Raw genomic sequence first — 53,737 nt, 5'->3', positions numbered from 1 at the left:
GGAAGCCGTCAACAGCTGATCTGACGTTCCGAGCGGCGCTCCCCCGCGGATGCGGGTGGAGCGCCCCGGACGCGTCCTGCGGATCCGGGGCTGGCTTGTGCGGCACTTCGGCTCCGAACTCTCCTGACGGGGCCTCCCAGGCCCTCTGAAACCACCTTCCGCGAGCCCATTGGGTCCAATCCCCATGGTTCGCCCTTATCTCCGCCTCTGGGGCCGGCCATCGGCGCCGCACGACAGGCCCCCGGTGGGGATGTCCGGCGCATCCCGACAGGCACTCATCTCTCTCTCGCGCTCTGAGTCGGTCTTTCTGAATCAATCTTCGGCCGTGGCGGAGGGCTCCTGCGCGGTGTCAGCGCCGCCGCACGAGCGGTGCGGCGACCGCCGGCGAAGGTGCGGTCCTGGGCATGGAACGCCCCAGCCTCTTGCGTCCAGGGAGCCTGGATGGTTAAACCGCGCGTCTCGACCGGTGCGCCGTATGTTGCGGTGGGCGCGCGGGTCAAGGGCGGTTAGCTCAGTTGGTAGAGCATCTCGTTTACACCGAGAGGGTCGGCGGTTCGAGCCCGTCACCGCCCACCAGTTTCACAGGTTTCGGCCCCATCCATTTCCAGGCGTGCGTGCAACGTTCGGCTTTAGCCCAACCAACACGCGTTGCCGTGTCAGCCCCACGACAGCCAAGGGCGGTTTCCTGTTACTTCAGGCAATGCCGAAGGTTCGGTCGCATCCGGTGAAGATCGGGGCGCTCGGGGGGGCCTTCACGTAGCGCCCACTCTCACGCGTAAGGTCACCCCCATGGGACGCCATATCTTTCATGTGAGTGCCTGGTCCGTTGCTGAGCATCAGCAGCAGAATCGCCGGGCTGCGAAGCGATACCCCACCTCGCAGCGGGCCTGGATCATGCGCGACGATCAGCAGGTCTGCTTCGGCGAGATCACCGACATGTCGTCGCGCGGCGCCCAGATCCGTATCGCGGCCGAAAAAGAGGTTCCGGACGAGTTCAACGTCCTGATTCTCGGCGAGACCTTCATGAAGAGCGTGCCGGTGGCCCTCCAGTGGCGCGACGCGGGCCGTGTGGGCGTGAAGTTCCTTTCCGACGGCGTGGTCTACTGATCCCCGTTCCAGCCCGTCCAGGCGGCTCCTAACGCCAGCGTGGCGCTGGCTCACCGTTTCTGATCTGGTTCTTATCTGGCGCTCTGCGACGTCCGTCCGCGCCGCCCGGGCGCAGGCCTTGGCCCCGCCGCGCACCGCGCGCCAGGGATCGCACCGTCCGCATCGTACCCGGTGCGGTGCATCCGCGCCCGCTCCTGACCGGCGTTCTTCTGACCAACGCGCCCCTGGCCACGCATCTCCGGTCCTTGAGGTCGGTCGTTGAGGTCCTGGCCACGGAGTTCCTGGCCACCTTCCTTCTGGCCACGTTCCTCCCGGCCGGACCCTGTGGGGCATTCTGGCGTCGCCTCCGCATTCCCCGCCTGTCCTCCGCTCCCGCGTCACCGGTCGCCCCATGGCCCCAGCTCCCGGCCTGCCGCGCGCGTGTCGCGCCACGCGTCGTTTGCCGGCGGCGCCGCGCACCGGGTCGGCGCGAGTCGGGATCTGAAAAAGAATGAGACAAGCCGCACGCCGTGGTGGCCCGATGCCAGCGGCACGGGGGAGGGGCGCACCACGCGCGCCGAAGGCAGAAACGTGCCCGCCGCGGCGGGTCTCGCACGGGATCGTCAGCGTTTGCGCGGGGAGTTTTGCACAGGTGTCATGAAAACGAATTGCCCTCGCTTGACTTGATAAGTGGGGCGCCGTATCAACCGGCCACTCGACGCGCCGCCCCCTGCTGGCGGCCGCTTCGGGGGTGTAGCTCAGTTGGTTAGAGCGCCGGCCTGTCACGCCGGAGGTCGCGGGTTCGAGCCCCGTCACTCCCGCCATTCACTTCAATGACTTGAGCCGTTTTCGCGCTCGGTTGTGACACTTTCCCCTCCATCGATGTGACACTTTGTGTGGCCTTTTGTTCGCGCATGCGCGCCCGGCCCACGGTTCGAGCATTGTCCACCTGCCGCACCGTTGCAACTTCCACGGGGTTGTAGGTCTTCTGCAATCGGCTCGATGCGGACAGGGTGTTCGCCATCTTGGTGGACACGCTTCCGGCGGACGCGCCGCCCGCGAACGCCTCGACGGTGCCGGAGCGGCGCATGTCCGCCAGCTGGCGTCGCTCGGTGGGGCCGAATACCAGCGCCCGCACGGTGGCAAAATCCTTCCCCAGTTTGTCCTTGGTATAGGGGCGCGGCGCCCATGGCCGGCCGCCGCCCTCGGTGGCGCTGATCGCCCGGGTGCGGAAAATAGGCGCGCTGTCGATCAGGATGAAGCCCAGCCCGGCCACATAGTGATCGAGAATCGCTTCCGACCACTGCGACAGCGTCGCGGCAGCGGCGCGCCCGGTCTTGGCCCGGGCTACATCGAAATAGCTGCCCTGGCCGTCCCGCAGCCGCTGCGCCGGCGTGAGGGTGCGCACATCCACCGGGGACAATTGGCTGTCCCACGCCACGGCCATGCACGCCGCCAAGCCGGCATAGCCCGCCCGCCATGCGCCCTGCACCAGGCGCTTTACGTCATGATCGGTCCATAGATGGGCGCGCGGCGCCGGTGCGGAGTTGGGCATGGCCAGCGAGGGATCGCGCTCGCGCTCGCAATAGCCCATCACCGACATGCGCTTCCACAGCGCCCGCCAGATCTTGATCACCCGGTGGGCTTCGCTCTCGGAGATGCATTCCACCACCGTGGCGCGGAAAGCCTGCATCATTTCCGGCGGGATGGTGCGGGGATCGAAGTCACCAAAGGCTGGGCCGATCCAGCGCCAGGCGCGTGGCCAGTCATCCCGGCTTGAATGCTCGGATGTCCATTCGGTCTTGGCCAGCCGGCGCCCTTCGGCCCGCATGCCCATGGCCCGCACATAGCCGTCGCCCACGCTGCCGGGCGGAAAGCGCGGCGCCTCGGTGCCGCCACCGCCGCGGCGGGCCTTGTCCCACTCGCTATTGAGGCGGATGGCGGCGATTTTGTCGGCTTCGGTGAGGGCGGGGCCGAAGGTGATGAGCCGGAAGCCCATGGCGCGCATGGCCTTGGTGGGGCGCCAGCGCCACCGATTCTGCAAAAACACCAGGTAACGGATCTTGTCAGTTCCCACGGCTCTCTCGCAAACTGGCGATGCGCGCCATCCCGGACACTCGAGCGTCGCGCGGTCCGGCCGGCGCCGTCAAGGCGCTGCGCTGGTCCATCCATTGGTCGATCGCCTGCAGGTCGAAGCGCCCGGTGTCGGGGTCCGCCAGCGGAAAGCCGCGCGCCTGCAGCTTCAGCAGCACGGCAGTGAATTCGGCTTCCGACATGCCCAGCCGGCGGGCGGCGACATGGGTCGGGACATCGCGGGGATCGACGTGGAAGCGCATGTCAGTCCTCCATCTTGGAGGTGTCGGGGGTGCCGCCTTCTTCGTTGGCTTCCTGCATAGCCTTGGCCAGATTGACTAGTTGCTCGGATGGGGTCAGCTTGCGACCTCGCCGCACGTCCTTGGCTGCAATAGCGAGCGCCATGCGGCTGGTGGGATGCCCCGCATAGGGATGCTCCCAAATCATGCTTTCTATCAGCTTTGCGGCGTCCTCCCGCACCTCCACAGCATCCACCCCCTTGGGGGCCTGAACAGGCGGCCGCTGTGATTGCCAGCCTGCAGGAAGGTCGGCGTTTTTCTTGACCGGCCATGCCTCCATGAGATCAGCCTGCGAGCGGGCCTTCTCAATAATATCAGGCGCCGCGCCGCCGGCTTCCGCCATGTCCGACCACGCCCGCACGGTCGCGGCGCCCGCGGCGTCCTGCCCCCGGACGAGAAACACGGGCTCGCCCTTGGGCACGAACCGAGTGGTTCCGTTCGTGGTGATCGCCACCACCTCATCTGAGGCACCGTGCGGATCGCGCAAGCCGAGAACGTGGCGCGCCAGGCTGCGAGCGTGCTGGCCAGGTGCCGACGCGAACTGCATCGAAAGAACCACCTCCGCCAGTTGGCGCGCTTCGTCCCCATCTGCCCCCCCCTTGGGGGAGGGGGTGAGAGCGGCGACGCGCTCGCCACGCTGGTGGATCATCATCGCAAGATTGCCAACATCTATCGGATCGCCCTTCTCGACGTGATTACGAAGAAGTCGCGTCAAAGCCGAATTCGAACACGCTCCCTTGTCGTCCCAGCCGCCGCGGCCTTCTGCGCGCTTCTTCGCGAGCTTGGCTTTCATAGCGACCGCGAAGCGGTCAACCGCAAGATCGTCGGCGTGGCTCGGCTCGGCTGCGAGGACGGAACGAGCGGCGTCGATCGCGGGCTTCATGTCCTCAATCAACCAGCGCTGGATCTCAGCCCTATTTGTCTGCCCAGACTTGGTGTTTTCCCACGCCGCCACAACGGCTCGAAGAGCCTCACGAGATTGGCTGTCGCAAGGCGTTTCCTTCACCCCCACAGAAGGGGCATAGACGGAGGCGCGGGCGAACCAACCCTTCAGCAGCATCCGGGTTGCCGGGAACAGATAGTCCCCATCTGCACCTTTGGTGATGATGAAGCCTTCACCGGACGCCCACTTTTCGAACGCCTCGCGCTCCTGTGTTTCGCGGCTCATTGGGTCTCTCCCGCCATAGGTGAAGGTCGGCCGATGCCCGCCGCGAACTGGAACAGCCCCCACGCCTCGCGGGTGTCGGGGTGCCTGTACTCGCCGGCGGTGTAGCGGGTGAGGTCGTAGCCGCGCGGGGCGGCGTAGCGCTCGAAATGGGTGCGCGGGTCCAGGCCGTCGCCGTCCGCGACGATGGGGGCGGGCGCGCTGCTGCCGAGCTTCGGGGCGGTGGCGTCGCGCCAGGCTTGCCAATCGGCGGCCACCAGCGGAAACAGGGCGCCGACGATGGTTTTCCAGCGGGTGACGGTCTCGCGCACCGGGGCGGTGCCGTCATCGGCGGCGATGTGGTGCAGGGTCACGTTGCAGGCCTGCGCCAGCATGGGCCATGCGGCGCGGCCCTGGCTGTGGTTTTCGCGGCGGGCGAAGGCGGCAGCATCGCAGATGGCGATGCGCAGGGCCGGCATATCCTCGCGCAGGCGCGCCAGATCCGGCGTACGGCCATCGGCTCCGAGGACGGCTTGCGCGATCTTCACCAGCTGGAACAGCGTGCCGCGGTGGGTGGTGCTGTCGGAGATCATCGGCGGGCCTCCGGCATGGCGTTGTGCTCGATGCCGTCCAGCAGTCGGCCGGCGGCGCGCTTACCGATCCGCCCCATGTTCAATCCGTCAGGAAAGACGTGAACTAGTGAAGGATTGGCCTCCGCACGCGCCTGAAGCCGGCAATTGGTGAGCGTGTCATAGGTGAGCACGCTCGGTGGCGCCCATTCTCCCCATTGCTTGAAGAAGAACGGCACGTCCGCGGCTGCGCACTGGTCGCGGATGGCCCGCACCCAGTCGGGGTGCATAGGCCGCGCGGAGGGGCCGCTCTCGCCGCCGCCGATGATCCAATCTAGTCCGGGCGTTTCCACCCGCGACGGGCCGCCGCCCCATTGCCAAACGCCGGTGAGGCTATTGGCATAGGCGGCAAAGGTGCGGGGACTAATCCGCGCAAAATTGATTGGCCCAAGCAGCGGCTCAGCCGAGACGAAGCGCACCGCCGCTGGCGTCTCCAATAGATCCGGCACGCGCTCATCGGCGCGGCGCTGGTCCTCGGCCGACACGCCGAGCTTGACGTTCGGAAGTGGCCACTGGCCGGGCGTGGCCTCCAGCCATTCCTTCCCTGTGATCGAGAGTGCGGCCTCGTGAATGCGATCCGACCCGGAAATTGGCGAACCCGACCTGCACCAAGTCTCGCGCACCTCAGAGCAATAAGCCCGCATCCGCGCGCTGCGCTTCGTCAGCACCTGGAATGTGTGCTGCGGAGCCAGGGCCATGACGGCGAAGACGCGGTCGATCCATTCGTCTGGCACGCTCTCATGAAAGAGGTCGCCCATGCTGTTCACGAAGATCTTGCGCGGCCGGCACCAGCGCAGCGGCTGGGTTAGGATGTGCTCGGGTGCGAGCGCGACCTTGCCGGTCCACACCGCGTTGCCGTTCACCACCTGCGTGGTGCCGGCATAGTGGCTGCCGGGCTGCATGGCCTCGATCCGCCGGGCCATCTTCATGGCGTAGCAGTTGGAGCATCCCGGCGAGACGATGGAGCACCCGACGATGGGATTCCATGTCGCCTCGGTCCATTCGATGTTGGACTTATCAGCCATCATCGCCTCCAGAAGGTGAGTAGGAGAAGCGCGGCGTGGGCGATCAGCACCACGCCGGCGGCGTAGAGCGCAAAGCCGGTGGCGCCGACCATGAGGGCGGGCGCGGCAATGGCTTCGGCCGTGAGCGGTGGCAGTGCGGCGGTGGGCCGGCGGAAGGGGATGACTTCGCCCATCACGCGGCCTCGCCACGCGCTTGAGCGCTGTCGATGTTGGCCAGCATCGGCTTGAAGGTGTAGGCGGCCACCCATGGGTTGGCGTCCCAGGCGCCGGGGCCGTTGATGGCGTCCCATAGGGTGCGGTAGCTATCGCGCGCGTCACTGAAGTGCCGCTTCGCGATTTCGTCGCCGCGCAGATAGTCGTGCCATCCCCACGTGCTGGGCATGCCAGCAGCGTGGTCTTTCTCGACCCCCTCCGCTATCGCATCTTCCTCGCTGATGTCCTGCAACCGCTCGACCTTGACGCTGGTGACCATGAGCGTGATGCGGGAAGCCCAGCGGGGCATGTGGATGCATGGCGTCCAGCGCCCGCGATCCGTGATCGTGCGCTCTGGAGACAGCCCGTCGGCCTCGTACCAAAGCCCAGATGGGTTGGATGGTGATCCCTGCTCACGCCGCCAGAATGACGGCGACCAAAGACTGGGCTTGCTGGGGGCACAGGCGCCACATGCGACCGTCTCCCGCACCCACAGGCGGTCGCCGGAACGGATTCGCACTGGCAACGGTGATAGGTGGTCGCCTACGGAGCCAGTCACGTGCCATGAGCCATCTGCCATCATGAAGGGGTGATCTAGATCGCCTGGCTGGAATGGTAGGACGCGCCGCGTCTGCGTCTTCCCGAAGCCGGGTTTCTCAATCTCCCGCAGGTTGGCCCGGACCATGGGCGCGCTGAACAATATCGGGCGGTCAGCCATAGCGTCCTCCCACTCAAATGCGCATCGGCATCAGCACAAACTGCGCGGCGGGGTCATCGGCCCCGCTGATCAGTGCGGGCGAGCCGGCATCGTTGAGGGATATGCGCATGTCATCGCTGGCCATGGCGGCGGCGATGTGCAGGGCATAGGTGGGGTTGAAGCCGATCTCCAGCGGCGGGCCGGCGTGGGTGCTCTCCACTTTGTCCGTGGCCTCGCCGGTGTCGGTGCCGGTGACCGAGAGGGTGAGCCCGTCTTCCGCGAAGGCGAACTTCACCGCGCGGCCCTTCTCGCTGATGACGGTGGCGACGCGGGCAACGGCGGCGGTGAGGTCCGCGCGCTTGAGGGTGACGGCGGTGGCGCCCTGGGCGGGGATGACGCGGGCATAGTCCGGATAGGTGCCGTCGACCAGCTTGGTGATGAGCCGGGTGCCGCCGGCCTCCAGGCACAGCTTGGTGGTGTTCACCGCCAGCTGCGCGGCATCGGTGCCGTGGGCGGTGAGCATCTTGATCATCTCGCCCACCGCCTTGCGGGGGAGGATGACGCCGGGCATGCCTGCGCTGCCCTCCGGAGCCTCCATGCGGCGCAGTGCCAGGCGGTGGCCATCGGTGGCGACGGCGGCCAGATGTGGCGCGCCGTCATGCTGCACCAGGTGCAGGTAGATGCCGCACAGATAATAGCGGGTCTCTTCGGTGGACATGGCGAATTCCACCGTCTCCAGCAATGCCCGCAGCGCCTGCGCCGGCACGCTCCACGGGGATGGCATCTCGCCGGTGGCGAGGCTGGGGAAATCAGATTCGGGAAGGGATTGCAGATCGAACTTCGCCCGGCCGCTGCGCAGGGCGGCGCGGCTGGTATTGGCCGGATTGGCGGTGATCTCGATGTCCGTGCCTGCGGCCTTGGCGGCGATGTCCTTCAGTTGCGCGGCGGGCAAGGTGACCACGCCCGGGGTGGTGATGGCAGCGGGCACCTGGGTGGTGGCCTCCATGTCCAGATCGGTGGCGGTGAGCGACAGGCCGTCCGCGCCGGTGCGCAACAGCAGATTGGCGAGGATGGGAATTGTGTTGCGGCGCTCCACCACCCGGAACAGGTGCGCCGTGGCCGCCGCCAAGGCGGCGCGGGGGACGGTGAGTTTCATGGGGCGCCTCTAAAAGGGGATTTCGTCATCACCCGGCTGCGCGGACACGGTGATTGGCCCCGTGAAGGGCGTAACTTTCACCATGTCCGGCACCTTGGCGGTGGCGACTGCTGCGAGGACGATGAACTCTTCGGAAGGATTCATCCGGGCAAGCCGGCGAGCCTCTCTCATGGCCCCTTCATACGATGGGTGGCGAAAGGTCGGCGCGCGCCCGGCTGGGTTCCAAACCATGTAAAAACGTTGGCTCATCGTTGCGACTCCTCGGCAGACCCCATGGGGCGCCTCAAGCGGGAAGGAGCGAGAACAGATCGGGCGCGGATGGTGCCGCCGGCTTGGCGGCGCGGGCGGCGCGCAGTTCCGCCCGCAGGATGTCGCAGGTGAGGGCGCGCAGCCGGCCAGCCAGCCGCGCGCTCTGATCGTGCCGGCGGCGGTCACCGGCATAGGCCGCGATCATCTCGCGGCGCTGCGCCTTGAGGGTCGCGGCCTTGGCCATGGCGTCAGAACTCGAAGCGGGTGGGATCGACGCCGAGGCGGGCGGCGATCTTCTTCAGCACCGCGTCTTCCTGCGGCTCCAGTTCGCCATCGGCGTTCGCCACATCCAGGGCGATCAGATACACGTCTTCGGCCATCTTGCCGTCATCGCGGCCCTTGATGTCATCGAGTTCGCGCGCCAGCGCCTGGCGCCCGCTGGCATCCTTGGCCCGCTTGAACATGGTTTCGGCGGTCTGCGCGATGATGTTCTGCTGATACATCTTGCTCAAAACCGGATGCGAGGACAGCACCCGCTCCACCTTGGAGCGCTCGCTGTCTTCGATCTCGCCATCGGCATTGGCCACCAGGGCGGCCGCCGCGCAGACGGCTTCCAGATAGTCCTTGTTGTGCGAGTAATCGGCCTGCACTTCCTTGGCGCCGGCCTTGAATGCTTTCTTCAGTGCTCCAAACATCGGAAGTCTCCAAACAGAAGGGAGGGGGTGCGGCTGAGCCCCAGCCGCAAGGGTCGTTTGCGGAATCCTCTCCTGGGCTACGCCTTGCGCCAGAGCGCGAAGCGGTAGCCCAGCCAGAAGGTGACGCCGGTCCAGCACAGCCCGGTGGCCAGTTCCGGCAGGTTATTGATGACGGCGAGCCACATGGGATCAGCCCGCCATTTCCGGCGCGCCTTCATAGGCGGGCAGGCCGGTTTCAGTGGCGGCCTGGGCAAGATCCTGCTGCACGCGCTCGCGCAGCCAGAATTCCCAGCGATAGAGGTCATAGAACCAGGTGATGTCGGCGCCCTTGATCCGGTAGCGGATGCGGGCGGGGATGCGCACCGGTGGCACCTCGGCATCGCCGGAGATGAAGGGCGCCACCGACAGCATGAAGATGCCGGGGATGTCGATGGGCTCGCCATTGGGGCCGGTGTGCTCGGTGGTGAAGATCACCTGCCGTTCGCCCGTCTGCAGGCGCGTGCCCTGTTTCACCTTGCCGCCGACGTTCACTTCCAGCGAGCGCGAGAGGTCGATCAGCTCGTTGGGCGAAGCAAAGCGGGCCTTGAACTTGGGCTCATACTCGCTCTTCTCGCCATCCAGCGGCGCCGCAAGTTCCGCGGCATGATCTTCCAGGAAGTGGGCGAAGATCTCCTGCGACATTTCCTTGCTGTTGAAGCCGATCCAGGCCTTGAATTCCTCGGTGAGCGGGAAGGTGTATTCGATCCGGTGCCGGCCCCACCGGGCTTCGCGCTCTAGACCGTGATAGTCGATCACCGCCGTGAGCTTGGGATTCGGCCAGGATGTGGCGGCGAAAATGGCGCTGCCGTCATCCTTGTGGCGATTGGTGAGGGCGATGAAGGTGGACAGGGTTTCCACCTTGGCGGTGCCCTTGCGCTCCATGGGCGGGCGGGCGGCCTCGATGTGCTCCAGCACCGGGATGATGGTCTGTTTCTGCCGGTTGAACAGCACTGGAACCTGATCAGGCAGGCCGGGCCCAAGGCCTTTGGTGGGCAGCATGATCAGTTCGGGGGTGGTGGCGTCGCGGCCAAGACCCACAAGAATTTCGACGGCATCGCCATCGGGGAAGGTGGAAGGCGTCATGGTCTTCTCTCTCGGTTGAAAATGAAGCGAACGATGATCAGCCGCTCACGCGGGCCGATGCGTCGCGGGGGCCGGCGAACATGTCGGTCTGGCTGGGGTGCTGCACCGAAAGCCCGCCTTCCAGCGGCCAGAAGGTGGTGCTGTGCAGGCCCTTCTCTTCCGGCGGCTTGAGCTTGCAGGTGGGCTTGATATCCACCTTGTCGCCCAGCTTGGTCAGTTCCAGGGTCACGGTGAGGGTGGCCTTGGCCTTCTCTTCCGGATGCTGTTCCAGGGCTTCAAGCGCCCGGCCCAATTCGGCATCCAGCTTTTCGGAAAACTTGCCGCGATTGAGCAGGCCCAAGGCCTGGGTGAAACTTCGCACGATGCGTTCATTGCGTTCCATGGTCACTCCTGGGCAGCGAGGTGGGGGAAAAGCTCACGGCACATGCGGCGCCATTTGTCGGCGGCCATGAGCCAAGGTTCGATCCTGATGCGGCCCTTGATGCGGGCGGGTTCGGCGGCTTCCACCGCCGGATGCCAGTGGCGCGGCGCCGGCCCCATCAACTGGCGGCGCTCGCTGAGCAGCATGCGCAGATCCCAGTCCTTCACCCGGGCGGCGAGGTCCGGCGGCAGCGGCCAGGGCATGCCGGCGGCGGTGTAGATGGCCGCGTCCAGATCGGCTTTCAGGGTGGCGAGGGCGCCGCGAAACACTTTGGCGCCCATCTCCCCCAGCCCGCTGATGCGCCCCACATGGGCGCCCAAGGCTTCCACCGCCGGGGTGGTGAATTCGCCCAAGGCGAATTCATGCGCATCGTGCAGGAGAAAGGCCCGCGCCAGCTGCACGGCGCCACGCTCGCGCTCCACTGGATCGCGCAGGATGGCATCGGCCCCCAGCGTGCAATGCTGAGCCACCGAATAGCATCCGGCAGAGACATGGCCACCGAAGCGCGGCAGGCGCGCCAGCACATCGGGTACCTCGCCCAACAGGTCGATATCGGCGGGGGTGGGGCGCAGCAGATCGAGCGCCCTGCCCCGGCTGGTCTGGATCCAGGCGTAGGGGCTCATGCGGCGTCTCCCGGCTTGCGCGGGGCCGCCTCACCAGCCGCATCCCAACCAATGCGCGCGCCGATAGCGGCGCACATGCCGACCACCATGGGGATGACGCACAGCTTGAACATCGCATCGAATTGGGCTGCCGCTGCCGCCGCGCTGTCGAAGTAAGCGATCACGGCCAACGCAATGGCGGTGCCGCCGATGAAACCGAGCAGGATTTTCATGCGGCGTCTCCGGGGTGGCGATAGGTGGGGCGGCGGGTGCCGGTGGTGGCGCGCACCGCCAGCGCCAGGACAATGGTGGCCACCACCAGCGCGGTGACCTGCACGGCGGTGCAGGCGCCGCCATCCAGGCCATCCACCTGCGCCGCCATGCGGCCGGCCTCATAGGCGAGGGGGCTCATGCGCTCTCTCCGTCGCAGGATTGCAGCGGCTCAAACCGGGGCGCGGTGCCGCCGAATGCGGCCATGCCGATCTCCAGCGCGTGGCCGGCCATGCGGCGCAGGGCCGGGGTGCAATTGGGATGCTCGCGGGTGGAATTCAGCCACGCGGCGGGGATGGTGGCCTTATGCCGATCCCCGGCCCGCGTCGCCTCCAACAGGTCATAGCTGGCGTGCCATGCCAGATCCGCCAGTAGCGGCAGCGGGGTTTCGGTGGGTGGGGCGATGAAGGGGTGCATGATCAGCCCCACACCAGGGTGGCAAGGGCTGCAGCGGTGGAGCCGTATTCGATGATTTCCGCGACGCCAAAGCCTTCGGCCTCAAGGGCTTCAACGGTACAGAGGCCAACTTCGGAGGTGCGCCGCACGGCCTGGATGGCATTGGCCATCTTCACCACGTCGGCGGTAATGAGGGTGGAAAGACTGCGGGTCTCGACGCGGCTGAAGCGCCACTCGAAATAGTATCCGCTAACGCCACTCAGGCAGATCAGCGGAACGGCGCCCAGAAATTTCACGTGGGCCGGGATGACCGGCTGCGGCAGATCCACAAAATACAGGTGATTGACGTTGACGCCGCTCACCTGACCTTGCGTCGAGGGGCTGATCACCGGCTTGGTCAGCAGCATGTCGCCGGCCAGGCACGGCACTGTTGGGCGCCCGATCGCACTGGAACAGGTGCACAGCGCCACATCGCCCGGCTTGAAGCGCGCGGCAAGGGTTGGTTGGGCTTCAGCGGTTGCGGCTGTCACGGGATCGGCCCCCATCGGGTTGATGAGGGGACGCTAGTGCGGGACATATCCCGCGTCAAGCGAGAAAGTGGGACATATCCCGCTCGCGTAAGTGCCCGAGACCGTGCGAGCTATCCTTAGGTTACTAACTCAGGGTTTCGGGGGCGCGATGCACAAAGCTTGGATCATCGGACCAATGATAGGTGCAGCTTCTGTCCTATTCGTGCAGCACTCTCTCAGTGAGTGGGGCGGATCATATTACGTCACAGACATTGCGTTGTACTTCCGTGAGAACGGCGCAAGTTTTATCTCCGCTCGTCGCGCTGTCTCAGACCGTTTATTCGACCCATATTCAGCAAAATTCAATGAAATGCAGTACGTGTCCACGTCGAACGCACAAATTGTCTGCGGCTCCGTAAACTCTAAAAACAGAATGGGCGCATATATTGGGATGCAATCATTTGCTTACGACACTGTACGTCGCTTTGCAGTGTTTAGGAGCGATGATAAGGAGATGCCTCAATATAAGTATCTTGTAGATATTTGCGAATCTAAAGCAGGTTCGCTTAGCCCAGAGGAGGCGTTAATTCTTGAAAGACTGAAAAAGAAATAGAGAGATTGGTCATTTAAATGTAATTTAACGCCAGGACCACCCGTCCAATTGGTGTTGCATTTTCTTTCAGGAATATTGTTTCATGTTTTGGGTTGAAAGAAGCTGGTTCAAGTCGTGCTGGTTCGGATCGAAAGCGCCTAAATAGAGTGCTTCCATCTATGTTTATTATGTAATATTTGCGATCACAAAGTTCATTTGTGTCTATTTTCACGACAATTATAGAGCCTTCCGCTGCCACTTCGTTCATCGAATCGCCGTCGATCGTAAGTGCAATGTAGCGCCCATGGGGAAGGTCGGAGAGATGTAGGCTGTTACCGACGTTGGCTGCATGACTTATTGGGGCTTCGACGAAACCGGCAGCTGTGTCCCACGAAACTAGGGGAACCTCTAAAACCTGGTCTCCAGCGCTCAACTCTTCGCCGCGTCCAAAAGCTAGCCACTCAGGAGTTGTTTTCAAAGGGCCAGCAAGGGCCGCGAGGGTATCTATCCGCGGCAAGATATGTGGCCGCCGACGGATGTCCCTAATAGCATCACGCCCGACACCAGCTTCGCGGCAAACCGCGGCTTCGGTCAGATCGAGCGCGTCGATGCGCGATTTAATGCGTGAAAAAATTGCCGTGTTCATGGGCGGGATAGTTCCTGCCTGAGGCTTCGCATGCGAGGGGGACATATCCCGTTGACAGGCGCGGGACATATCCCGCATAGTCCATCTCGCCATGACATCCATTGATCACCTTCTCCTTGTTGTGAGTACCTACTGCGGAGCCAAAGGCTGCGCGGAGGCTACGCTTTCAGGCCGTCTGTTCACGGACGGTAAGCGGATTGCCGTAATTCGATCGGGTGGGGATATTGGCGCGCGGAGACTTGAGCGCGCCATGCGCTGGCTGTCCGACAACTGGCCCGCCGATGCCGAATGGCCCGAAGGCGTGGACCGCCCAGCGGCGCAGGCTCCTACCGAAACCGAGGTGGCATCATGAGCACTTCAGCGTTTAGCGCCTGGCTTCACGGGTTGCTTGGTCCGCGCCTCGCGGGCGGCCCGCATGCCCTCCGGTTCCTCGAACTGTGGATGGGCCGCCCGGCGGCGCCGGACGGCGCAAACCGCATGGGGGCATCAGCTTCCAAGGGGCCCGTCCGGGAGCCCGACGTCTACGCTTGGCGCCCCGACAGGGGAGAGGGCGCTGAGCTCCGAGAGGCATTGGAACGCCGCTTCGCGGATATGGGCCGCAAGATGTTCCGGGCATTGCTCCTGCTGGAGCGCAACGCAGTGCGGACCCCGGTCCCCCACCTCGCGCAGGGCAAAGCCGAGAGCGGCACCGGCGCCGGGCGTGTCGCGGATGATGCTGAGCAGGATCATCTCCAGGGCGAGGATCTGTCCGCGCATCTGGATCTCAAGGTCTTGAACAGTTTCGGCTGGTTTCATGGCCTGACGCTTTCCGATCTGGATGGGCTGAGCCCGGAGGATTATTTCGTAAGCTTCTTCGTCAAAAAAGAGATGGAGCACCACGTACGGGCGGCGGTGCATGATGTGCGTTCGCGCCCGTTCGCGGCCATGGCGGTTTTCATCCGCGCCGGGGAAGATGCCAAGGCGAAAGCCCTGTTTGACCGCCTTGTGGTTGAGGCGGTCAAACAGCATGACGCACGCCGGGGCGGTGCATCATGACCGATCCTCTCGATGACATGTGGCGCGACCTGCGCCAGTTCATGCCCGGCGCTGAAGCTGAAAAGGAGGCTCGCGAAATTCTGGTGCGCGAGCTGGCGGCGGTGATGGGGCAGGAGACCTTGCCCGTGGCCGAAGGGTGCCTGCGGGTGGATGTTCCGCTGCATGTGGTGATCCGGCATGTGCCGCTATCAAACCTTCGGGCCGCGCTGCACATGGCTCGGGGCTATGCCTGCCTGCTGGTCCGCGCCGCCGCCGTCACTCCCGAGGGGGTGTTTCGAGCGTGGGCCCACGCTCCGGGCCAGGCGGTGGATCTCGGCGGCCAGCATCTCGAGCTCCTGCCTGAGGGCCAGATCCGTTGCCATGCTGTTGCTGGCCTCTGGGAGCGCGTTTTCAGCGAAGGCGTAGAGGAAGAGTTGAGCGGCGGGGTCGATGTCGGCGATGCGCCGCGCGAGCGTTCTCACCGCGTGCAGCATGAAGCTGCGGTAGAGCGCGGCGTCGGCCGCGAACCCGGCCATGTCGATCGGTTCTCTTTCATCCATGACTCATCCTCTCCCGCCGCCGATCAGCGCGACTGACTGACCAGTCAACCTTCACACCGCCAACGCCCGTTGTGAATGAAAAACCCGAGGGAGGTTTTCGTGGCCAAGGTTTCGCTACCGGACGGGATGGAAGCCGTCATCAATTCCGCCACCCGCGCCAGCGTGTTGGCCGCCGCCGTGCCGGGATCCACCGGGCCGCAGCGGGTGGAGCAGCTGACCGGCGCGAGCGCCGGCACCATCAGCCGCTGGGGTGGCGACTATGACACCTTCATGCCGCTGGATGTGGTGTTCCTGCTGGAATTCACCGCGCAGGTGCCGGTGTTCGCCCGCGCTCTGGCGGCGCTGACCGGCCACCGCCTGGTGCCGGTGGATGGCAGCGAGGACACGGACGGCAGCGAATTGGGCGACCTGCTGGCGCTCACCGCCAGCCATTCGGACGTGATGAAGACTTACGCGGTGTCGCTGGCGGACGGGAAATTGACCCCGCGCGAGCGCGGCGAGATCCGCGCCCGGCTGTCCCGCCTGTCCGATGCCATCGCCGTCACCGAGCGGCGGCTCAATGCGGTGGGAGAGGCGTGATGGACAATTCACAATATACCGACCGCATGATGGAGTTGGCGCCGGATGTTCTTGCGGCGGTGCGCCATGAGGATGCCGGGGTGGCGCTCGGGGCGATCATGTATGTGGCGGCCGTGATGTGCACCACATCGCAGGCCCCGGATGAAGCATCGTTGGAGATGTTTCGAAAGATGCTCACGGCAGTCCGGGCTGACCAGGGCTGACCATGCGCCGCCCGGTCCTGATCATCCACCTCTCCAGCCGCTACCGCCGCCGTGCGGTGGCCGCCCGCGCCATGGCGAAGCGCGGCTATGGCACGCGCGAGATCGGCCGCCTGCTGCGGCTTTCGCCGCGCCGGGTGGCCGATGCTCTGGCGGGCGTGGCGGCCAATGGCCGGATCTGGACCAACCAAGAATTGGATGCCCTCAAGCGCGAGATGAGGCGGGCCGCATGACTACCACCCGATTCCCGATCGTGATCAAGACGGACCTGTACACCTCCGGGTGTTTGCCAGTGCTCCTGGAGCGCGAGATTGCGGCGGTTGAGCGGAACCTTGCCCAGTGGGTTCTGGCGCCGGAATACATCGATCCGAGTAGAGCGTATCTGGCGCAGCTGAAGGCGATACTTGAGGCTGTTGATCTCGCGCGTGGGGTCGCATCATGACCACCACCGCAACCGACCTGTCCGCCTGGGTGCAGGATGCCCGCGATGTCTCGGTGATGGCGCTGATTGATCGGCGCGGCATCAAGCTGCGCAAGGCGGGCACGGAATATGCCGGCCCATGCCCGGTATGCGGCGGCGATGATCGCTTCGGCGTCAATCCGCGCAAGGATGTGTGGCTGTGCCGCGGCTCCGGCCGGGGCGGGGATGCCATCGCGCTGGTGGAGTATCTCGACGGGGCGGATTTCCTGGCCGCCTGCGAGACCTTGACCGGCCGGGCGCCGCCGCGCGGGGAAGGCTCGCGCCTCTCTGCGGAGGATCTGGCGCGGCGGGAAGGTGAGCGCCGACGGCTGGAAGCGGAGCGCGAGGCGCAGTCCGCCAGCTATCGCGAGCGCGAGCGCGGCCACCTCAAGGTGCTGTGGGATGCGGCGACCAAGGCCCACGCCGCGCCGATGCTGGCAGGTTATTTCGCCCGGCGCGGGCTTGATCTGCCGCGCCCATGCAAGGCGCTGCGCTTCGGCGCGGATGTGCCCTATTTCCATGGGCAGGCGGAAGATGACCGCGCCCGCCAGCGGCCCCGGCTGATTCATCGCGGCCCGGCCATGCTGGCGGCGATCACCGATGCGCAGGGGCTGTTTCGCGGCCTGCACTGCACCTGGCTGGATCTCTCCCAGCCCAAGGGCAAGGCGGTGATCGTGGACCCGGACACCGGCGAACTGCTGCCCGCGAAGAAGGTGCGCGGCTCGAAGAAGGGCGGGCGCATTCTGCTGGCGCCGGCCGCCAGCGGCACGCCGCGCCGGGCGTTCGCCGGCGAGGGGATCGAGACCGTGGCGGCGGCGCGCACCGCGCTGCTGCGGGTGGGCGGCATCCATCCCGATTGCGAATTCGCGGTGGGGGTGGACCTGGGCAACCTCACCGGGCGGGCGCTGGAAACGGTGCCGCATCCCACCATCACCCACCCGGACACGGCCGGGCGCAACCGCGCCTGGCGGGTGCCGGGGCCGGTGGCGGACATGGCCGCCCCGGTGATGTGCGTGCCGGACAGCATCACACATCTGACCTTGCTGGCGGATGGCGACTCTGACCCGTTCGCCACCCGGTGCGCCATGCAGCGCGCGGTGGAGCGCCATACGGTGCCAGGCCGCTGGGTGACGGTGGCGTGGCCGCCGGAAGGCAAGGATTTCAACGATATGTTGATGGAGGCGATGCCATGCGCAGCGGAGTGAGCACGACGGCCGGCGTGGATCGGCTGGCGGGCCTGGAACTGGAAAACGCGCTGTTGCGCGAGCGTATATCCGTGCTGGAAGCGGCCTTGCGCGATCCGGCGCCGGTGCCGCGTTGCCTGGGCTTGACTGCCGCGCAGGGCCGCCTGTTCGGCGTGCTGATGGCGCGGGAGATCGCCAGCCGTGAGCAGCTGGAACTGGCGCTCTATGGCGACCGGCCCGGTGATCTGCCGTGTGAGAAGAACCTGCTGGTTCATCTCTGCCACATGCGCCGCAAGCTCGATGCTTTCGCCGTCGCCTTGGTGTGCCAGCGCGAATGCGGCTGGTTCTTCACGCCCGCCGGCAAGGCCACCTTGCGCGCTTTGCTGGCGCGCGAGCAAGCGGAGGCCGCGTTATGTCGGACACAGTGAGGCAGACGTGGCCGCCGGCGGCGGTGGATCTGCTGCGGGTGTGCTTCGCGGCCGGCCGGACGGCATCGCAGACGCGCACCGCCTTGGCGGAAGTGGGGTTCGCCTTCACCCGCAATGCGGTGATCGGCAAGATGCATCGCCTTGGGCTGATGTCGGGGCGGAAAGTGACGGTCGCGCCGCTGTGCGCTGATCGCGCCGTGAGCCCCGCGCCGAAGCGCCTGCGCAAGGCATCGGCGCCGGTGGCGCCCAAGGCGGTCGCCGCGCCGCCTGTGCCCGTGCCCGCCGCCGCCCGTCCGGTGGTGGATGCGCAGCTGGTGTGCGGCTTTCTGGCGTTCCGCGCCGCCCATCCCCGGCGCGGCACCGTGCCGGCGGGCGGCTATTTGCTGCGGCTGGCGCCGCAGGATGCCTGTTCCTGGCCGCTGTCCGGCGCCGGCGCCACCTTGCGCGTCTGCGGCTGCAAGCGGGTGGATGGCGCGCCCTATTGCGCGGCGCATCGCAAGGATGCGCACCAGCCCGCCAAGCCGATGAATCCCTACATCCCCGGCGACCGCACCCTGGCGCGCCCCCCGCGCGAGGAAGCCCCCGAGGCGGATCTGTTCGAGTTGATGGGCGAGGCAGAGTGATGGGCGCGGCGTTCAATCTCGACAACCGCATGACGGTGGTGCTGTTCGCCGGCATGGGCGGCGGCTGCGACGGCCTGGAGCAGGCGGGCTTTCATGTCCATGTGGCCATCAACCACGATCCTGTCGCCGTGGCCGTGCATGAGCGGCGCCACCCGCACACCCGGCACCTGCGCTGCGACGTGTTCGAGGCCGATCCGCGGAAGGTCTGCGGCTCGCGCGGTGTGCGCATCCTGCATGCGTCCCCGGATTGCACCCACTTCTCGGTGGCCAAGGGCAGCAAGCCGGTCAGCAAGCGGCGGCGGTCTCTGGCCTGGGTGATCTGCCGATGGGCGGGCACGGTGCGCCCCGAAATCATCACCCTGGAAAATGTCTCCGAAATCATGAGCTGGGGGCCGCTGATCGCCAAGCGCGACCCGGCCACCGGGCGGGTGCTGCGCCTGGATGGCACGGTGGCAGCCAAGGGGGAGCGCGTGCCGGTGCAAGACCAGTGGCTGGTGCCGGATCCGCGGCACAAGGGCCGGATCTGGCGCGCCTGGGAACGGCACATGCGCGGGCTGCGCTTCAGCTTTGAAAGCCGGGTGCTGGTGTGCGCGGACTACGGCGTGCCGACCATTCGCAAGCGCCTGTTCGGCGTCGCCAAGGCGGATGGATCGCCGGCGGTGTGGCCGGTGCGCACCCATGCGCCGCGCAAGGATGCCAAGCGGCTGGGGCTCAAGCCGTGGATCGGTGCGCACACGATCATTGACTGGTCATTGCCGGTGCGCTCGATCTTCGGGCGGCCCAAGCCGCTTGCGGAGGCGACCTTGCGGCGGATCGCGCGCGGCGTCATGCGCCATGTGGTCGAGGCCGGAAAGCCGTTCATCGCGCCCATCACCCATTCCGGCACCGATCGCGTTCACTCATTGGCCGAACCGCTGCGCACCTTGACCACGGCGCACCGGGGCGAGTTGTCGGTGGTGGTGCCCACGCTCGTGACAGCTGGATATGGCGAGCGGGAGGGGCAGGCGCCCCGGTCCCTCGATGTGCAGCAGCCCTTAGGCACGCAAGTGGCCGGTGGTGGAAAGCATGCTCTGGTGGCCACCTTCCTGGCGCAGCACAATTCCGGCCCCCGGGCCGGCATGAATGTGCGGGGTGCGCAAGAGCCGGTTTCGGCCTTGACCACCACCGGCGCGCAGCAAGGCGTCGTCGCCTGTTCCCTGCTGTCCCTGCACGGCACGAACACCCACGGCCGCGCCGCGCGGGAACCTGTGGCCACCATCACCGCCGGCGGCTGCCATGCCGGTGTGGTTGCGGCCACATTGGCGGATATGCGCGGCCGCAGTCCCGGTGGCCGCGATGCGGAAGAGCCGCTTTCGGCAGTCACCGCAAAGCCGCACGGCCATCTGATCCTTGGCTTTCTCCAGCACTATTTCGGTTCTGGAAAGCAGGACGACGACGTGCGCGCGCCGCTGGGGGCTCTGACCGGCAAGGCCCGCTATGGGTTGGTGGAAGTCACAGTCGGCGGCAAGGCGATGGTGATCGCCGATATCGGCAGCCGCATGCTGGAGCCGGAAGAGGGCGCCGCCGCCCATGGCTTCCCGCCTGGCGCGCTGCCCAGCGAGATCACCATAGACGGCAAGACCCGCAGCCTGACCAAGACCGAGAAATACCATCTGGTGGGCAACAGCGTGCCGCCGCGCATGATCCGGCTGCTGTCGGAATGCAATGCCCGCGCGGCCTTTGCGGAGGCGGCAGAGTGACCGAGCCGACACCACACGTGCCCGCGTCCGGCCTCGCAGCCGTCGCGGCGATCCTACAGCGATCCATCGATTCCCAGCCTGCTGATGGCCCTGTGTCGCTCACCGATGAATTGGCCGCGCCGCCGCCGGATGATGAGCCCGATGGCGAAGCGGGGCCGCGCGCCAATGGCTTTGACGTGGATGCCATGAACCAGGAATGGGGCCTGGTGCTCATGGGTTCCAAGGCGGTGATCGTGCGGGAACAGGCGCGCGGGCCGATCGAGGATCGGTTGCGCATTCTGTCGATCGAGGCGTTTGGCCATTGGTTCGCCAACACCTTCACCGAGGTGCGTGGGCCGGATGGCAAGATCAAGGGCACCACCTATGCGGCCCGCTGGATCAAGCACAAGAAGCGCCGGGCGTTCGCGGGGATCGAGTTCTTTCCCACCGCCACGGGGGAGGCGGGAACGACGGGTTATCTCAATTTGTGGCGGGGATTCTCAGTGACGCCGCGCCCGGGCGGCAGCTATGCCATTTTCGCTGACCATGTGCTGAATAACGTCTGCGAAGGCGATCCCGAGCTTTATCGCTGGGTGTTCGGCTGGTTCGCCCATCTGGTGCAGCGCCCGCGGGAGCGGGTGGGCACGGCGTTGGTGATGCGCGGCAAGATGGGCACCGGCAAGACCAAGGTGGGCGAGGTGATGGGCTCGCTGATCGGCGCTCATTACTTCGCCGTGGATGACCCGCGCTATGTCACCGGGAATTTCAATGCCCACATGGCCAGCTGCCTGCTGTTGCAAGCGGAAGAGGCGGTGTGGGCGGGTGACAAGGCGGCGGAAGGCCGGCTCAAGGGCCTGATCACCTCCAAATTCCAGATGATCGAGAACAAGGGCATCGATCCCATCCGGCTGGACAATTATGTGCGGCTGCTCATGACCTCCAATGAGGATTGGGTGATTCCGGCCGGCAAGGACGAACGGCGCTTCTGCGTTCTCGACGTGAACCCGCGCTGTGCCCAGAATATCGAGTATTTCCGGGAGATGGATCAGGAACTGGATGCCGGCGGGCGCGAGGCGCTGCTGCATGATCTGCTGCACTTCGATCTGAGCGATGTGGAGCTGCGGAAGATCCCGCGCACCAAGGCGCTGCTGGAACAGAAGATCCGCTCACTGGACACGGTGGAAAGCTGGTGGTTCGAGCGGCTCGTATCGGGCAACGCCACCGTGGGCGGCAGCGAGTGGCCGGCCGACCCCATCGCCGTCAATGCCATGTTCGAAGACTACATCTTGCAGGCGGACAAGGTGGGCGTGCGCCGCAAGAGCGAACAGGTGGCCTTCGGCATGAAGCTCGCCAAGCTGGTGCCACGGCTCATGCGCAGCAAGCGCCAGGTGGATGACCAGCCCGGCATCGTCAAGCGCGTGTGGTGCTACCACCTGCCGCCGCTGGCGGTGTGCCGCGCGGCCTGGGTGCAAGAGGTTGGCCAGGATGTGGATTGGGGCGATGGCTCGCCCGTTGATGCACCCGAGGCGTGAGAGAGACCGGGCTTGAAGGGGTGAAGCGCCCCATCTGCCCCAACTTCGATGCGGGCGCCGCAAAGATGGGGCGCACTTTTATCTAACGATTTCAACGCGGTGCCCTATCTGCCCCATCTGCCCCATCTTTTTCCCGCGTACGTGTGTGCGCGTGAGGGGGCGAAAGGGCAAATTTGCCGCGAAGGCCCCTCTCTCGGTTGGCCGATTTGCGGATTTAGTTGGGGCAGTTAGGGCAGATGGGGCAACGAGTTGGAAACACTGATGATTTTCGCGCCCCATCTTGGAAACCGAGTTGGGGCAGTTGGGGCAGGAGATAGGGCATGAAGACCATCGGCATTGAGGGCCTGTTGCGCTGGGCCTATCTGGAGGAGCTGCAGCATGGCGAGGTGAATGCCCGCCCGTGTCCGGCGGAACCGATGCCCGCCTGGCAGGTCTATGACAATTGGCAGAAGCTGGGCACCAGCGTGCAGGACGGCGACGTGCGCAACGTCTATGGCGTGCCGCCCTCGAACAGCGATCGCGAGCCGCATCCGGACGCGGTGGCGGTGTTTCAGGCGGTGACCACGCTGGAAGGCGCGCTGTTCCTGGCGCCGGATGGCTGGTCGCCCGGCCTTGGGCTTGATGCGCACGGTGCGCAGGGCTGTGAGGCGGTGCGCCGCGCCCTGGATGGGCTGGTGACGGATGTGCGGATCAATGAGCGCTCCAGCCGCGTCGTGCGCCGCATGCGCCGTCCGGTGCTGTCCCTGGTGCTGCGGCACGCCATCTGCGGCGGCGCCCCGTGCTGGGAAGGCGAGGCGCCTGTGGCCAAGCCCCTGACCTATGACAACGGCAAGCCGCGCTGGTTCCTGACCGAATGCGTGACCGAGGCCGGCGCCTTCGGGCCGGTGGTCACCAGCGTCGAGGTGGATGGCTATGACCGGCGCTGCGGCCGTCCGTATCGTGGCGCCTATCAGAAAATGCGGTTGGTCCCTGATCCCGTCTCGCTGATCACGGAGCGGGCGGAATATGAGCTGTGGCACGGCGCGCTGCGCCACCTCTGCGCCGTGCTGCGGCCCCGGCTTGAGGCCCACGCCCTTGAGGCCTTCGACCGTCCGGCGCGGCCCTGGGATGACGACTCACGGGGCGTGGGCATGGCGCTGATCCTGTCTTGTTCACCCGCTCAAAAGAAAGATGCAGACGCCGCTTGACTTGCGGTATGAATTTGGTGCATCTCTAGTCACAGATAAACAGCTAACCCGGTGCCACACGGCCACCGGGTTTTTCTTTGCCCGGTTGCTGGTCGCGTGGATGGATGGAGGCAGATACGCCTGACCTTCCCGCCACGTTCCGGCCGTCCACCCATCGCAGTCGCGAGCAAGCCAACCGCGAATATGATGATCGGCGTGGCTCTGCCCATTCCCGTGGCTATAACCGTCCATGGGCCAAGGCATCGAAGGGCTATCTGGCCAAGCATCCGCTGTGCTTGGGCTGCGATGCAGTTGGGCGCATCGTGCCGGCGGCTTTGGTGGATCACGTCATCCCGCATCGCGGCGACCGTGTGCTGTTCTGGGATTCGGACAACTGGCAACCCTGCTGCAAGTGGCATCACGACGTGGTCAAGCAACGGCTTGAGGCGGCCTATGACGCGGGGCGCATCGGTGCCGCCGCGCTGCGCCTCGACAGCCCCGATGCGCGGGCGATGACAGGCGAGGGCGCCTGAGCATGTCAGATTGATCGATCGCTCACGCCGCAACGTGCCTGGGCAGGGGGTGGGTCGAAAGTCCCCAGCCCCACCGCGCGGACCGGCGTCCTAAACACTTGTGTTTGGGCGCGGGTTTGGGAGAACTTTTTTTGTGCCAGCAAGGGAAAATGGAACATCGCCATGAGCCGCCCCGGTCCCAAGCCTGAGCCTGCGAGCGTCAAGCGCGCCAAGGGCAATCCGAGCCGTCGCCCCATCGGCGCCGATCCGGAGATGCTTGCGCCGGCGCCGGCGAACGGCATCATTCCGCCGCCGTGGCTGAAGGGTGACGGCCTGGCGATCTGGGAACGGCGGGCGCCGCAATTGGTCGCCATGCGCCTGTTGACCCAGACCGATTCCGAGGCGTTCGGCCGCTACTGCCGCAACTTCGCGCGCTGGCTCAAGATGCAGGTGGCGCTCGATGAGACCGGGGAATCCTACGTCACTGAAAGCGCCCACGGCACCATGCGCCGCCTGACGCCGGAGTTCATGGCGGCGGATCGGCTGGAGCGGCAGCTTGCGGCGACCGAGGATCGGTTCGGCCTCAACCCGGCGGAGCGCCAGCGCATCATGGTGCAGCGTGCCGCCATGACCAATTTTGGCGATCTGTTCAGCGGCCAGGGGCAGGCGCCGTCCGCCCCGGCATCGGCCAAGACCAACCCGCAGCCGCCCAAGGCATCTTCGCCCATCGGCGTGCTGCAATAACGGGTGGCAGTTGCTAACGGCCCCGCCCGGCGTTCGCGCCCCAGGCGGCGGCCAGCCGGCGTTGGCCCGGCGGCAACATGGGACGCACAGTCCAAGGTCTGGCGCGAGGATGAATACTGGTTTGATGAGTCCGCCGCGCGCAAGGCGGTAGAGTTCTTCCCGGAACACCTGGTGCTCACCACCGGCGAATGGGCCGGCCGCCCGTTCGTGCTGGAAGGGTGGCAGGAACGCGACATCATCCGCCCGCTGTTCGGGTGGAAGCGGGCGGACGGAACCCGCCGCTATCGGCGCTGCTACGTCTGGGTGCCGCGCAAAAACGGCAAGACCGAGATGGCGGCGGGCATCGCCATCCTGCTGCTGGTGGGCGACGCGGAAGAGGGCGGCGAGGTCTATTCCATCGCCACCGACAAGAACCAGGCGCGCATCGTGTTCGACAAGGCGTCGATCATGGTGAGCCGGTCCAACACGCTGCCGCAGTGGCTGGAGTGCTTCGAGCCATCGATCTTCTGCCCCACGCTGAATGCGTCGTTTAAGCCGATGTCCGGCCGCTCCAAGGGCAAGCACGGCTATAACGTCTCCGGCTTGGTGGGCGATGAGATCCACGAATGGTCATCGGGCGAACTGTACGGCTTCCTGCACGACAGCGAGACCGCCCGGCGCCAGCCGCTGGAATTCCTGATCAGCACCGCCGGCACCAAGGGCGGCTATGGCGAAGAGATCTGGAATGAGTGCCTGAAGATCCGCGACGGCACCTTGCCCGACCCGGAAACCCTGGTGGTCATTTACGCCGCCGAAGAGGATGACGATTGGACCGCCCCGGCCATCTGGGCCAAGGCGAATCCCAATCTCGGCAAGTCGAAAAAGCTGGACGCCATGGCGACCGAGTGCCGCCGTGCCCAGCAGATCCCGCGCCTGGAGAATGACTTCAAGCGCTACCAGCTCAACGTCTGGACCGATACCGCCACCCGCTGGCTGCCCATCGATGCGGTGGATGACGATGGCTACCGCTTCGGCTGGGATCATTGTCGCGGGGCCATCGGCTGGGAGGACCTGGCGGCGCGCCTGGTGGGCAAGACCTGTTTCGGCGGGCTCGATCTGTCCGCGGTGGGCGACTTGTCGGCGCTGGTGTGGTGGTTCCCGGCGCAGGACGGCTTGGACGTTCCGGTCGCACTGCCGCGATTCTTCAAGCCGCAGGCGCTGCTGCGGGCGCACGCGGCGCGGGACAAGCTGCCCTATGAACAATGGGCTAAGCCCCGGTCCGGGCCGCCGGCCCTGCTGACCACCCCGGGCAATGTGGTCGATTACGAATACATCCGCGCGCAGATCGCCCGCGATGCGGAACAGTTCAAGATCGCCAATGTTGGCAAGCTGAACCGCAAGCCGCATGAAGCCGGCATCGCTATCGACCGCTGGAACGCGGTGGAAACCTCGGTGCGACTGGAACAGGAGGGCTTGCCGGTGGCGCTGTTCGGACAGGGGTTCGCATCCATGTCCGCGCCCTCGAAGGAGCTGGAACGCCTGGTGCTGTGCAACGGCTTTCACCATGGCGGCCATCCGGTCCTGCGCCGGCATGCCCAGGTGGCGCCGGTGGAGACCGATCCGGCCGGAAACATCAAGCCGGTGAAGAACAAGGCGGTTGAACGCATCGACGGGATCGTGGCGGCGGTGATGGCCCTCGGCATCGCCATGGCCAACCCTGATTGCACCGTTGACCTGGATGACTTCCTCAAGAATGCGGTGATGGTCGGATGAGCCTGTGGGATAGCATCTTCGGCCGTCGCCGCGCCAAGCTGTCCGGCCGTCCGGATCCCGGCGGGACGATCAGCGTCAGCATGGCCGGCGGTGCGTCCAGTAGCGGCAAGGTGGTGACACCGGACACCGCCATGCAATTGTCGGTGGCGTGGTCGTGCGTGCGGCTACTATCGGAGACCATCGGCACGTTGCCGCTGGCTTTGTTCGAGCGCGGCGCCGGGGATGACCGCTCGGTGGCGCGCGATCATGCGCTGTATGAGGTGCTGCACGACAGCCCGAATGCAGACCAGACCGCCGCCGAATTTTGGGAGGGCATGACCGCCTGCCTGTGCCTGGCGGGCAATGGCTACGCCCGCAAGGATAAGATCGGCACGCGCCTGGTCGGGCTTACGCCGCTGAAGCCGGATCGGGTGACGGTGAAGCGCGATGCCGATGGCCGCCGCATCTATCGCTATTCCGGCGATGGCCAGACCGAAGTGATGGACGAAGACGATGTCTTCCATCTGCGCGGCTTCGGTGTCGGTGGCGACACCGGCCTGTCACCGATCAGCTACGCCCGCCAGTCCATGGGCGCGGCCATGGCGGCGGATGAAGCCACGGCCAAGGTGTTGGGCAGCGGCATGCAGCTATCGGGCTTTATCGATAGCGGCGTGCCAAAGCTCACGAAAGAACAGCGTGCCGAAATCTCAGGTGTGTTTGAGCGGTTCATGGGTTCCAGCAATGCCGGCAAGCTCATGGTGTTGGAAGCCGGCATGAAGTTTCAGCCGGTGGGCATGAGCCCGGAAGACGCGCAGCTGCTGATGACGCGGGCCTTCCACGTGGAAGAAATCTGCCGCTGGTTCCGGGTGCCGCCGTTCATGATCGGCCACACCGAGAAGTCCACCAGCTGGGGGACGGGCCTGGAACAGCAGATGATCGGGTTCCTCACCTTCAGCCTGCGGCCCTATCTGACCCGCATTGAACAGGCGATCAAAAAGCAGCTGCTGCTGCCGACCGATCGCACCCGCTATTATGCGGAATTCAACCTCGAAGGCCTGTTGCGCGCCGACAGTCAGGGCCGGGCGGCGCTGTACAACACCTTTGCCCAGAACGGGATCATGGATCGCGACGAGATCCGCTCGAAAGAGAATTTGCCCAAGCGCGGCGGCAATGCGGCGGCGCTCACGGTGCAATCCAACATGGCGCTGCTGGATGACCTGTCCAATCTGGCGGCCGGCGGCGGCGCGCAGCAGGTGCGTTCCGCGCTCATGAACCTGCTGGGCATCGACCAGATCATTGACGACCGCGTGAAGACCTTGACCGGCCATGGCGGCCCAAGCCTGGATGGATCGGCATGAAACGGAAATTCTGCCCGCTGGACGTGAAGGGCCTGACCGATGAAGGCACCTTCACCGGCTACGGCTCGGTGTTCGGCAATGTGGACAGCCATGGCGAGATCGTCGAGCCCGGCGCCTTCGCCAAGTCCCTGGCGCGCCATGCCAAGGACAAGAGCGCGCCGGTGATGCTGTGGCAGCACAACACAGATGAGCCCATCGGCGTGTGGGAAGACCTGTCCGAGGATGCCAAGGGCCTGACCGGCACCGGGCGCCTGGTGCTTGACGTGCCGCAGGCCCGCAGCGCCTATGCCTTGCTCAAGGCCGGCGCCCTGCGCGGCCTGTCCATCGGCTACCATGTGGTCAAGTCCGAGCCGGACGGCGCCGTGGTGCGGCTCAAGGAATTGAGCCTCATGGAGATTTCCGTGGTGACCTTCCCCGCCAATACGCGGGCCAGCGTCACCGGCGTGAAGTCCGAGCGCTGGCAGGAGTTCGCCCGTCGCCTGCGCGATGGCGACCCCATGCCGCCCAATGAATTCGAGGATATCCTGCGCGAGGCAGGGATCCCCAAATCCATGGCCGTACAGATCACCTCTGTGGGCTATGCGAAAGCCATTCGGAGGGAGTCCGATGGTCCAGGTGATGCACCGGCCGTCACTGACGCGGCCCTGTCCAATCTGAAGGCGGCCCTCGGCTCGCTCCTTCGTTCCTGAGGATTATCCCATGACCACCATCACCCTCAAGCGGGCCATCGGGCTCGCCTTCTGCGCGTGCCTTGTCGTCGGCCTGCTCTATCTCGGCTCCGGCGACGCCATGGCCGCCGCCGCCGTCTTCGGCGCCACGGTGCCGCCGCTGCCGGCGGAGTTCGAGGCGCTGACCCGCCAGCTGAAGGACGCCGCCGACGCGGTGAAGACGCAGGCGGAGAAGACCGAAACCGAGCTGAAGAACCTCGGCAAGGTCACCGGCGAGACAAAGGAGGCCGCCGACAAGGCCTTGATCAAGCACGGCGAACTGGATGCCCGGCTGAAGGAGATCGAACAGAAGATCACCCGCGGTCCCGGCGCGCCGGAGAAGCGCAAGAGCTTGGGGCAGATGGTCACCGAAAATGATGCGGTGAAGGCCTTCTGCGCCGCAAAGAAGAACCGGGACAGCGTCAGTATCCAGGTCAAGGCGATCATCTCCAGCCTGACCACGGATGCCGATGGGTCCGCCGGCGATCTGATCGTGCCGCAGCGCCAGCCCGGCATTATCGCCCCGCCGCAGCGCCGTATGACGATCCGCGACTTGATCACGGCGGGCCGCACCAGCTCCAATGCGATTCAGTACGTGCGCGAGACCGGCTTCACCAACAATGCCGCGACGCACTCGGAGACGTCCGGCGCCACCAAGCCTCAGTCGGAAATCAAGTTCGACCTTGTCACGTCGGCGGTGACCACGATCCCGCATTTCGTCCTGGCGACGAAGTCGATCCTCGATGATGTGCCGATGCTGGAATCCTATATCAACAATCGTCTTCTCTATGGTCTGAGCTATGTCGAGGAAAGCCAGATCCTCAATGGCGGCGGAACCGGCACCGACCTCAACGGCATCTATACCCAGGCGACGGCCTACTTGGCACCCATCGTGCCCACCGCCGCCGGAAACATGACCAAGATCGACATCCTCCGCCTCGCAATCCTGCAGGCCTTCCTGGCAGAATATCCCGCCAATGGCATCGTCATGAATCCGGGTGATTGGGCGGATATCGAGCTGACGAAGACTGACGATGGCGCCTATCTGTTCGCCAATCCGCAGGGCGGCAGCGAGCCATATCTGTGGCGCCGGCCGGTGGTGGAAACCCAGGCGATGACCGTGGACAAGTTCCTGGTCGGCGCCTTCCAGCTCGGGGCGCAGATCTTCGATCGCGAGGACGCGAATGTGGAGATCTCCACCGAGGACAGCGACAACTTCCGCAAGAATCTCGTGACCATCCGCGCGGAAGAGCGCCTGGCGCTTGCGGTCTATCGCCCGGAAGCCTTCGTCAAGGGCGACTTCAGCGACGCGCTTGCCGCCTGATCGGCAAATGCCGCACCGCCGGCGGGTTCTCCCGCCGGCGCCTGACACCAGGAGATCCGCCATGCGCCTCAAGGCCCTCGATCAGATCAGCATCAGCGCCGTGAAGGCCGACAGCCTGCGCCCTGGCGAACCCTTCAACATCAACGATGCCGCTGGAAAAGACCTATTGGAGCGGCATCCAACCATCTTCGAACGCCTCGACGCCGGGGAAGCCGAGAAGGCTGAACCGGCGCCGCTGAACAAGATGGCCACGCCGCCGCTCAACAAGTCCACCGCCCGCAAACGGGCCAAGGCGGACTGACCGGCGCCGTTTCCACCGCTCACCTCTGGCTGTTCCCAGGCGCTCGCGCGCCGCTCCACCCCAGACCTTAAGAGGACCACCCCATGCGCCGCTTGAAACTCACCATCACCACCGCCGCCGATGGATCGGCCACCGCCTATTCGCCCCGCGTCGCCGGCAAGATCCACTCGGTCCAATATGTGAAGACGGACTATGCGGACGGCGTGGATTTCACCGTCACCTGCGAGGCCACCGGCGAAAACATCTGGACCGAATCCAACGTCAACGCCTCCGCCGTGCGCTATCCCCGCGCCGCCACCCATTCGCAGGCCGGCGTCGCCGCGCTCTATGCCTCCGGCGGCACGGCGGTCATGGACAAGGTGGCGATTGCCTCCGACCGCATCAAGGTGGTGATCGCCGCGGGCGGCAACGCCAAGACCGGCGCGCTGCACATCCTCGTGGACGAGTGAGCGGCGCCCATGTACGTCACCGTCATCGAACGTCCCGAGCCCGTCATTGGGCTGGATGAAGCCAAGGCCCACCTGCGGGTGGACTTTGCCGATGACGACGATGTCATTGATGGTCTGATCCGCGCGGCGCAGACCCATATCGATGGCCCCTCCGGCTGGCTGCGCCGGGCGGTGGGGCCGCAAGTTCTGCAACTGACCATGGATGGCGGCGACCTGGTGCAGGGCTGCCCGGTGGTGCTGCCGTTCCCGCCGTTCATCTCGCTGGTGAGCTTCGTCTATGACGATGCCGCAGGCCAGGAACAGACCTTCGCGGATGGCTCGGTGATGGTGACCCGCAAAGGGCATTTCGCCCATCTGTTGCCGGCCTATGGCGAGCAATGGCCGGTGCCGCGCTCCTCCCGCGATGCGGTGCGCATCACCTGGCGCGCCGGCTATGAGGATTATGCCGCCGACGCCGCGCCGGTGCGCCAGGCCATGCTGCTGCTGATCGGCCATTGGTACAATAATCGTGAAGCGGTGAACGTCGGAAACATCGTCACGACCTTTCCCATGGCAGTGGAAGCGCTGCTGTCACCGTTCCGGGTGTGGGATCTGTGATGTGGGTGCGCTTCATCGCCCCGTTTGATTGGTGCCCGCCGGAGCGCAAGGGGCGGGTGACGCTGGCGTTCGCGACGGGCGCGGTGCTGTTCGTGCGGCGGGCGTGCGGGGCGGCGGCGGTGGCCGCCGGCAAGGCTGTGGTGGCCCATAGGCCGGGAGCGCGCGCATGACCGGGGCAGGGGATCTGAACCGGCGCATGCGCTTCGAGGCCCGCGCCGTGGTGGCCGATGACGGCTATGGCAACACCGAAGGCGCTTGGACCGAGCAATTCACCATCGCCGCCAAGGTGAAGCCGCTGCGCGGCGGGGAATCGGTTCTGGCCATGCGCCTGTCGGGCACCCAGCCGGTGGTGATGACCGTGCGCCAGAGCGCGCAGACGCGGGCCATCCGCGCCGATTGGCGGGCGGTGGATGCCCATAGCGGCGAAGTCTTCGCCTTGACCTCACCACCGACAGACATGGACGGCACGCGGGCGTGGCTGGATATCCTGGCCACCAGCGGCATCGCGGCATAGGAGGCGGGCATGGCGCTGAAGGGTCAAGATGCGCTGCGCCGCAAGCTGCTGAAGATGACGCCGGAAATCCGCGCGCAATTGGAAATCGCCGTGCTGGCAGGCGCACAGGACGTGGCCAAGACCGCCAAGGCCCTGGTGCCCAAGCGGAGCGGACGGCTGATGGATTCCATCGGCGCCGTGCTCGGGGATGCGCCATCCACCACCGCCACGCAGGCGCTGCGGGGCGGCGGCTCGAAAGCCGATGGCATCCGCGCCACGGCCTATGCCGGCGATGACAATGCCTATTATGCCGGGTGGATCGAATTCGGCACCGCGCCCCATAAGCAGGGCGGCCTCTACAAGGGCACCCTGCATCCGGGCACGGTGGCGCAGCCGTTCTTCTTTCCGGCATTCCGCACCAATAAGAAGCGGGCAAAATCGCGCGTCACCCGTGCCATCAAGAAGGCCATTAAGAAGGCTGCGCAATCATGAGTGCGCCGGCCCTTGTGTTGCAGGGCGCCGTGCGCGCCGCCATCGCCGCGGCGGTGCCCTCCGTCCCGGTCATGGACCGGGTGCCTGGCGCCACCGACCCGATGCCGCGCATCGTCATTGGCGAAGGCCAGGAGCTGCCGAACCGTGCCGATTGCATGGATGGCCGGGAAATCTATCTGGACATCCATGTGTGGTCGCATGCGGTGGGGCAGGTGGAAGCCAAGACCCTCACCGCCGCCGTGGTGGCGGCCCTGGATGATGTGGACCTGACCCTGACCGGCCATGTGCTCGATCTGCTGCGGTTCGACGGCGCCCGCTATCTGCGGGATCCGGACGGGCGCACCAGCCACGCGGTGCTCACCTTCCGCGCCTTGACCCATCCCGACGACTGACCTCATCTCCATAGGAGTCCTGCCATGGCACGCCCCACCACGCTTCGGGGTTCGAAGCTGTTGATCCAGATCGGTGATGGTGCATCGCCCACCGAGGCTTTCACCGCCCCCTGCGCCCTCACCACCAAGGGGCTCAATCTCGCGGCTTCGGCCAATGAGTTCAACGTGCCGGATTGCACGGATCCTGATGCGCCGTCCTGGACCGAGCGGGTGATCAGTGCCCTGTCCGGCTCGGTCAGCGGCTCCGGCACCTTGGCCATGGAAAGCCTGGAGACCTGGCGGGACTGGTTCCTGTCCGGCGATGCGGTGAATATCCGCGTGAAGTTCGACGCCACGGCGGGCAATGGCGGCGGCTATTATGCCATGTCGGCGGTGCTCACCACCTTCAACATCACCGGCGAAGTGGGCGGGCTGGTGCAGATCGAGGTCGAGATGTCCTCGAACGGCGCCGTCACTTGGGTGGATGCAAGCTGATGAGCCGTGCCGGCGATATCACCCTCACCTGGGGGGATGGCGAGCACCTGTTCCGCCTCGGCATTGGGCAGTTGCGCGAGCTGCAGGAGAAAGCGAGCGCGGTGCGGGTGCGGATGGGTGCCGAGCCTATCGGCCCGGCATTTCTCGCTGCCGAGATCGGGTCCGGCCGATGGCTGGTGGACGATCTGCGCGAGACGTTGCGCCTTGGGTTGATCGGTGGCGGATTGAAGCCACTCGAGGCTCTGACCTTGGTGCAGCGCTATGTGGATGACCGGCCTCTCAATGAGAATGTCATCCCAGCCTATGCGGTTCTATCCGCGGCCCTGGTGGGGGCGCTCGATGAGCCGGTGGGAAAAGAGGCGCCGGCAGGGGCCGAGATAGAGGACGGGGTGTCCTCGCCTTTGCCGGATATTACGGAACCGCCGCTGTAATGGGCTGGGCGCCGCAGCAGGTGGATGCTGCCAGCCTTTGGCAGTTCTCCGCCGCCGTGGACGGCTGGAACGCGGCCAATGGGGGGGATGAAGTTATGCCGGAGCCCCCAAGCCCGGAAGAATTCCGCGACATGGTTGAACGCTTGGCCTGAAGGAGGGCGCTATGGCGACAGAAATTGAGCGCCTTGTGGCGGTTCTGGAAGCGCGGACAACGGCATTTGAAAAGGCATTGGCCAAGGCTGTCGATACTACGAATAGTCGAAGCCGACAGATCGAAAAGCGCTTTGAGGGGCTCACGGCAAAGGTGAATTCATCTGTCAGTCGCGTGGCCTCGTCGCTGGTGCCGTCTCTTGGCGCGATCGCGGCCGCCCTCGGGGCGGAGCGGATTTTGTCCTACGCGGAGGCATGGACGGCAGCGCAGAATGCTTTGCGTACGGCTGGGGTATCGTCCGACAAGGTGGGTGCGACCCTGACCACGGTTTATGAGATTGCCCAGCGCCAGGGGGCAGCGCTCAGCCCGTTGGTGACCCTATATGGCCGCGTGGCGCAGGCAGGCCAGGAGCTTGGCGCGTCATCGGGCGATGTAGCCCAGTTCACCGAAGGTGTGGCGACGGCCTTGCGCGTGGCCGGAACCAGCTCGGAAGAGGCCTCCGGCGCGCTGTTGCAGCTGTCGCAGCTGCTCGGTGCGGGCACGGTACGGGCCGAAGAGTTCAACAGTGTCATGGAGGGCGCGCGGCCCATTCTGCAGACCGTTGCCACCGGGCTTGAAAGTGCGGGTGGCTCCGTCTCGCGGCTGCGGGCTATGGTTCTGGCTGGCACGGTTTCCTCGCGCGACTTCTTCCAGGCTTTCCTGCGCGGCATGGATGGGCTTGAGGCCACGGCATCCACGGCTACAGATACCGTTGGTCAAGCACTGAACCGGGTGACCAATGCGCTGACCCGCTTTATCGGCCAAACGGATCAGTCTCTGGGGGCAACGCAGCGTATTGCCCAAGGTCTGAATGCGCTGGCGAAGAACTTCGATACGGTGGGAAATGCCGCCTTGGTCGTGGGCACCGCCATGGGAATTGGCTATGTGACCAATCTCGTCAAGGCGCGGCTGGAAATGCTAGCCAATGCTGAAACGGCAAAAGCCGTCGTGGCTGGCCAGCAAGGTATCCAAAAAGCGACCGGGGCATCGGCTATCGCCTTGCGGGCCTTGTCGGGCGTCGCGGGTAACGCGAAAATTGTTCTCGGCTTACTTGGTGGTCCGGTTGGTGCGGTCATCACTGGCCTGTCTATCGGCTTAGCAGTGATGAGTGCTCGCTCGGCAGAATCTGAGGCGCGGTTCAATGCCTATTCAGAGGCTCTGAAGCGCGCGCAGGCCAGCACAGCAAATCTGGCTACGGCCACCGGCGCCGCTGCCAAGCGGCTTACGGAAACACAGACCAATTTACTTAATCGCGGCCTCGATCAGCAGGCGGCGGATGCGGAGGATGTGGCTTCGCGGATCAAGGTGGCATTCGCTACCATCGCCACAAGTCTGACTTTAGGTAAGGACCAGGCTGGGCTGGAAAAGCTGAAGAAACTTCAAGATGGCTTAGGCGATACTTCGGATTCGGCTATCCAGACCAAGGAAGAGCTTTATCGCCTTGCAAATTCAGAGCCGCGCTTTCAAGTGCTGGCGGATCGCTTGGCGCCATTGCTGGACAAATTGGCCGCCGTGCGCGCGGCTACATCTGAGACGAAAACTGCGCTTCAGAATGTCGGACCGTCTGCCGCTTCGCTGATCGATGCGCAGGTAGGCAAGTTGCCCCCGGCCGCCGACGCACAGCTTGATCCGACGCTGCGCGGCGCCGCGACCACAGGCTACATCAATGAGCAGACCAAGGCCTATCGGCTAGCGGCACGCGAGCGAAAGCTCCAGGCAGATGCGGAATCGATCTATAGCGATGCCCAGTCCAAAGGCATCGAACTGACAAAGAAACAGGCGCGAGGCATTGCTGAATTCCGCGATCAAGCGGAAAAGGCCGATCAGTCGGCGGAGAAATTCAAGGGCTTTCAGCAAGGTTTGAAGGGATATGGGCTCCAGACCAATGAGCTTGAACTTGAGGCTAAGCTGATCGGTGCTTCCACCTTTGAGGCCACGCGCCAGATCGAAGTGCTGCGGATGCTCAATCAGGCCAAGATGGACCAGATTGCGCTGTCGCCGCAGATGCTGGCGACCATTGACGCCGAAGCGAGCAAGCGCGCTGCGGCGACTGCCGCTATCGAAGATGCGCGAGAAAAGCAGCAACGGTTTGTGGAGTTGCAGCAGGAATTCGGTGACCTGGGTATCAGTGGAATTCAGGGGCTGATCGAGGGCACTAAGTCATTCAACGATGTGCTCAAGGATGGGATCAGCCTGATCACGCAAATGCTGCTCAAGGCGACGCTATTGGGCCAAGGCCCCCTGGCTGGCCTATTCGGCGGCTCGGTGGCCAACAGCAATGGCATTGGCGGCCTGCTGGGCATGGCCTTCGGCGGCTTCCGCGCCGACGGCGGGCCGGTGGCCAATGGCAAGGGCTATGTGGTGGGAGAGAGGGGGCCGGAATGGTTCACGCCCGGCACCTCCGGCACCATCACGCCCAATTCCGCCGTCGCGCGTGGCGGCGGGCGGGTGACCATGCAGATGAGCATCAACCTTGCCGGCGCCAATGGCGACGCGGCCATTGCCAGGGCGGCGCATCAGGCCGCCATGGCCGGGGCGGCGGCGGCGCTGAAGGCCACGCCGTCCGTGTCGCTCAAGGCCGCGTCCGACAATCAGAAGAGGCGCGGCTGATGCTGGATGTCTCGGAGATGGTGGCGGCGCAGATGGCCGGGCGGGTGGTGCGGGTCAGCGGGCTGATCCATATGGACTTTCTGTCCGGCCCGGTGCGGTGCTGGCCGGGCACCGGCGACATCACCTCCGGTGGCCATGTCTGGCGCGGCCTGCCGTTCGAACTGGTGAGCATCACGCCCGGCACGCCTTCGGTGGATGGGGCGGCGGAAACCATGTCGGTGGCGGTGTCCGGGGTTTCGCCCACCTTCGTGGCGCGGGCGCTGGCGGAAGAAAGCGACGCCATCGGCCGGCGCATCCAGATGTATCTGCAATTCTTCGATGAGGATTGGCAGGTCCTGGATGGGCCGATCTCCATCCGCCGCGGCATCATGAAGGGCTTTTCCGGCTCGGACAGCGGGCCTTTGACCCGCACCCTGGCGGTGAATGCGGAAGGCCCGTTCGTGGCGCGCGGGCGGCCATCCGCCACCTATCTGTCGGACCTGACCCAACAGCAGCGCTATCCCGGCGACCGGGGCTGCGAGTTCCTGCCCTCGCTCCAGTCCAAGGAAATCGTATGGCCGAAGTGAGCGACATCGCCGGCTATATGCAGGCCGCGGCAACCAAGCGCTTCGCCTGGGGCGCGCGCTTTTCCGGCTCGCAGGATTGCTGCACCTTCGCCTGGGATTGGGTGGCACTGCGCACCGGAGTGGATGCCATGGCCGATCTGCGCGGGCGCTACGGCGACATGCAGGAGGCCTTGAGCCTGCTGCGGGCCAATGGCTGCGAGACCTTGAGCGAAGCGGTGCGCCAGGGCGCAGCGCGGGCCGGGCTGGTGGAAACCGCCCAACCGCGCCTGGGGGATATCGGCCTGGTGGCCATGGATATGGAAGATGGGCGCCTGGGTGCCGAGGTGCTGTGCGTGCGCCTGTCCACCGCCTGGGCAGCGCCGACCGTGCGCGGGGTGGCGGAAACCCGCGCCCCGGCCTCCATCTGCTGGCGGGTGCCGTAATGGCTTTGCTGCTGGCCGCGCCCATTGCCGGCGCCTTGGGTGCGTTGGGCGTGGGCGCCGGCACGCCGCTGATCATCTCCGGGTCGCTGGCCGGGCTCACGGTGGGCGCGGCGGCGGTGGCGGAAGTGGTGTCCGGGGTGGTGGCCTTGGGCGCGACGGTGGGCGCCAGCCTGCTGCTCAACCGCTCGAAAAAGCAGGTGATCACCACCACCACCACCATCAACCAGGCGCTGCCCAACCGCTTCATCGATTGCGGGCGGGTGAAGACGGCGGGGGCGACGGTCTATTATTCCGCACCCGGCGTGGTGCTGATGGTGATCAAGGTGTGGTCCTGCACCAAGATCCAGGAAGTCGAGACCCTGTACACCGGCGATTATGCTTTGACCGGGGTGGCGCCGGGATCGGTGGTCTATCCTCCCGGCCCCTGGTTCGGGCGGGTGCTGGCGGAATACCGGCTGGGGGAACCGGATCAGGCGGCCCTGTCGCTGCCGCTGAGCGGCGGCGAATGGACCAGCGATCACCGCCTGCGCGGCCTGGCCTGCGGCGCGTTCAACTATATCCAGGCGGATGAAAAGACCCACGCCAAGAAATTCCCCAATGGGGCGCCGTCCGGGTCCGCCATCATCAAGGGCGCCATGGTGCCGGATCCGCGCAATCCGGCCCATGATCTCGCCGACGACACCACTTGGACCTATGGCGATAATGCCGCCTCGGTGACGCTGCGCTTCGTGCTCGATCGCGATGGGTGGGGCTTGCAGTCGGACGATATCAATGTGCCGCTCTGGCAACAGGCCTGCGATGATTGCGACGATGGCATGGAAACCCCGGACAGTGGGGAGCCGCGCTATCGCGCCTGCGGCCGCTACAGCACCGCCGAAGAGCGCAAGAGCACCCTGGAAGCGCTGCTGTCCAATTGCGGCGGCACGCTGATCGAACAGCCGGACGGCACTGTAGGCCTGTTCGTGGGCAAGGCGCGGACGCCGAATGTCTGGCTGACATCGGATTGCATCATTGAAAAGCAGTTCGAGCGCTTTCCCGATGCGCTGGACCGGGTGGATGGGGTCAAGTCGCGCATCGTCTGGGAGGGGGCAGACTGGCAGGAACAGGAAGTCCCCACCGTGTGGGCGGAAGATGTCGCCGGCGCGGATGTGGATGATCTGGCGCTGTCCTGGTGCCCATCGCCCTATCAGGCGCAGCGCTTGAGCAAGACCAAGCTGCGCATGGCCCGGCCCGATTGGAAGCTGACCCTCAAGACCGATCTGCGCGGCCTGCAGCCGATGGGAGATCCCAATATGGGATGGACCATTCCGGAGCTGGGCATTGATGGCGTGTTCGACATCATCCAGCCGCCGACCCTCGACACCACCGACATGACGGTGAGCCTGCAGGTGCAGTCCTATGCGGCAGATACCCATGAAATGGCGGCATCCGAAATGAGCGCCATGGGCGCGGTGACCGAATCCGGCGGCGGCTATACGGTGCCGGCGCCGGAGGGCCTGGCGTCCAGCGTTTCCGTCCATGTCATCACCGTCACCTGGGACACGGTGGATGGCGAGGACGCCTACACCAATGCCGCGCAATGGCGGACCTATGCGTCCGGCGCCGATCCGGAAGCGGGGTGGATCGACATCGCCGCCGCCGACGTGACCACCGGCACCGCGTTCGTGGATGTGTCCGCCGCCGGCACCTATGACGTGCGCGCCCGCCGCTCCACCGCGCGCGGCACCACGTCGGATTGGGCTGTCCTGCCAGAAATCGAGGTGGCCTGATGACCATTGCTGCATGGCCCGCCGTGCTCAAGCCGCGCAATTGCTCGCCGCCGGAATTGCGCAATGCGGCGCGCGGCGGCGGCCAATCCTTCACCGGCGTGGAACAGCGGGTGTTCTCCGACGCCGGCCGGTGGGAAATCACCTATGAGGTGCCGGTGTCCACCCGGGCGCAGCAACTGGCCTGGCGCGCCATGGTGGCGCGGCTGCGGGCCGGCGAAGACATCCTGCTGACCATCTTCGACAAGTTCCGCCCCGCCGGTGTGCCGCAGGGCTCATGGGGGGCGGGGGTCAGTTCCGATGCGGCCTTGCGCGCCACCACGCTTCATCTGGTCACCGCCAATGTGAAGGTGGAAGCCGGGGTGCATTTCAGCATCGGCCCCCGGCTCTATCGGGTCATGGACGTGGTCTCGCAGACCGCCGCCACGTCCATCTCGGACTGGTTCACCACCGGCGCGCCCTGGTCTGATGCCGGCATATGGGTGGATGACGCCGGTTCCGGGCTGGCGGCCTATGAAGTCAAGATCCTGCCGCCGCTGCGCGCCGCGGCGCCATCCGGAACAACGGCGAATTTCCGTGATCTGGTGTGCCTATGCACGCTGGCGGATATGAGCAGCGGCGATCTCTCGCTGGACCTGGGCAAGTTCGGCACGCCCTCCATCACCTTCGCCGAAGCCTGAAACCCAACATCATCTGAGGGGGCCTTATGGCTATTTTACCCATCGTCGATGGCGAGGGCGGCGCCGATGTGCGCGCGAAGCTCAATGCCGCGATCGACCAGGCCAATCTGGTGGCGGGCAAGGCGTCTGCAACGGCCCTGTCGGCTGAAGCAACGGCTCGCGCGGACGGTGATGATGCAGAGGCGGCAGCGCGCGCGGAAGCCGTGGCCACCGCGCGGGAGGACGCTGCCGCAGCTCTATCGGAGGAAGCGCAGGCCCGTGCGCTGGCGGATCAGAACGAAGCGGCCGCGCGGGCCGCTGGCGACGCATCGGTGGCGATCGCGGCGACCGTGACGGCCTTGGTGGAGTACGCCCGCATCGGCGAGCCGGGGCGCTTTGCCACCGCCGCCATCACCGGCGCGCCGGCGGATGTGGTGCCGATCCCGGATGCGGATCGGCGGGTGTCCGCGAACGGCTCGGTGCTGGCGGTGGGCGCGGGGATCGTGGCGACGGTGGCGGTGTTCCGCATCGAGCCGGGCAAGCACTATCGCCTGCGCTTCGTGGTGCAGCGCGCCACCGATACGCTGGATCCCGCCAACGATGCCGTGCGCCTGGCGATCAGCTGGCTGAAGGCGGACAAGAGCGGCCTGGTTTCGACCATCCTGGAAGATCTGGTCGATATCACCGTTGCCAGTGGGCGGCTGGAGCGCCCGTTCACGGTGGCGCGCACCGATGGCGATACGGTGGATGTGGTGGCGCCGGCGGGCGCGGTCTATTGCCGGCCCTATGTGCGCTGCTACGGCTCCGGCATCACCCATGTGGAAGTGATCGAGTGGACGGACCTGACCGCCGGCATCGACTGGTCGCCGGATGTCAGCGAGTTCCGCAATGAACTGGCGGGCCTGGCGCAGGTTTCCACGGACCTGCTGGACCGGATGGAAGTGGTGGAAGGGGGCCTGGAGCAATCCCATGATGCGGGCTGGATTGAATCCGGCACGCTTGACGACGCGCGCCTATCCTCGAACGTGATGCTGCTGGATGGCGACCAGGTTGTCACCGGCGACTTTGTGTTCGAGCTGCCGCTGCGCCTGCGCTCCACCCTCTATGTGGGCGACGATGAGGCCACTGGCGGCAATGCCTCCGGCCGCATCGTCGGGGCGGGTGATCGCTTTGCTTTGGCCCCCACCGATCAGGCCGGCGACTTCCGTATCGATCGCGAGCTGTACTTTGACCAGGCCGCCAATGTCTGGACCGTTGAAGGCGGGCTGAAGTCCGGCGGCGCGCTCACGGTGGCCGGGAGCGGCGCGGTATCGGGAACCCTGGCGGTGACGGGCGCCGTCAGCGCGCTGGCCGGCCTGTCCGTTGCCGGCGTGGCCGCTTTGTCCAGCGCCACCTTCACCGATGCCGCCGCCACCCGCACCAGCCTCGATGTCTACAATAAGGCCTATGTGGATGCCCTGATCGCGGCGGCGGATGCCATGGTCTTCAAGGGCGTGGTGGATTGCTCTGCCAACCCGAACTATCCCGCCGCCAGCGCCGGCTGGACCTATCGGGTTTCGGTGGCGGGGAAGATCGGCGGCGCCTCCGGCCGCGTGGTCGAGGCGGGCGATCTATTGCTCTGCCTGGTGGATGCGACGGCCTCAGGCGACCAGGCCACGGTGGGCGCGAACTGGAACATCTCGCAGACCAATATCGACGGCGCAGTGGTGGGGCCGGCGAGCGCCACCGATGCCACCCCGGCGGTGTTCGACGGCACCAGCGGAAAGCTCATCAAGAACATCACCTTCGCCGCATTCAAGTCCGGGCTGGTGCTGGTGAAAGGTGATGTCGGCCTGGGCAATGTGGACAACACCAGCGACGCGAACAAGCCGGTCAGCACGGCACAGCAGGACGCGCTGAACTTGAAGTTCGACAAGACCGGCGGCAGCGTCAGCGGCGCGGTCGCCCTGAATGTCACCGGGGCGGCTTCGCCACTGCGGTTCGGCAATACGTCAGCCAGCGCCAATCAGAAATACTGGGATCTCGCGCTCAATGCGGATGGCAGCATTCTGTCGTTCCGCGTGCTGAGTGATGATCTGGCCAGTTCGGCTGGCGTGTTCGATGTCTCGCGCAGCGGTGTCGGCGCTGGTGGGTTCTTCCTCAAGTGCACGCTCTTTGCCGGCGCTGATGCCGTCTATAATTGCGGCGATGCCAGCCTGCGGTGGCTGACCAACTATGTGGTCAATCTGGATGCCAGTGGGTCGCTGATCACCCGTGCCGCCGGGCTGACCCTGGCCAATGGGCTCAACAGCGATATCGCGCTGGCCGCCGGCGCACTTCAGCGCATCACCGGGCCAAGTGGCGCCTTCTCCATCGGCGGCATGACTGGCGGCATCAATGGCCGGCGGCTCACTCTGCACAACACCACCGCGCAGACCATGACGATCGTCAATGAGGACGCATCGTCCACGGCGGCCAACCGCATCACGACGCTGTCGGGCGCCAATATCGTGCTGCGCGCTTCGGCACCGTCCTGCGCCACCTTGTTCTACGACGCCACCGCCAGCCGCTGGATCGTCGAAAGCTACAACTGATCTCCTGATCACCCCACCAAGGATCTGAACATGGCGACCTTCACGGTTGCCGCCGCCACCGATTGGATCAGCGTCCTGGCGCTGGGTTCCGTTGGTGATCGCTGGCGGCTGGACGATTACGACATTTTCGCCGAGGTGAAGGCGCCCGGGGATGATGAAGTCCTGATCGATATGAGCTTGGCCAATGGCCGGCTCATCATCAGCGATCCCGTGTCCCGGCGCCTGGAAATCAATGTGGGCTGGGCACTGATCGAGCCCTTGGCCTCGGTGTTTCCGGCCTCCTTCGAGTTCGACTTCATGTTCGTGAACCGGACCACCGAAGTGCGCTGGCGCGGCGAAACCCACACGCTCCTCATCACTCGCGGCATCACCTTTCCGGAGGCCTGACCATGGCTCGCGCGCTCTCTTCTCCCGTCCGCATCAATGCGCCCGCCCAAGGTGTGGATGGGCGCGGCATCTTTACCTTGGCCCGCGACCCGCTGGTGACCGATGGGCGTATCGGTGATCTGTGCCTCAACACCGTGTCCAAGCATCTGTGGGGGCCGAAGACCGCCGCCGGCTGGACTGACAAGGGCCTGATCAAGGGCGATGAAGGCTGGACCGCTGTCGTGGCCGCCGTCTCCGATGGCGCACGCCGGGTGCACCGCATTGTGGATTGGACCGGCGGCGCCGGCACCAAGCCGGCCACCGGGCAATATATCGGCGCATCGGGCTCTGTGTCGGCCATCGGCGATGCGGTGGATATCCGCGGGCCGCAGGGGCCGGAAGCGCTGATCGACGGTCTTGATCCCGGCGCCGACGATGTCACCTATGACACGCTCACGGCCCTGGCAGAGCCGGGCGACGACAATCTGCAACACCCGCTGAAGAATTTGGCGGCGGCAGCCGGTCACATGGTGTTCCCGAACATCGCGGCGGCGGCGGCCATTTCCATTCCCGCCCGGGTGAAAACGGTCATGATCGTGACCGCGGAAGGTGGCCTGGGTGGCGCGACGCATGTGCGCCAGCGTGTGGATGCCGAGCCCAGCGGTGTTGCCAAGCACCGTTCGGCGGATCGCTTCACCAGCGACGGCGGGACGGATTCCGCCAATGGTGGCTGGTGGGCTCTGGTGCCTGCCACGCTGAATGCGACGCTGGCGAAATGGACCCATCCGGCGGCGGGTTCCGTCGAGCGCGCGCAGCATGAGAAGCTGTCCGAGGTCTATAGCCTGCTGGATGCCGGCGGCGTGCCGGACTCCATCCTGGTGGACAACACCGCCGCGCTCAACCGGTTCTTCGGCAATGTGGAGATCCTCGGCTGCGGGTTCCTCCCGCCGGGGAAATTCAATTATGCCGGGCCCTTGAACAATGTTTCGACGGTGAAGCCGGTGATGATCTATGGCAGCGGGGCCGCGTCCGAGCTGCATTTTACCGGCGACACCATCTCCGGCGCCGGGCTGCTGCGGTTCGGAAACACCAGCGAATATGGTGCCGAGCTGTTCATCACCCAATTCCGCATGACGGCGGCACAGGAAATCACCAACGAAAACTGGACCGTCCGGGTGATCAAGACGCAGCGGGTTCACTGCGACATCATCGTTGACAATGAGGAAGATTATCACTTCAGCGCCGGGATCTTCTTCGACTCTTCGGCCATCTTCAACATGCTAGAAACCAAGATGTTCTGCCGGGGGACGCAGGTCACTTGGACCAATGGCGTGGAAGGCTATCTCGACAGCCTCTATATGCGCGTGGCGGAAGACGGCGTCGGCTTCCATGCCGCCGGCGGCTGTGGCGGCCTCTATACCTGCAAGGCAAAGCAGGTGCTGGGCCATATCGGCCTGCTGGTGGATACCACGCTCTACGCCGCCGGCAACCTTCAGATCTTCGATGAGGGGGCAACCTGGGACACGGCGGAAATCCCGGTGTTCCTCAATGACAATATCGCCAATTCCGTGGGCAAGAAATTCTATGCCAACGGCTGGTATGCGACCGGAACGGTGGGATCGAACTTCACCGTCGCCGCCTGGGCCTCCGGGACGATCAAGTCCAGCACCGGCAAATTCGTCAACTGCCTGAATGGGAGCGGGTTCTTCTGCGAAGACCTGACCACGAAAATCGAATTCGGCGCGGGCGTCGATATCAAGGACAACCACTTCTATGGCATCGATGGCGCCGCAGGGCTGACCATCCGTTCCATGTGCCAGCCGGCGGATAACTGGCTGGGTGCGATCGGCCCGAATGTGACCGTGCGCAATGATGTCTATGGAACGCAGGTGCTGAAGACGCGGCCGCTGACGCAGTGGGTGTTCGACGCCAGCGGCATGACCACCTCTTCCATCGCCAACGGCGGCAGCCTGGCGCTGGTCGATGGCGCCGGCTTCATCAAGGTGCGGCATCCCGTCTCCAACAGCGTGGCCACTTATGCCGTGGGGGGCGGCATCGCCAAGTTGCAAGGGTCGCCGTCCAATGGCGTCTGGGTCGAGGGCGCGCCGGGATCCGGGGAGGCGTCTGTGGCCTATAACGGCACCCATTATGCCATCTACAACGCCACGGGGTCGGCTTCTACCTTTGTCGCGGTACCTGAAATGATGATGGGTTCCGCGAACTGATCCTTGCGCCTGATCCTGTCGCCGCCGCCTCCGGGCGGCTTTTTTGTGCCCGGTCGCCGGGCTCCCCCACAATCTGGAGAGACCCATGGTGGATATCACCAGCGTACAGCGGCGCCTGATCGCGCGCGGGCTCGATCTCGGTCCGTCCGGCGCCGATGGCGTCTTCGGCCGCAAGACCCTGGCGGCGGTCATGATGCTCCAGGCCTGGAGCAAGCTGCCGCAGACCGGGCAACTGGATGCGGCCACGCTCGCCGCGCTCGGTCTGGACGGCGCCGCGCCGCTGCTGCCGTGGATTGAAGAAGCTCGGCGCAATCTTGGGCTGAAGGAGATCGCCGGCCCCAAACATGCGCCGGCCATCGTGCGCATGCTGGAAGCGCTCAAGGCGCCGTTCCGGGATGATGAAACCGCATGGTGCGGCACCTTTGTCGGCTGGTGCATTTCCACCACCTTGCCGAAGGAGCCGGTGCCGGCTGCGCCCTGGGGCTCCATCAACTGGCTGAAGTTCGGCACCAAGCTGGACACGCCCATGTATGGCTGCATCGCTGTGTTCTGGCGCGGTTCGCCTGATGCCTGGACCGGCCATGTGGGCTTTCTGGTGGGGCAGGATTCCGAGGCCTACCACGTGCTCGGGGGCAACCAGTCTGATGCGGTGACCATCACCCGCATCGCCAAGGGCCGTGTTCGCCCCGGCGGCCTGCGCTGGCCAACCACCGCCGGCGCCCCAGTGCTGCCGCTGCCGCTCCAGACCCTGGCCGGCACGCTCTCGCGCAACGAAGCCTGATCCCGCGCCCGGCCGGGACCGCCGGGCACACCTCCCACATTCGAGGTTTGACCATGCCCAAGATCGCATCCGCCGTCCTGGCGGCGGTGGCGGCCGTCGCCGCGCGCCCCGACATCCCCTTGTCCACCAACCAGGTCGCCCCGGTGGCCGCCGCCATCACCGATGCGCTGCCGCCGCCGGCGGCGCTGGAATCGCTGTGGCCGCAGATCGCCCGCTATGCCATTTCCGCCGCCGGCACCGCGTTCGCCGCGCGCGGGATCGGAGACGTGTCGGATTGGCAGACCCTGGCGGCCGCGGTCCACGACAATTGGCAGGCCATCGGCGGGGCAGGCGTGGCTATCGCGCCCGTCGTGTGGCGCATCGCCACCACGCTGCTGGCGCGCCGGCCGGCGTGAGCGGATGGCGGATATCCCCCCTGATCCGCTGTCGGCGCTTGCCGGCATCAAGCTGACCCACGTCATCGCCGGGGCGGCGGGAGGGATCGTCCGCTCGCTCTCCCGCCCCGGCGGTTCATGGCCCCGCCACATGGGAACCGCCATCGTCGGCACCTTCGTCGCCGGCTATGGCACACCGGTGGGTGCCATCCTCGCGTCGCGCTATCTGGCGTCGCCGGAACTGCCGTCATCCTCGGTCGAGGGCATGGTGGGGTTTGTGCTGGGCCTGATCGGCATGAGCCTGTGCGAGGCCTTGCTGCGCTGGGCTCGCGCCTGGCGGGATGGGCCGCCGCCGCCGTTTCCGCCCGCGACGGCTTGAGCCGCGCGGGACACGCCATCATCCCTTCCGCCCCGCCTCCAAACGGAGGTGGGGCGGAAGCCGTTTACAGGAGGTCCGTGCCTTCATCATCGGCATTGTGCGACTTTCTGTCGCGCAGCAATGTCAGCGCCGCCGACCGCTGGGTGATGGCATCCATCACCGCCGTGCTGATGCGCCGCCAAAAGTGTGACACTTTCTCGAAAATGGGGTGGGGTTTGCAGGGCATGTGACTGCAACACTCTGTTGCAATCACTCGTCTTTACCCGGCCTGTCACGCCGGAGGTCGCGGGTTCGAGCCCCGTCACTCCCGCCATTCACTTCCTCGGTCCCTCGCGCACGGTCGTCTGTGACGCCGGCGTCCCTCGGCGGTGGAAGCAACTTTCTCAGCACTGTCGTTGTCCAGCCCTTTGTTTAGCCAGAGATGTCCTCGGCCAGAGATGTCCGTGCCGCCTGAGTCCGGTGACCGGCCAGATTCGACCGGCAAGCCAAAACCTGGCTGCCCGTCCCCCCGCAGATGTGGCCGGTGACCGGTATCCCGCGCTCGAAACCGCCCTAGGCTAGCGGTCGCGGCCGACACCGCAGGGCGGCTTCCATCGCCTCCGTGGCCTTCTGAATGTCCTCGGGCGTTTCCGTCAGCACCGCCTCGCAGACGGAGATGCGCGCGGCGGCCATGCAGTCGCAGGGTGGCAATTTGCCCTCGAACAGAAAGTGCGAGGCATCTGCCATCGTCCGCAATACGGCGGATTTATCCCGCGACACGGGGATCGGGTGCGTAAGCGAGGTGTTCCAGCCCATTCCTAGTCCCTGCCCTTGACGGGGGCACAGTGGGCGACCGTGCCGATGATCGCTGCAACTATTCATTGCATCGAATGAAAGCTAGCCGACCGATTGCGTCAGAGTCTAGAGCCCTTCCAAAGATTGATTCGTCCACCGCCCCCGCAGCAGAGGTGAAGCTGCGGCAGCGTGGGGCCGCCTCATTCCGGATAGGTCCGTTGCCCCGCGGCGGGGGCGTGATTGAACAGGATGAAGGCCAGCACATTGCCCGGTTCCGCGGTGGCATCGCTGCGCAGGGCAGCGACGCGGCCGTCCACGCCACAGCGATAGTCCGCAACGCTCTCGCCGAAGGTGTTGCGCTGGATCGACAGGATCTGGCCGGGCGTCACCGCATCGTCCAGGCGCACCAGATGCTCCACGAAGCCGCCCTGGGTCGCCACCACCGGGAAGGCGCTGTTGCCGACATAGACGCCCGCATCGGCGGCGGTGCGGCCCATGGGGCCGGGAATGATCTTGTAGTGCGTGAGCACATTGCGGGTGCCCTCCACGAACAAGGCGATCTTCTCGCGGTCCAGCACGCGGGCCGCGCCGATTTCCGGGGTGAAGCACGGGATGCCCACGTCGATCAGCGCATTGTGCAGCACGCCGGGATAGGCGGCATTGTTCCAGATCTGCCCCACCGGATAGAGCTCGGCCATGGTCTTCACATCCGGCAGGCTGAGGTCGGCGATATTGAAGGCGGCGGCGTCCAGCCCGGTGGTGCCGGTGTGGAAATCGATCGCCAGATCCGCATTGGGCCGCAGCAGCCGGTTGAACACCAGCGCCGCATGGCGGCTGGTGGCGGTGGCGCCATTCTCATCGCCCGGCCATTCCCGGTTCATGTCGATCAGACCCGCGCCCCGGCCGAAATCGGGCCAGCGGCGCTGCATGCCCTCCAGTGCCGGGCGGGAGACGTCCAGCACCGCCATCACCGTGCCGGACATCTGCGCCGGGTCGAGGCCGTCCATCACCTTCTGCACCGTGCGCACGGAGCTCATTTCGTCCCCATGCACGCCGCTGACCAGCGCCATGCGCTTGCCCGGACGCGCCCCCTTGGCGACGATCACCGATACATGCCAATGCTGGCCGGTGGGCATCTGCACGCCCTGGAAATAGAGCCGGTGGGTCGTGCCCGGCTCCAGATCGGCCACATCGAGGGCGCTGACCACGGCCTTGCCCTGGAGGGTGTCGCCGGTGCGGCGGGTGCCGTGTGGGGGCGCCGGGGCAGCCGGGGCCTGCGCCTGGGCCGGAGCGGTGCCGGCCAGCGCGGCCGAGGCGGCGGCGCCGGCCAAAGTGGAGATCACGAAATCGCGGCGATCGAGACCGGGTCTGGGGGCGTGCGGCATGAGAGGCGTTCCTCGCGAGCTGTGCGAAATCCTACCGCGGCACGGCGGAACGTCTCAGTCCAATTCCGCCGACGGGGCGGGGCACGTCCGCTGCCGCAGCCCCGTGGCTCAGCCCTCGAACAGCGCCCTGGCGCTCACCGCCTCCAGGCTGGCATGCCCGGTCAGGGCCATGGCCACCTCCAGTTCCGCCCGCAGCAGATGCACCACATGGGCGACGCCTGCCGCGCCGGCCACGGTGAGCCCGTGCACATAGGGCCGGCCCACCAGCACCGCCGCGGCGCCCAGGGCCATGGCTTTCAGGATGTCGGTGCCGCGGCGGATGCCGCCGTCCACCAGCACCGGGATGCGGCCGTCGATGGCGGCGACCACGCCGGGCAGGGCCTCCAGGGTGGCGGGCACGGTGTCCAGCACCCGCCCGCCATGGTTGGAGACGATGAGGCCGTCGGCGCCCTCCGCATGGGCGCGCAGGGCATCCTCCGGGGAGAGGATGCCCTTCAGCAGGATCGGCAGCTTGGTGAGGGCGCGCAGGCGCACGATGTCGCCCCACAACGGCGCATCCGGCCGGCCGCTGCCGAACAGCGGGCTGCCGCCGATGCCGGTGCCGCTGCCGGAGGGGGCGGGCGGCAGGCCGCGCAGATTGACCGCCTCGATGCCTGGCGGCAGCGCAAAGCCGGCGCGCTGCTCGCGGGTGCGCAGGCTGACGGGGGCATCCACCGTCACTACCAGCGCCCCATAGCCCGCCGCCTCGGCGCGGGCGACCAGATCGGCGGTGAAGCCCCAGTCGTGCTGGATATAGAGCTGGAACCACAGCAGGCCGCGGCTGGCGGCGCGGATCTCCTCCAGCCCCATGCTGGCCTGGGTGCTCACCACCAGCGGCGCGCGCACCGCCCCGGCGCCCATGGCGGTGGCCACCTCGCCTTCGGGGTGGAACAGCCGGTGATAGGCCACCGGGGCCAGCAGAATGGGATGGTCCAGCGGCAGGCCGAGCAGATGGAGCTGGGTGCTGGCCTTGGAGAAGTCCGCCAATGCACGCGGCATCAGCCGCAGGCGGTCATAGGCCTCGCGGTTCCAGCGCAGGGTCAGTTCGTCCCCGGCGCCGCTGGCCAGATAGGTCCAGATGGCCGCACTCAGGCGGGCGCGGGCCAGGGCCTCGTAATCGGCGAGGTCATAGGCCGGAGGCAGATGGATTTCGGTCATGGATCACCGGCACGCTGAGGAAAACACGGGGTGCCCCCAGGCATCTGGCTTGCGGCGATCCGGTGGGGCAGGGATCTTGATCCGACCTGTACGGGAGCGCGATCCCGTGACGGTCCGGAAGCTTAGGCGCCTCCTCCGGCCAAGGCCAGCCGGCGGGGAAGCCCAAGCGACGGGACTGATGGCGGCGCTCAGGCCGCCACGGGGTCCACGGGGCGGGTCTTGCCGTCGTCATCGATGGCCACCATCACGAACACCGCCTCGGTGACCTTCTCCCGCGCGGCGGAGCGGGCGCGGCGCGCCCAGACTTCCACATCGAGGGTCATGGAGCTGCGCCCGGTCCCCAGCACCGTGGTGTAGATGCACAAGGTATCGCCCACCCGCACCGGCAGGCGGAAGTGCATCTCCTTCACCGCCACGGTGACCACCCGCCCCGCCGCGCGCTCGCTGGCGCGCATGCCGGCGGACAGGTCCATCTGCGCCATCACCCAGCCGCCGAAGATGTCGCCATTGGGATTGGCATCCGCCGGCATGGCCAGGGTGCGCAGGGTCAGGTCGCCTTTCGGCTCAAGGGCGTCGGACATGGGGATCTCCTTGCGCGGCAGCGGCCGCGCTTCCCTGCTGGGGTAGCGCCGCAAGGGGGCCGCAGGCAAGGGGAGAGCACAGGGGGAGAGCGGACACGGGGCAGGCCGTGGGCGCGCGCGGCCCTACACTTCCTCCAGCGCGTCGCCGATGCCCTCGATGCCGCGCAGCCGCTTGCGCCCGCCGGCCCCCGCCCGCTCGATGGCGCGGGTGACGAGCAGATGGCACAGGGCCATCACCGCCGTGTGGTTGAACAGCGGCCCCGGTGCCAGGGTCTGGCAGCGGAAATGCCAGGTGACGCTGGGGCGGGCCGGCGCACTCTCATCGGTGATGTAGAGCAGCCGCGCGCCGCTCTTTTCGATGACGGACAGGATGGGGTCCATGCGGGCGATGCGCCGGCGCAAGGCGAACACCACCACCACGTCGCGCGGGTCCAGGCTGACCAGATGCTCACCAAGGGTCTCGCCGCCGCCGGGCAGGGCGACGATGTGCTCCACCACCTGGAGCATCTGCCAGCGCAGATAGTCCGCGAACGGCGCGCTGCTGCGAAACCCCAGCACCCAGGTCTTGCGCGCGCCGAGCATGGCTTCCACCACCGTATTGATCTGCGCATCGGTGATGGCCAGGAAGGTGGCCTCGATATTGGCCACGCCCTGGGTGACATGGGCGGAGAGCGACTGCTCGGCGGCGCTGTCGGCGGCGCGGGTGAGGAACAGGCGCGAGCCGGTCTGCCGCTCGGCGCGGGCGTGGCGGCGGGCTTCCTCGTAATTCTCATAGCCCAGGCGCTTGACGAAGCGGGACACGGTGGCATTGGACACCTGCGCCAGCGTCGCCAGTTCCGAGGCGGAATAGCTGGCCAGCTCGCCGGGAAAATCGCAGACGAAGTCCCCCAGCCGCTTCTCCGCCGGGTGCAATTGATCCAGCACGTCGCGCACGCGGGTCAGGAAGGATCGAGGCTCGGGACTCATCACATGCTCGCGAAAACGAATTTTCATGCACCCTGCTCCTGCTGCCGCCCGTGCGCAAGGGATCCCATCCCCGTTTCTTGAGGAGGCGAATTTCTGCTGCGAAAATGGGCGCCTGCGCTGCAAATACGATCTGTCGGCTCTGATTTTCACGTGTTACGGTATGAAAATATAATTTCATAAAGACCATCCAGACCTCCAGAGGTGACATCATGGCCGCAGAAGGCATGGGGACATCCGGCGCAAGCACGCCGGCCATTCGTCAGTTGGAAGGTGCGCTCGGGCGCATCGGCATTACCGGCGCGCACAAGCAGATCATCGCGCTGATCCTGATCGGCTGCCTGTTCGATGCGTTCGAGCAGAACACCATCGGCATCGCCGGCCCGGCGCTGCGGGCGCAATGGGGCCTCACCGGCGCCGATATCGGCTTCCTCAACACCATCACCTTCGGCAGCGCCGCGCTGGGGCGCCTGCTCTCCGGCATCATCGGCGATCGCTACGGCCGCCGGGTGATGCTGATGACCAATCTGCTGCTGTTCACCATCGGCTCATTGGGCTGCGCCCTGGCGCCCAGCTTCGGCTGGCTGTGCCTCGCCCGTGCGGTGGTCGGCTTCGGCGTCGGCGGCGAGATTTCCACCGCCGTCACCATGCTGGCGGAGTTCTGCTCGCCCAAGTTCCGCGGCACCGCGGCAGGCCTGGTGAATGTGGCCGCCGGGGGCCTCGGCAATTTCCTCGCCCCGGCGTTCGGCCTTTTTATCTTCGCGCTGTTTCCCGGCGACAATGCCTGGCGCTGGCTGTTCGCCGCCTTGGCCGTGCCCGCCCTGTTGGCCGCCTTCTACCGCAAGCTGGTGCCGGAAACCCCGCGCTTCCTGGTGTCGCAGAACCGGGTGAAGGAGGCCAACCATGTGCTCTCGGTGCTGGCCTCCGGCTCGCTGCGGCCGCACGATCTGCGCATCCAGGCCTTCCTCACCGAAGAGGCCAATCCGCCGGCCCCGCCCAAGAGCGCCTGGCGCGATCTGTTCCGCGCCCCGTTCATCGGCCGCACCGTGGCGGTGGCCATCGCCATCCTCATGAGCTACGGCGCCCAGCTCTCGGTGCTGACGCTGATGCCCACCATCTTCGTCTCCATGGGCTACAGCTATTCCGGCAGCCTGCTCTATTCCATGACCATCCAGTCCGGCAGCGTGCTGGGCGCCATCGTCGCTTCGCTGTTCGGCTATTATTTTCCCCGCAAGCGGGTGCTGACCATCGGCGCGGTCATGGCCTGCCTTGCGGCCATCGCCATCGCCACCTTGGGGGTGAACATCTATCTGGTGCTATTGTTCGGCGCGATCTTCCAGTTCTTCGTGCTGCTGCTCAACACCTCGATCTGGATCTATGCGCCGGAACTTTATCCCACCCGCATCCGCGCCTTCGGCGTGGCGCTGATCCTGGCCACGGGCTCGGCGGCGGGCTCGTTCATCCCGATCATTTCCGGCTATCTGTTCGACCATCACGGCATGCTGGGCGTGTTCGGCCTCGCCGCCGGCATGTATGCGGTGTTCGCGCTCTGCATCCAGTTCGGGCCGGAGACCTATGGCATGTCCATGGAGGACGTCACCATCCGCGCCGATGACGAAGCCGCTGCGCCGCTGCCCGGCGCCGCGCCCAAGGCGATCTGAATGACCACGCCCGTTCCCCATATCCTGCTGATCAATCCCAACAGCTCGGTGGCGACCAGCCGCATGATGCGGGACATCGCCCAGCGGGCGGCCGGTGCGCGCATGGCGGTGGTGGACGCCACCGCCGTGCGCAGCCCCACCATGATCATCACCGCGGACGAACTGGCGGCGTCCGCCGCCGAGGTGGTCGAGATCGGCACCGCTTATCTTGCCGCCCATGGCGACACCTGCGCCGGCATCATCGTCGCCGCCTTCGGCGATCCGGGGCTGGAGGCATTGCGGGCGCGGGTGGCAGTGCCGGTGGTGGGTATCTGCGAGGCCTCCATGCAGGCGGCGGCGCACGGCGGCCGGCGGTTCGCCGTCGCCACCGTGACGCCGGATCTGGTGGCCTCCATCGCCGCGGCGGCGGCCCGGCTCGGCCTGGCGGCGCTGTTCACCGGCACCCGCGTTTCCGGCGGCGATCCCCGCGCCCTGGCGCAGGAACCGGAGCGGCTGGTGGCCGCCCTCGGCTATCTGGTGCATGCCTGCATCGCCGACGACGGGGCGCAGGCGGTCATCATCGGCGGCGGCCCGCTGGGGGAGGCGGCTGAAACGCTGCAGCCGCTGTTCTCCGTGCCGGTGCTGGCGCCCATCCGCTGCGCGGTGGACCTGATGCTGGAACAGATCGCGGCCCCGGCAGAGGCGTCCTAGGGGCGTCCCGATCAGGTCTCGGCGAACTGGGTGTCGTGCAGGCGGCGATAGAGGCCGTCGCGCGCCACCAGTTCGCCGTGGCGGCCCTGCTCGGCGATGCCGGTTTCCGACACCACCACGATCAGATCGGCATTGCGCACGGTGGTGAGCCGGTGGGCGATCATCAGCGTGGTGCGCCCTTCCGACAGCGCGGCCAGCGACTGGCGGATCTCGCGCTCGGTCTCGGTGTCCAGCGCCGAGGTGGCCTCGTCCAGGATCAGGATCGGCGGGTCCTTGAGGAAGATGCGGGCGATGGCCACCCGC

General features: G+C 66.1%; 66 protein-coding genes, 2 tRNA genes and 1 pseudogene (1 of these 69 cut by a window edge). 46 read left to right on the top strand and 23 right to left on the bottom strand.

Annotated features, from left to right (window positions below):
* The 4 genes from AAG816_RS11725 to AAG816_RS11710 all read left to right on the top strand — a co-directional run.
* On the top strand, positions 1–19 hold the 3' portion of the coding sequence (locus AAG816_RS11725) for an HU family DNA-binding protein (protein ID WP_341989804.1). The gene continues 260 nt to the left of window position 1, outside the view; 19 of the gene's 279 nt are visible here — the last part of the coding sequence; the start codon falls outside the window, past its left edge; the stop codon is at positions 17–19.
* Positions 20–500: 481 nt separating this feature from the next.
* Positions 501–576, top strand: a tRNA-Val gene (locus AAG816_RS11720).
* 213 nt (positions 577–789) lie between these two features.
* Positions 790–1,107 (top strand): PilZ domain-containing protein, encoded by a 318-nt coding sequence (locus AAG816_RS11715; RefSeq protein WP_341989803.1) that lies wholly within the window; start codon positions 790–792, stop codon positions 1,105–1,107.
* A 726-nt stretch (positions 1,108–1,833) separates the two neighbouring features.
* A tRNA-Asp gene (locus tag AAG816_RS11710) sits at positions 1,834–1,910 on the top strand.
* A 1,242-nt stretch (positions 1,911–3,152) separates the two neighbouring features.
* Here AAG816_RS11710 and AAG816_RS11705 read toward each other — a convergent pair.
* The 17 genes from AAG816_RS11705 to AAG816_RS11625 all read right to left on the bottom strand — a co-directional run bounded on the left by AAG816_RS11705 (position 3,153) and on the right by AAG816_RS11625 (position 12,586).
* Positions 3,153–3,422: a hypothetical protein gene (locus tag AAG816_RS11705; RefSeq protein ID WP_341989802.1), complete on the bottom strand. Its 270-nt coding sequence runs from the start codon at positions 3,420–3,422 to the stop codon at positions 3,153–3,155.
* Position 3,423: 1 nt separating this feature from the next.
* Positions 3,424–4,626, bottom strand: a complete 1,203-nt coding sequence (locus AAG816_RS11700; protein WP_341989801.1) for a hypothetical protein — start codon at positions 4,624–4,626, stop codon at positions 3,424–3,426.
* Positions 4,623–5,195, bottom strand: coding sequence for a hypothetical protein (locus AAG816_RS11695; RefSeq protein ID WP_341989800.1), 573 nt, complete (start codon positions 5,193–5,195; stop codon positions 4,623–4,625). The genes AAG816_RS11700 and AAG816_RS11695 overlap by 4 nt, the downstream gene beginning before the upstream one ends.
* On the bottom strand, positions 5,192–6,256 hold the full coding sequence (locus tag AAG816_RS11690) for a phage Gp37/Gp68 family protein (RefSeq protein WP_341989799.1): 1,065 nt from the start codon (positions 6,254–6,256) through the stop codon (positions 5,192–5,194). The genes AAG816_RS11695 and AAG816_RS11690 overlap by 4 nt, the downstream gene beginning before the upstream one ends.
* Positions 6,256–6,429 (bottom strand): hypothetical protein, encoded by a 174-nt coding sequence (locus AAG816_RS11685; protein WP_341989798.1) that lies wholly within the window; start codon positions 6,427–6,429, stop codon positions 6,256–6,258. Before AAG816_RS11685 ends, AAG816_RS11690 begins: the two co-directional genes overlap by 1 nt.
* Entirely contained in the window at positions 6,429–6,728 is a 300-nt protein-coding gene (locus AAG816_RS11680) for a hypothetical protein (RefSeq protein WP_341989797.1), read from the bottom strand. Before AAG816_RS11680 ends, AAG816_RS11685 begins: the two co-directional genes overlap by 1 nt.
* A 451-nt stretch (positions 6,729–7,179) precedes the next feature.
* Entirely contained in the window at positions 7,180–8,301 is a 1,122-nt protein-coding gene (gene dnaN / locus AAG816_RS11675) for a DNA polymerase III subunit beta (RefSeq protein ID WP_341989796.1), read from the bottom strand.
* Between the two features lie 9 nt (positions 8,302–8,310).
* Positions 8,311–8,550: a hypothetical protein gene (locus AAG816_RS11670; protein ID WP_341989795.1), complete on the bottom strand. Its 240-nt coding sequence runs from the start codon at positions 8,548–8,550 to the stop codon at positions 8,311–8,313.
* A gap of 34 nt (positions 8,551–8,584) precedes the next feature.
* Entirely contained in the window at positions 8,585–8,794 is a 210-nt protein-coding gene (locus AAG816_RS11665; protein WP_341989794.1) for a hypothetical protein, read from the bottom strand.
* Between the two features lie 4 nt (positions 8,795–8,798).
* The gene (locus AAG816_RS11660; protein ID WP_341989793.1) at positions 8,799–9,245 is read right to left on the bottom strand and encodes a TerB family tellurite resistance protein; all 447 of its coding nucleotides are present in this window, start codon (positions 9,243–9,245) and stop codon (positions 8,799–8,801) included.
* 189 nt (positions 9,246–9,434) lie between these two features.
* Complete coding sequence (locus AAG816_RS11655; RefSeq protein ID WP_341989792.1) at positions 9,435–10,367, bottom strand: DUF2303 family protein; 933 nt, start codon at positions 10,365–10,367, stop codon at positions 9,435–9,437.
* 37 nt (positions 10,368–10,404) lie between these two features.
* A complete protein-coding gene (locus AAG816_RS11650; RefSeq protein ID WP_341989791.1) occupies positions 10,405–10,749 on the bottom strand; it encodes a hypothetical protein in 345 nt (114 codons plus the stop codon).
* Positions 10,750–10,751: 2 nt separating this feature from the next.
* On the bottom strand, positions 10,752–11,411 hold the full coding sequence (locus AAG816_RS11645; protein WP_341989790.1) for a hypothetical protein: 660 nt from the start codon (positions 11,409–11,411) through the stop codon (positions 10,752–10,754).
* A complete protein-coding gene (locus tag AAG816_RS11640; protein WP_341989789.1) occupies positions 11,408–11,623 on the bottom strand; it encodes a hypothetical protein in 216 nt (71 codons plus the stop codon). Before AAG816_RS11640 ends, AAG816_RS11645 begins: the two co-directional genes overlap by 4 nt.
* Positions 11,620–11,802 (bottom strand): hypothetical protein, encoded by a 183-nt coding sequence (locus AAG816_RS11635; protein WP_341989788.1) that lies wholly within the window; start codon positions 11,800–11,802, stop codon positions 11,620–11,622. Before AAG816_RS11635 ends, AAG816_RS11640 begins: the two co-directional genes overlap by 4 nt.
* On the bottom strand, positions 11,799–12,077 hold the full coding sequence (locus AAG816_RS11630) for a hypothetical protein (protein WP_341989787.1): 279 nt from the start codon (positions 12,075–12,077) through the stop codon (positions 11,799–11,801). The genes AAG816_RS11635 and AAG816_RS11630 overlap by 4 nt, the downstream gene beginning before the upstream one ends.
* 2 nt (positions 12,078–12,079) lie before the next feature.
* Positions 12,080–12,586, bottom strand: coding sequence for a hypothetical protein (locus AAG816_RS11625; protein ID WP_341989786.1), 507 nt, complete (start codon positions 12,584–12,586; stop codon positions 12,080–12,082).
* A gap of 148 nt (positions 12,587–12,734) precedes the next feature.
* Between AAG816_RS11625 and AAG816_RS11620 the strand changes: the two genes are divergently transcribed.
* Positions 12,735–13,178, top strand: coding sequence for a hypothetical protein (locus AAG816_RS11620; RefSeq protein ID WP_341989785.1), 444 nt, complete (start codon positions 12,735–12,737; stop codon positions 13,176–13,178).
* Positions 13,179–13,191: 13 nt separating this feature from the next.
* Here AAG816_RS11620 and AAG816_RS11615 read toward each other — a convergent pair whose 3' ends face one another.
* Positions 13,192–13,803, bottom strand: coding sequence for a S24 family peptidase (locus tag AAG816_RS11615; protein WP_341989784.1), 612 nt, complete (start codon positions 13,801–13,803; stop codon positions 13,192–13,194).
* 348 nt (positions 13,804–14,151) lie between these two features.
* Between AAG816_RS11615 and AAG816_RS11610 the strand changes: the two genes are divergently transcribed.
* From AAG816_RS11610 to AAG816_RS11420, 39 genes are all read left to right on the top strand, one after another.
* The gene (locus AAG816_RS11610) at positions 14,152–14,838 is read left to right on the top strand and encodes a hypothetical protein (RefSeq protein WP_341989783.1); all 687 of its coding nucleotides are present in this window, start codon (positions 14,152–14,154) and stop codon (positions 14,836–14,838) included.
* On the top strand, positions 14,835–15,413 hold the full coding sequence (locus tag AAG816_RS11605; RefSeq protein WP_341989782.1) for a hypothetical protein: 579 nt from the start codon (positions 14,835–14,837) through the stop codon (positions 15,411–15,413). Before AAG816_RS11610 ends, AAG816_RS11605 begins: the two co-directional genes overlap by 4 nt.
* A gap of 63 nt (positions 15,414–15,476) precedes the next feature.
* Positions 15,477–15,956 (top strand): hypothetical protein, encoded by a 480-nt coding sequence (locus AAG816_RS11600; RefSeq protein WP_341989781.1) that lies wholly within the window; start codon positions 15,477–15,479, stop codon positions 15,954–15,956.
* A complete protein-coding gene (locus AAG816_RS11595; protein ID WP_341989780.1) occupies positions 15,956–16,159 on the top strand; it encodes a hypothetical protein in 204 nt (67 codons plus the stop codon). Before AAG816_RS11600 ends, AAG816_RS11595 begins: the two co-directional genes overlap by 1 nt.
* A 2-nt stretch (positions 16,160–16,161) precedes the next feature.
* On the top strand, positions 16,162–16,389 hold the full coding sequence (locus tag AAG816_RS11590; RefSeq protein ID WP_341989779.1) for a hypothetical protein: 228 nt from the start codon (positions 16,162–16,164) through the stop codon (positions 16,387–16,389).
* A complete protein-coding gene (locus AAG816_RS11585) occupies positions 16,386–16,598 on the top strand; it encodes a hypothetical protein (protein WP_341989778.1) in 213 nt (70 codons plus the stop codon). The genes AAG816_RS11590 and AAG816_RS11585 overlap by 4 nt, the downstream gene beginning before the upstream one ends.
* Entirely contained in the window at positions 16,595–17,821 is a 1,227-nt protein-coding gene (locus AAG816_RS11580; protein ID WP_341989777.1) for a CHC2 zinc finger domain-containing protein, read from the top strand. The genes AAG816_RS11585 and AAG816_RS11580 overlap by 4 nt, the downstream gene beginning before the upstream one ends.
* Positions 17,806–18,228: a hypothetical protein gene (locus AAG816_RS11575; protein WP_341989776.1), complete on the top strand. Its 423-nt coding sequence runs from the start codon at positions 17,806–17,808 to the stop codon at positions 18,226–18,228. Before AAG816_RS11580 ends, AAG816_RS11575 begins: the two co-directional genes overlap by 16 nt.
* Positions 18,213–18,851: a GcrA family cell cycle regulator gene (locus tag AAG816_RS11570; RefSeq protein WP_341989775.1), complete on the top strand. Its 639-nt coding sequence runs from the start codon at positions 18,213–18,215 to the stop codon at positions 18,849–18,851. The genes AAG816_RS11575 and AAG816_RS11570 overlap by 16 nt, the downstream gene beginning before the upstream one ends.
* A complete protein-coding gene (locus AAG816_RS11565; protein ID WP_341989774.1) occupies positions 18,851–20,590 on the top strand; it encodes a DNA cytosine methyltransferase in 1,740 nt (579 codons plus the stop codon). The genes AAG816_RS11570 and AAG816_RS11565 overlap by 1 nt, the downstream gene beginning before the upstream one ends.
* Before the next feature lie 92 nt (positions 20,591–20,682).
* The gene (locus tag AAG816_RS11560) at positions 20,683–22,101 is read left to right on the top strand and encodes a primase-helicase family protein (RefSeq protein WP_341989773.1); all 1,419 of its coding nucleotides are present in this window, start codon (positions 20,683–20,685) and stop codon (positions 22,099–22,101) included.
* A gap of 320 nt (positions 22,102–22,421) precedes the next feature.
* Positions 22,422–23,288: a hypothetical protein gene (locus AAG816_RS11555; protein WP_341989772.1), complete on the top strand. Its 867-nt coding sequence runs from the start codon at positions 22,422–22,424 to the stop codon at positions 23,286–23,288.
* Positions 23,289–23,605: 317 nt separating this feature from the next.
* Positions 23,606–23,800 carry a hypothetical protein gene (locus AAG816_RS11550; RefSeq protein ID WP_341989771.1) on the top strand — a complete coding sequence of 65 codons (195 nt, stop codon included), beginning with the start codon at positions 23,606–23,608 and terminating at the stop codon, positions 23,798–23,800.
* A gap of 162 nt (positions 23,801–23,962) precedes the next feature.
* Positions 23,963–24,523 (top strand): phage terminase small subunit P27 family, encoded by a 561-nt coding sequence (locus AAG816_RS11545; protein WP_341989770.1) that lies wholly within the window; start codon positions 23,963–23,965, stop codon positions 24,521–24,523.
* Between the two features lie 171 nt (positions 24,524–24,694).
* Positions 24,695–26,275 (top strand): terminase TerL endonuclease subunit, encoded by a 1,581-nt coding sequence (locus AAG816_RS11540; protein ID WP_341989769.1) that lies wholly within the window; start codon positions 24,695–24,697, stop codon positions 26,273–26,275.
* Positions 26,272–27,612: a phage portal protein gene (locus AAG816_RS11535; protein ID WP_341989768.1), complete on the top strand. Its 1,341-nt coding sequence runs from the start codon at positions 26,272–26,274 to the stop codon at positions 27,610–27,612. Before AAG816_RS11540 ends, AAG816_RS11535 begins: the two co-directional genes overlap by 4 nt.
* On the top strand, positions 27,609–28,301 hold the full coding sequence (locus tag AAG816_RS11530; RefSeq protein WP_341989767.1) for an HK97 family phage prohead protease: 693 nt from the start codon (positions 27,609–27,611) through the stop codon (positions 28,299–28,301). Before AAG816_RS11535 ends, AAG816_RS11530 begins: the two co-directional genes overlap by 4 nt.
* A 10-nt stretch (positions 28,302–28,311) precedes the next feature.
* Positions 28,312–29,643 carry a phage major capsid protein gene (locus tag AAG816_RS11525; protein ID WP_341989766.1) on the top strand — a complete coding sequence of 444 codons (1,332 nt, stop codon included), beginning with the start codon at positions 28,312–28,314 and terminating at the stop codon, positions 29,641–29,643.
* A 61-nt stretch (positions 29,644–29,704) separates the two neighbouring features.
* Entirely contained in the window at positions 29,705–29,944 is a 240-nt protein-coding gene (locus tag AAG816_RS11520; protein WP_341989765.1) for a hypothetical protein, read from the top strand.
* An 83-nt stretch (positions 29,945–30,027) separates the two neighbouring features.
* On the top strand, positions 30,028–30,393 hold the full coding sequence (locus tag AAG816_RS11515; protein WP_341989764.1) for a hypothetical protein: 366 nt from the start codon (positions 30,028–30,030) through the stop codon (positions 30,391–30,393).
* A 9-nt stretch (positions 30,394–30,402) separates the two neighbouring features.
* Positions 30,403–30,990 carry a head-tail connector protein gene (locus AAG816_RS11510; protein WP_341989763.1) on the top strand — a complete coding sequence of 196 codons (588 nt, stop codon included), beginning with the start codon at positions 30,403–30,405 and terminating at the stop codon, positions 30,988–30,990.
* Positions 30,990–31,160 (top strand): hypothetical protein, encoded by a 171-nt coding sequence (locus tag AAG816_RS11505; protein WP_341989762.1) that lies wholly within the window; start codon positions 30,990–30,992, stop codon positions 31,158–31,160. The genes AAG816_RS11510 and AAG816_RS11505 overlap by 1 nt, the downstream gene beginning before the upstream one ends.
* Positions 31,157–31,504, top strand: coding sequence for a phage head closure protein (locus AAG816_RS11500; protein ID WP_341989761.1), 348 nt, complete (start codon positions 31,157–31,159; stop codon positions 31,502–31,504). The genes AAG816_RS11505 and AAG816_RS11500 overlap by 4 nt, the downstream gene beginning before the upstream one ends.
* Before the next feature lie 9 nt (positions 31,505–31,513).
* The gene (locus tag AAG816_RS11495; RefSeq protein WP_341989760.1) at positions 31,514–31,975 is read left to right on the top strand and encodes an HK97-gp10 family putative phage morphogenesis protein; all 462 of its coding nucleotides are present in this window, start codon (positions 31,514–31,516) and stop codon (positions 31,973–31,975) included.
* Positions 31,972–32,367: a DUF3168 domain-containing protein gene (locus AAG816_RS11490; RefSeq protein ID WP_341989759.1), complete on the top strand. Its 396-nt coding sequence runs from the start codon at positions 31,972–31,974 to the stop codon at positions 32,365–32,367. Before AAG816_RS11495 ends, AAG816_RS11490 begins: the two co-directional genes overlap by 4 nt.
* Before the next feature lie 24 nt (positions 32,368–32,391).
* Complete coding sequence (locus AAG816_RS11485) at positions 32,392–32,841, top strand: phage tail tube protein (protein WP_341989758.1); 450 nt, start codon at positions 32,392–32,394, stop codon at positions 32,839–32,841.
* Positions 32,841–33,272, top strand: a complete 432-nt coding sequence (locus tag AAG816_RS11480; RefSeq protein ID WP_341989757.1) for a GTA-gp10 family protein — start codon at positions 32,841–32,843, stop codon at positions 33,270–33,272. Before AAG816_RS11485 ends, AAG816_RS11480 begins: the two co-directional genes overlap by 1 nt.
* 163 nt (positions 33,273–33,435) lie before the next feature.
* Positions 33,436–36,072: a tape measure protein gene (locus AAG816_RS11475; protein WP_341989756.1), complete on the top strand. Its 2,637-nt coding sequence runs from the start codon at positions 33,436–33,438 to the stop codon at positions 36,070–36,072.
* Positions 36,072–36,638, top strand: a complete 567-nt coding sequence (locus tag AAG816_RS11470; protein WP_341989755.1) for a hypothetical protein — start codon at positions 36,072–36,074, stop codon at positions 36,636–36,638. Before AAG816_RS11475 ends, AAG816_RS11470 begins: the two co-directional genes overlap by 1 nt.
* Positions 36,626–37,060 carry a hypothetical protein gene (locus AAG816_RS11465; RefSeq protein WP_341989754.1) on the top strand — a complete coding sequence of 145 codons (435 nt, stop codon included), beginning with the start codon at positions 36,626–36,628 and terminating at the stop codon, positions 37,058–37,060. Before AAG816_RS11470 ends, AAG816_RS11465 begins: the two co-directional genes overlap by 13 nt.
* The gene (locus tag AAG816_RS11460) at positions 37,060–38,829 is read left to right on the top strand and encodes a hypothetical protein (protein WP_341989753.1); all 1,770 of its coding nucleotides are present in this window, start codon (positions 37,060–37,062) and stop codon (positions 38,827–38,829) included. The genes AAG816_RS11465 and AAG816_RS11460 overlap by 1 nt, the downstream gene beginning before the upstream one ends.
* Positions 38,829–39,506 (top strand): hypothetical protein, encoded by a 678-nt coding sequence (locus AAG816_RS11455; RefSeq protein ID WP_341989752.1) that lies wholly within the window; start codon positions 38,829–38,831, stop codon positions 39,504–39,506. The genes AAG816_RS11460 and AAG816_RS11455 overlap by 1 nt, the downstream gene beginning before the upstream one ends.
* A gap of 26 nt (positions 39,507–39,532) precedes the next feature.
* Positions 39,533–42,058, top strand: a complete 2,526-nt coding sequence (locus AAG816_RS11450; protein ID WP_341989751.1) for a hypothetical protein — start codon at positions 39,533–39,535, stop codon at positions 42,056–42,058.
* A gap of 30 nt (positions 42,059–42,088) precedes the next feature.
* On the top strand, positions 42,089–42,445 hold the full coding sequence (locus AAG816_RS11445; RefSeq protein ID WP_341989750.1) for a hypothetical protein: 357 nt from the start codon (positions 42,089–42,091) through the stop codon (positions 42,443–42,445).
* 2 nt (positions 42,446–42,447) lie between these two features.
* Positions 42,448–44,649, top strand: a complete 2,202-nt coding sequence (locus AAG816_RS11440) for a hypothetical protein (RefSeq protein WP_341989749.1) — start codon at positions 42,448–42,450, stop codon at positions 44,647–44,649.
* Positions 44,650–44,734: 85 nt separating this feature from the next.
* Positions 44,735–45,430, top strand: a complete 696-nt coding sequence (locus tag AAG816_RS11435) for a TIGR02594 family protein (RefSeq protein ID WP_341989748.1) — start codon at positions 44,735–44,737, stop codon at positions 45,428–45,430.
* Positions 45,431–45,483: 53 nt separating this feature from the next.
* Complete coding sequence (locus tag AAG816_RS11430; RefSeq protein WP_341989747.1) at positions 45,484–45,825, top strand: hypothetical protein; 342 nt, start codon at positions 45,484–45,486, stop codon at positions 45,823–45,825.
* Between the two features lie 4 nt (positions 45,826–45,829).
* Positions 45,830–46,183, top strand: a complete 354-nt coding sequence (locus tag AAG816_RS11425) for a hypothetical protein (protein ID WP_341989746.1) — start codon at positions 45,830–45,832, stop codon at positions 46,181–46,183.
* A 77-nt stretch (positions 46,184–46,260) separates the two neighbouring features.
* Positions 46,261–46,413 carry a hypothetical protein gene (locus AAG816_RS11420; protein WP_341989745.1) on the top strand — a complete coding sequence of 51 codons (153 nt, stop codon included), beginning with the start codon at positions 46,261–46,263 and terminating at the stop codon, positions 46,411–46,413.
* A gap of 744 nt (positions 46,414–47,157) precedes the next feature.
* On the opposite strand, the gene AAG816_RS11415 is transcribed toward AAG816_RS11420, so the two are convergent.
* The 4 genes from AAG816_RS11415 to AAG816_RS11400 all read right to left on the bottom strand — a co-directional run bounded on the left by AAG816_RS11415 (position 47,158) and on the right by AAG816_RS11400 (position 51,086).
* The gene (locus AAG816_RS11415) at positions 47,158–48,342 is read right to left on the bottom strand and encodes a succinylglutamate desuccinylase/aspartoacylase family protein (protein ID WP_341989744.1); all 1,185 of its coding nucleotides are present in this window, start codon (positions 48,340–48,342) and stop codon (positions 47,158–47,160) included.
* 108 nt (positions 48,343–48,450) lie between these two features.
* Complete coding sequence (locus AAG816_RS11410) at positions 48,451–49,539, bottom strand: alpha-hydroxy acid oxidase (RefSeq protein WP_341989743.1); 1,089 nt, start codon at positions 49,537–49,539, stop codon at positions 48,451–48,453.
* A 188-nt stretch (positions 49,540–49,727) separates the two neighbouring features.
* Positions 49,728–50,120 carry an acyl-CoA thioesterase gene (locus AAG816_RS11405; RefSeq protein ID WP_341989742.1) on the bottom strand — a complete coding sequence of 131 codons (393 nt, stop codon included), beginning with the start codon at positions 50,118–50,120 and terminating at the stop codon, positions 49,728–49,730.
* 123 nt (positions 50,121–50,243) lie between these two features.
* A complete protein-coding gene (locus AAG816_RS11400) occupies positions 50,244–51,086 on the bottom strand; it encodes a MurR/RpiR family transcriptional regulator (protein WP_341989849.1) in 843 nt (280 codons plus the stop codon).
* A 209-nt stretch (positions 51,087–51,295) separates the two neighbouring features.
* Between AAG816_RS11400 and AAG816_RS11395 the strand changes: the two genes are divergently transcribed.
* The gene (locus AAG816_RS11395) at positions 51,296–52,744 is read left to right on the top strand and encodes an MFS transporter (protein WP_341989741.1); all 1,449 of its coding nucleotides are present in this window, start codon (positions 51,296–51,298) and stop codon (positions 52,742–52,744) included.
* The gene (locus AAG816_RS11390) at positions 52,745–53,434 is read left to right on the top strand and encodes an aspartate/glutamate racemase family protein (RefSeq protein WP_341989740.1); all 690 of its coding nucleotides are present in this window, start codon (positions 52,745–52,747) and stop codon (positions 53,432–53,434) included.
* An 11-nt stretch (positions 53,435–53,445) separates the two neighbouring features.
* Here AAG816_RS11390 and AAG816_RS11385 read toward each other — a convergent pair.
* Positions 53,446–53,737: pseudogene (locus AAG816_RS11385) on the bottom strand (multidrug ABC transporter ATP-binding protein); the annotation flags it as partial.

The sequence above is a fragment of the Azorhizobium sp. AG788 genome (genome assembly GCF_943371865.1).
In the GTDB taxonomy this organism is placed as follows: domain Bacteria; phylum Pseudomonadota; class Alphaproteobacteria; order Rhizobiales; family Xanthobacteraceae; genus Azorhizobium.
This window is presented reverse-complemented; position numbering and strand designations above follow the sequence as displayed.

Bases quoted from the DNA above. Each gene is read 5' to 3' on its own strand.
- AAG816_RS11715 (WP_341989803.1), top strand. From the start codon at position 790: ATGGGACGCCATATCTTTCATGTGAGTGCCTGGTCCGTTGCTGAGCAT.
- AAG816_RS11705 (WP_341989802.1), bottom strand. From the start codon at position 3,422: ATGCGCTTCCACGTCGATCCCCGCGATGTCCCGACCCATGTCGCCGCC.
- AAG816_RS11700 (WP_341989801.1), bottom strand. From the start codon at position 4,626: ATGAGCCGCGAAACACAGGAGCGCGAGGCGTTCGAAAAGTGGGCGTCC.
- AAG816_RS11695 (WP_341989800.1), bottom strand. From the start codon at position 5,195: ATGATCTCCGACAGCACCACCCACCGCGGCACGCTGTTCCAGCTGGTG.
- AAG816_RS11690 (WP_341989799.1), bottom strand. From the start codon at position 6,256: ATGGCTGATAAGTCCAACATCGAATGGACCGAGGCGACATGGAATCCC.
- AAG816_RS11685 (WP_341989798.1), bottom strand. From the start codon at position 6,429: ATGGGCGAAGTCATCCCCTTCCGCCGGCCCACCGCCGCACTGCCACCG.
- AAG816_RS11680 (WP_341989797.1), bottom strand. From the start codon at position 6,728: ATGGTCACCAGCGTCAAGGTCGAGCGGTTGCAGGACATCAGCGAGGAA.
- dnaN (WP_341989796.1), bottom strand. From the start codon at position 8,301: ATGAAACTCACCGTCCCCCGCGCCGCCTTGGCGGCGGCCACGGCGCAC.
- AAG816_RS11670 (WP_341989795.1), bottom strand. From the start codon at position 8,550: ATGAGCCAACGTTTTTACATGGTTTGGAACCCAGCCGGGCGCGCGCCG.
- AAG816_RS11665 (WP_341989794.1), bottom strand. From the start codon at position 8,794: ATGGCCAAGGCCGCGACCCTCAAGGCGCAGCGCCGCGAGATGATCGCG.
- AAG816_RS11660 (WP_341989793.1), bottom strand. From the start codon at position 9,245: ATGTTTGGAGCACTGAAGAAAGCATTCAAGGCCGGCGCCAAGGAAGTG.
- AAG816_RS11655 (WP_341989792.1), bottom strand. From the start codon at position 10,367: ATGACGCCTTCCACCTTCCCCGATGGCGATGCCGTCGAAATTCTTGTG.
- AAG816_RS11650 (WP_341989791.1), bottom strand. From the start codon at position 10,749: ATGGAACGCAATGAACGCATCGTGCGAAGTTTCACCCAGGCCTTGGGC.
- AAG816_RS11645 (WP_341989790.1), bottom strand. From the start codon at position 11,411: ATGAGCCCCTACGCCTGGATCCAGACCAGCCGGGGCAGGGCGCTCGAT.
- AAG816_RS11640 (WP_341989789.1), bottom strand. From the start codon at position 11,623: ATGAAAATCCTGCTCGGTTTCATCGGCGGCACCGCCATTGCGTTGGCC.
- AAG816_RS11635 (WP_341989788.1), bottom strand. From the start codon at position 11,802: ATGAGCCCCCTCGCCTATGAGGCCGGCCGCATGGCGGCGCAGGTGGAT.
- AAG816_RS11630 (WP_341989787.1), bottom strand. From the start codon at position 12,077: ATGCACCCCTTCATCGCCCCACCCACCGAAACCCCGCTGCCGCTACTG.
- AAG816_RS11620 (WP_341989785.1), top strand. From the start codon at position 12,735: ATGCACAAAGCTTGGATCATCGGACCAATGATAGGTGCAGCTTCTGTC.
- AAG816_RS11615 (WP_341989784.1), bottom strand. From the start codon at position 13,803: ATGAACACGGCAATTTTTTCACGCATTAAATCGCGCATCGACGCGCTC.
- AAG816_RS11610 (WP_341989783.1), top strand. From the start codon at position 14,152: ATGAGCACTTCAGCGTTTAGCGCCTGGCTTCACGGGTTGCTTGGTCCG.
- AAG816_RS11605 (WP_341989782.1), top strand. From the start codon at position 14,835: ATGACCGATCCTCTCGATGACATGTGGCGCGACCTGCGCCAGTTCATG.
- AAG816_RS11595 (WP_341989780.1), top strand. From the start codon at position 15,956: ATGGACAATTCACAATATACCGACCGCATGATGGAGTTGGCGCCGGAT.
- AAG816_RS11590 (WP_341989779.1), top strand. From the start codon at position 16,162: ATGCGCCGCCCGGTCCTGATCATCCACCTCTCCAGCCGCTACCGCCGC.
- AAG816_RS11585 (WP_341989778.1), top strand. From the start codon at position 16,386: ATGACTACCACCCGATTCCCGATCGTGATCAAGACGGACCTGTACACC.
- AAG816_RS11580 (WP_341989777.1), top strand. From the start codon at position 16,595: ATGACCACCACCGCAACCGACCTGTCCGCCTGGGTGCAGGATGCCCGC.
- AAG816_RS11575 (WP_341989776.1), top strand. From the start codon at position 17,806: ATGCGCAGCGGAGTGAGCACGACGGCCGGCGTGGATCGGCTGGCGGGC.
- AAG816_RS11570 (WP_341989775.1), top strand. From the start codon at position 18,213: ATGTCGGACACAGTGAGGCAGACGTGGCCGCCGGCGGCGGTGGATCTG.
- AAG816_RS11565 (WP_341989774.1), top strand. From the start codon at position 18,851: ATGGGCGCGGCGTTCAATCTCGACAACCGCATGACGGTGGTGCTGTTC.
- AAG816_RS11555 (WP_341989772.1), top strand. From the start codon at position 22,422: ATGAAGACCATCGGCATTGAGGGCCTGTTGCGCTGGGCCTATCTGGAG.
- AAG816_RS11545 (WP_341989770.1), top strand. From the start codon at position 23,963: ATGAGCCGCCCCGGTCCCAAGCCTGAGCCTGCGAGCGTCAAGCGCGCC.
- AAG816_RS11535 (WP_341989768.1), top strand. From the start codon at position 26,272: ATGAGCCTGTGGGATAGCATCTTCGGCCGTCGCCGCGCCAAGCTGTCC.
- AAG816_RS11530 (WP_341989767.1), top strand. From the start codon at position 27,609: ATGAAACGGAAATTCTGCCCGCTGGACGTGAAGGGCCTGACCGATGAA.
- AAG816_RS11525 (WP_341989766.1), top strand. From the start codon at position 28,312: ATGACCACCATCACCCTCAAGCGGGCCATCGGGCTCGCCTTCTGCGCG.
- AAG816_RS11520 (WP_341989765.1), top strand. From the start codon at position 29,705: ATGCGCCTCAAGGCCCTCGATCAGATCAGCATCAGCGCCGTGAAGGCC.
- AAG816_RS11515 (WP_341989764.1), top strand. From the start codon at position 30,028: ATGCGCCGCTTGAAACTCACCATCACCACCGCCGCCGATGGATCGGCC.
- AAG816_RS11510 (WP_341989763.1), top strand. From the start codon at position 30,403: ATGTACGTCACCGTCATCGAACGTCCCGAGCCCGTCATTGGGCTGGAT.
- AAG816_RS11505 (WP_341989762.1), top strand. From the start codon at position 30,990: ATGTGGGTGCGCTTCATCGCCCCGTTTGATTGGTGCCCGCCGGAGCGC.
- AAG816_RS11500 (WP_341989761.1), top strand. From the start codon at position 31,157: ATGACCGGGGCAGGGGATCTGAACCGGCGCATGCGCTTCGAGGCCCGC.
- AAG816_RS11495 (WP_341989760.1), top strand. From the start codon at position 31,514: ATGGCGCTGAAGGGTCAAGATGCGCTGCGCCGCAAGCTGCTGAAGATG.
- AAG816_RS11490 (WP_341989759.1), top strand. From the start codon at position 31,972: ATGAGTGCGCCGGCCCTTGTGTTGCAGGGCGCCGTGCGCGCCGCCATC.
- AAG816_RS11485 (WP_341989758.1), top strand. From the start codon at position 32,392: ATGGCACGCCCCACCACGCTTCGGGGTTCGAAGCTGTTGATCCAGATC.
- AAG816_RS11480 (WP_341989757.1), top strand. From the start codon at position 32,841: ATGAGCCGTGCCGGCGATATCACCCTCACCTGGGGGGATGGCGAGCAC.
- AAG816_RS11475 (WP_341989756.1), top strand. From the start codon at position 33,436: ATGGCGACAGAAATTGAGCGCCTTGTGGCGGTTCTGGAAGCGCGGACA.
- AAG816_RS11470 (WP_341989755.1), top strand. From the start codon at position 36,072: ATGCTGGATGTCTCGGAGATGGTGGCGGCGCAGATGGCCGGGCGGGTG.
- AAG816_RS11465 (WP_341989754.1), top strand. From the start codon at position 36,626: ATGGCCGAAGTGAGCGACATCGCCGGCTATATGCAGGCCGCGGCAACC.
- AAG816_RS11460 (WP_341989753.1), top strand. From the start codon at position 37,060: ATGGCTTTGCTGCTGGCCGCGCCCATTGCCGGCGCCTTGGGTGCGTTG.
- AAG816_RS11455 (WP_341989752.1), top strand. From the start codon at position 38,829: ATGACCATTGCTGCATGGCCCGCCGTGCTCAAGCCGCGCAATTGCTCG.
- AAG816_RS11450 (WP_341989751.1), top strand. From the start codon at position 39,533: ATGGCTATTTTACCCATCGTCGATGGCGAGGGCGGCGCCGATGTGCGC.
- AAG816_RS11445 (WP_341989750.1), top strand. From the start codon at position 42,089: ATGGCGACCTTCACGGTTGCCGCCGCCACCGATTGGATCAGCGTCCTG.
- AAG816_RS11440 (WP_341989749.1), top strand. From the start codon at position 42,448: ATGGCTCGCGCGCTCTCTTCTCCCGTCCGCATCAATGCGCCCGCCCAA.
- AAG816_RS11435 (WP_341989748.1), top strand. From the start codon at position 44,735: ATGGTGGATATCACCAGCGTACAGCGGCGCCTGATCGCGCGCGGGCTC.
- AAG816_RS11430 (WP_341989747.1), top strand. From the start codon at position 45,484: ATGCCCAAGATCGCATCCGCCGTCCTGGCGGCGGTGGCGGCCGTCGCC.
- AAG816_RS11425 (WP_341989746.1), top strand. From the start codon at position 45,830: ATGGCGGATATCCCCCCTGATCCGCTGTCGGCGCTTGCCGGCATCAAG.
- AAG816_RS11415 (WP_341989744.1), bottom strand. From the start codon at position 48,342: ATGCCGCACGCCCCCAGACCCGGTCTCGATCGCCGCGATTTCGTGATC.
- AAG816_RS11410 (WP_341989743.1), bottom strand. From the start codon at position 49,539: ATGACCGAAATCCATCTGCCTCCGGCCTATGACCTCGCCGATTACGAG.
- AAG816_RS11405 (WP_341989742.1), bottom strand. From the start codon at position 50,120: ATGTCCGACGCCCTTGAGCCGAAAGGCGACCTGACCCTGCGCACCCTG.
- AAG816_RS11400 (WP_341989849.1), bottom strand. From the start codon at position 51,086: ATGAGTCCCGAGCCTCGATCCTTCCTGACCCGCGTGCGCGACGTGCTG.
- AAG816_RS11395 (WP_341989741.1), top strand. From the start codon at position 51,296: ATGGCCGCAGAAGGCATGGGGACATCCGGCGCAAGCACGCCGGCCATT.
- AAG816_RS11390 (WP_341989740.1), top strand. From the start codon at position 52,745: ATGACCACGCCCGTTCCCCATATCCTGCTGATCAATCCCAACAGCTCG.